Raw genomic sequence first — 53332 nt, forward strand, 5'->3', positions numbered from 1 at the left:
GCCGGTAATCGTGGTCTTATTCACGACTGTCGGCCTGAGCAGGGCAGGGGAAAGGCGTGGCGTCAGAAGCCAAGCTGATCCAACAGGTCGTCGACCTGGTCCTGGCCGGTGACGATGCTCTCGCCTTCCGGCTTGATCTGGGGACCGTTCAACAGACCCTCCTCGCGACGACGCTCATCGCTTTGCCTCTGGTGGGTGGCTCGCTTCTGAAGGTCTTCGCGCGTCTTTCCCTGAGGAACCGTATCGATCAGCACCTGAACCAGCTGATGCTCGATCTCACGGATGACATCCATCATTTTCTTGATCACCTGGCCAGTCAGGTCCTGAAAGTCCTGTGCCATCATGATTTCGAGCAGCTCCTGGTTCGTTGCCTGGGTGCGTTTCGGCACATCGGCAAGATACCCCCGGGTCTCGTGAACTAGGTCACGGGCCTCGTTCAGTTCCTTGGGTGCGGCAAACCATTCCGCCCAGCGCTTATCCAGCGCCGCGGCGCGGTCGCTCAGCTCATCCTGCAGCGGCTGAGCACGATCGATGGCGTTGAGGGCACGTTCAGCTGCCTGCTCAGTCATGCTCGCCACGTAGCTGAGGCGGTCGCGGGCATCGGGTATGGCCTGAGCGGCCTTCTCGATCTCCTTGTCAAGCCCCAGCTCGCGCATGCTCTCACGCAGCATGCGGGTCAGCTGTCCGATGCGCTGCACCAGCTCGTCGCTGGCCTCCTGGGGGAGGTCATGCGAGGCCTTCTCGTTGCTCATCATCGTCTCTCCTTGGTACCGGGGCATTACCGGCAGCCTTACATGCCCAGTTTTTCGAAGATCTTGTTAAGTTTCTCTTCCAGTGTGGCCGAGGTGAAGGGCTTGACGACATAGCCGCTGGCGCCTGCCTGGGCGGCGGCAATGATGTTCTCCTTCTTGGCCTCGGCGGTGACCATCAGCACCGGCAGATCCTTGAGGGCACTATCGGCACGGATGCGCTTGAGCATCTCCAGGCCATCGAGGTTCGGCATGTTCCAGTCGGAGACGACGAAATCGAAGTTGCCGCTACTAAGCTTTTGCAAGGCGTCCTGGCCATCCTCGGCCTCTTCCACATTGGTGAAGCCGAGCTCCTTCAACAGGCTGCGCACGATGCGGCGCATGGTCGGGAAGTCGTCCACTACCAGGATGCTCATGTTCTTGTCTGCCATCGGGTATCCTCTTTCATTCATGGCATGTGAATGCCGACAGTCGTATCGGCAAGGCTCAGAATTCTTCCCACTCTGCCTCGGGGGCTACCTGTCTTTCAGGCTGGCGAGGCGTGGGGGCTTGTGATAGCGGGGCCGGGCGAGCCGGTGCCGGGGGGTGAGCCTGGTCATGGGTCGGCATGCTGGCCGGCTGAGACCCTGTCAGCTTGAATACCGCCACCGCCTGCTCCAGGCGGTTGGCCTGTTCTTCCAGGGAAGAGGAGGCCGCGGATGCTTCCTGTACCAGCGAGGCGTTCTGTTGCGTGACCTGGTCCATCTGCCCAACGGCTTGGTTAACCTGCTCGATGCCATCGCTTTGCTCTTGGGAGGCCGCCGAGATCTCGTCCATGATATCGGTAACACGACGTACCGCGGCCACCACTTCCTGCATGGTCTCCCCGGCCTGTTCCACCAGCGTCGAGCCCTCCTGCACCTGAGCGACTGAGCCCTCGATCAGCCCCTTGATCTCCTTGGCGGCATCGGCGCTGCGGCTGGCCAGGTTGCGCACCTCTCCGGCGACCACGGCAAACCCCCGGCCTTGCTCACCGGCGCGTGCCGCCTCGACGGAGGCATTCAACGCCAGGATGTTGGTCTGGAAGGCGATGGAGTCGATCACCCCGTTGATATCGGCGATCTTCTTCGAACTGCCGGAGATGCCGTGCATGGTCTTGACCACTTGCGCCACCACCTTGCCGCCCCGTTCTGCAGTGGTGGACGCATCGAGGGCGAGACCGCTGGCCTGGCGGGCGTTGTCGGCGTTCTGCTGCACCGTGGTGGTGAGCTCTTCCATGCTCGAGGCGGTTTCCTCCAGCGAGGCGGCCTGTTGCTCGGTGCGCGAGGAAAGGTCGGCGTTACCGTTGGCGATCTCGCGACTGCCTACATGAATCGAGCCGCTGCTGTCGCGCACATCGCTGACGATGCGCGTGAGATTCTGCTGCATGTCGCGCATGGCCGCGAACAGCTTGCTGATCTCGTTACGGCCGACTACCCGGATCTCCCGGGAAAGATCGGCCCTGGCGATGTTCTCCAGGTTTTCCACTGCGATGTTAAGAGGGGCAATGACGATACGGCGCAGGCCCAGGTAGATCATTACCACCAATAGCCCCACAACCCCCAGAATGACGATCTGCAGACGCTGGAAGAGCGTGGACAGCTCGGCATAGTCGGCAAGCAAGGTTTCGCCGCGTTCATCGGCGTAGTGATCGAAGTCGCGAAGGGCTGACTCCTGCGCCGCGGCCGGCCCTACCATCTGTTCGCGCAGCACGTTGAAACCCGTGCTATCCATCTGGTCGAGCGCCTGGTATTGCTGGCGGACCAGGGCGATCAGCTCAGCGAAGGTGGACTCGACTCGGGCGCCAAGCTCCTCACCCTGAGAGGTGCGCGGCACGCTGGCGAAGGCCTCGAAGTGTGCCTCGGCGTTTTCGATCTTGTCATTCGCCGAGGTCAGACGCTCGTCGGCTTGCTCGCTGTTGTCCAGCAGGAAGTGGTTGGCGGCAATCTCGAGGTCAACCCTGGCGCTGCTCAGTAGCGCATCGGCCCGATTGATCTGGTTGAGCTGGGATACATTGATCTGGTTCAGGGTCTTGAGAGTGCCATGAGCCGTGCGGTTGGCCACCTGCCCCATCACGGCCACCGCGATGATGGATACCACGAAGCAGGCGAGCATGCCTACCATCGTGGCATGGATACTGATATTGCGTAACAGACGTATCATGTCAGTGTGTCCTTGTGCGCAAGGTTCAGGCGGATTGCCGGTAAACGATAGGAGTTGCTCGCTACACTCGCTGGGTACGGCCCGAGGCTGACGCCAAGGACAGCAGGCGTGGTGCGATGTCTTCCAAGGGGAGTACCTCCGCCGCCGCACCTAGGGCGATGGCCTCACGCGGCATGCCGTACACCACACAACTGCTCTCATCCTGAGCAACAGTGGCCGAGCCGGATTGGCGCATTTCCAGCAGGCCGGCTGCACCATCCTTGCCCATCCCGGTCAGCAGCACGCCGATGGCATTGCGGCCGGCCTGGCTGGCGGCGGAGTGGAACAGCACGTCCACCGAGGGCCGATGCCGATTGACGGGTGGTCCCTCATCGAGGCAGGCGACGTAGTTGGCGCCGCTGCGTGCCAGCTTGAGATGAGCATCGCCCGGGGCGATATAGGCATGCCCCGGCAGGATGCGCTCGCCGTCGGCCGCCTCCTTGACGCTGAGCTGGCACAGGCGATCGAGACGCTCGGCGAAGGAGCGGGTGAAGCCCCCTGGCATGTGCTGGGTAATCAGGATGGCGGGGCTGTTGGCCGGCAGTGGCTCCAGGACATTGCGAATCGCCTCGGTACCGCCGGTGGAGGCGCCGATGATGATCAGCTTTTCACTGGAGACCATGGGGGCCTTGAGCGGCCGAGGGCCTGGGCTATCCGGGCGTCTTGCCTGGCGTGGACGAGAACGCGCTGCGGCCCGGAGCTTCTCGGCAATCTCGCTGGCGTATTCCAGCATGCCGTTGCGGATGCCCAGGGAGGGCTTGGCCACGAAATCCACCGCACCCAGCTCCAGCGCACGCAGTGTCACCTCGGAGCCTTCCAGGGTCAGCGAAGACACCATCAATACCGGCATGGGGCGCAGGCGCATCAGGCGTTCCAGGAAGTCGAGGCCGTCCATACGCGGCATCTCCACATCCAGCGTCAGCACATCCGGATTGTGACGCTTGATCAAATCACGCGCCACGAGGGGGTCCGGGGCAACGGCCACCACTTCCATGTCGGGCTGGTCATTGATGATTTTCGTCAGCAGGTCGCGTATCAGCGCCGAATCGTCGACACACAGCACCTTGATTCTGTTGGCGCTCAAGGGGTCGTCTCCTGTTGTTCCGGCAGCCCGCCGCGAGTTCGCGCAGGCCGATCCTGGAGTATCTATCGGCCTGCATGGGCAAGACTTGAATGGTTCAACGTGCGGCGTGGCGCGTGTAGACGGTCTGGCCACGTAGCCGAAACGCGTCAGTGATCTGGGAAAAGTTCTCGGAGTGGCCGGCAAACAGCAGGCCATCGGGCTTGAGGAGCGGGGCAAATCGCTCGAGAATCCGCGCTTGTGTCGATTTATCGAAATAGATCATGGTATTGCGACAGAAGATCGCATCGAAGGGCCCCGTCACCGGCCACTGGGCAGCGAGCAGGTTGAGTGGCTGGAAGTCGATCATCGAGGCGACGTCGGGGCGAATTCTCGCGAAGCCCTGGTGTACCCCCTTGCCGCGCTGGAAGAAGCGCTTGATCGTCGCTTCCTCGAGCTTGCATACCTGTTCAAGGGGGTAGATGCCGGTTCTGGCCCTGGCTAGGGCATCGGTGTCGATATCCGTCGCCACCACCTCCGCCTGGCCGCTGTGCGCCCCCATGGTGTCGATCAGCGTCATGGCGATGGAGTAGGGCTCCTCCCCGGTTGATGCGGCGGCACACCAGATGCGCACCTTCCCCGGGCGCGCGCGAACATGATCGGCCAGTAGCGGAAAATGGTGCGCTTCACGGAAGAAGGCCGTGAGATTGGTGGTCAGGGCGTTGGTGAAGGCCTCCCACTCGCGGGCATCGGGCTGGCCTTCCAGGCGCGCCAGGTAATCGGCAAAGCGCGTCAGCCCATGATGGCGCAAGCGTTTTGCCAGGCGGCTGTAGACCATCTCGCGCTTGTGCTCGGCGAGCACGATGCCTGCCCGCCGATAGATTAGCTGACGGATGGTGGCAAAATCCGTGTCGGTCAACTCGAGATCCCGCTCGAGCCGAGCATTTCCCCAGCTTCTCTCCTCCGCCGGCATGGCGATACTTCGAGGCGCGTTCAAAACTCCTCCCACTCCTCGACAGCCGTGGCTCGAGGCTTTTCGGCCTTGCCTGCCATTGGGCTCGCCTGTTGAAGTGAAGACGCGGCTTGTGAGGGCCTGGTCTCAGGGTTCTCAAGCGCTCCACGGCGCTTCGCTAGCGAGGGCGCCTGTTCCATGCCGGCGCCACGCAGCCGGAAGGCGGCAATGGCATGGCCGAGCAGGTCAGCCTGGTGCTGGAGCTCGCCGGCGGCGCGGGCCGAGGTCTGCACCCGTGCCGCGTTCTGCTGGGTCACCTGGTCCATTTCCACCACCGCCTGGTTGATCTGCGTGATGCCGTTGCTCTGTTCATCGGAGGCCGCTGTGATCTCGGCCATGATGTCGTTGACCCGGGTGGACGCTTCCATGACGGCGTTGATGGATGTTTCTGCCTTGTGTACCAGCTCGGCGCCGCCACTGATCTGGCGAGCCGAGCCATCAATCAACTCACGGATCTCCTTGGCTGCCTCGGCGCTGCGGCCGGCCAGATTGCGGACTTCTCCGGCAACCACGGCAAAACCGCGCCCCTGCTCGCCGGCCCGAGCCGCTTCCACCGAGGCATTCAGCGCCAGGATATTGGTCTGGAAGGCAATGGAATCGATGACATTGATGATCTCCGTCATCTTGCGAGAGCTGTCGGTGATCTGCCCCATGGTGTCAACAACTTGGTGCATCAGCTCGCCGGTCTGCTGGGTGCGTGCAGCATTTTCTGAGGCTAGTCCGCTGGCCTGTCGAGCATTGTCAGAGTTGTGCTGTACCGCGGTGGTCATCTCTTCCATGCTCGAGGCAGTCTGTTGCAGTGAGGCGGCCTGCTGTTCGGTACGCGCAGATAAATCTTCGTTGCCCGATGCGATATCGCGGACGGCGGGTGTCACCACACGAACGCCGCCATTGACGTCATCGACGATGCTGGCGAGGCTCTTGCGCATGATGTCCAGGGCCTGCAGCAGGCGGCCCAGCTCGTCATGACGACGCGCCGGCACATCGGCGGCGAGGTTCCCCGAGGCGATCTGCAGGGTGAAGGCTTCGGCATCACGCAGCGGGCGCAGCACCGCGCGCAGCGTGAGAGCGCCGATCACGATCAGCACCAGCAGGCCGATGGCCAGCATGCCGGCCTGCGCCATCAGCATGCGGTGCTGCTCTGAGCGAGCCGCGTTGGCCAGTCTTACTGCATCGGCCTGCTTGCCCTGGATCAGATCATTGATCTCGGTGGAAAGGGTCGCGCCCATCGCCTGCATGGCCTCGATATGCTCCGGCAGTTTGGTAAAGGTATTGAAATTGTCGTCGCCCTGAAGCAGGGAAATGACGTATCCCAGACCGTCTTGCAGGTAGTTTGTCAGCACGCTGTCGAAGGCATCGGTCTGTTCATCCTGATTGACCTCTCGCGAGCGGTACTCCGTCCATAGCGTCTTCAGGGATGACTCGATCTCCTGTAACGCCTCAGCATGCTGGTCCTTGTTATCGATCAGCATGAAGCGCTCACTCTGGGCGAGCGACTGGTGGGCGCGGGTGGCCAGTTGGTCGATCTGCTGCAGGCGAGCCACGTCCTGCAGGCCGTCCCTATCGAGGGCCTGCAGTCGCTCGCCGGCGACTTGCACGCTATAGAGCCCCATGGCGCCGCTTGCTGAGAGCAGCAGGCCGGCCACCACCACCATGGTCACCACGCGTGCCCGCAGGCTGCGCAGATTAAGGCGCGCCAGGCGACTGAAAAGTCCGCGGCGACGCAGCTGCCCGCGTTCAAGCGCGAAGCGCCGGCCATGGCCCTCGCGGATCAACGCGTAGGCCTTTTCGGCCTTCTCGACCTCGATCGGGTCGGCCTTGACCCTGACCGACGCATAGCCGACGACCTGATCGTCCTCGACAATGGGCGAAACGCTGGCTTCTACCCAGTAGTAATCGCCGTTCTTGCGCCGGTTCTTGACCAACCCCTTCCAACTTTTTCCGGCTGACAGGGTGTCCCAGAGGTTCTGGTAGGCCGCCTCTGGCATGTCGGGATGGCGCACGATGTTGTGTGGCGCGCCGAGTAACTCCTCGTGGCTGAAACCGCTGACCTCGATGAAGGCTGGGTTGGCATAGGTGATGCGGCCTTTGAGATCCGTGCGCGAGATCAGGAAGTGCTCGTCGTGGAGCGGATACTCTTGCTGTGTGACGGGTTGGTTGTTTCGCATGCGATGTCCCCTGCTAAGGCATAAGGCCGAGGCCGTTGGGTTATTATTGCGTGGCGTCGCCACGGCAGGTTGCCGAAGGTCGATGTGGAGGGCGCCTATCCACCATCCTGACGCTGCGCTGTGCTGTGGTTACCCTCGCCAGCCTGTTGATATTCCATGCTGTGCGCCGGCATCAGTGTCGGCATCCAGCGCGCCAGGCTATTGTCTTCGCCCTCGTGTGGCGGGCGTGCGTCCTGCGTGACGACGGCCTGCTTGCCGAGCTGGAAGCGGGTGACGGCCGCCTTGAGCCTGCTGGCCTCGGCTTCCAGCTGATTGGCGGCATTGGCCGCCTGCTGAACCAGCTCGGCATTCTGCTGAGTGACCTGATCCATCTGAGCGACGGCATCATTGACCTGAGCGATGCCACTGCTCTGTTCCGAGCTCGCCGAGGCGATCTCGCCCATGATGTCGCTGACCCGCTGAACGGCAGTGACAATCTCCCTCATGGCCTGGCCGGCACGGTCCGCGCGCGACGTCCCTGCTTCCACCTGCGTAACCGATGTCTGGATCAGCATACGGATCTCGCTTGACGCATTGGCGCTGCGGGTCGCCAGGTTACGTACCTCCTGGGCAACCACCGCGAAGCCGCGGCCATGTTCGCCGGCTCTGGCGGCTTCCACCGAGGCGTTCAAGGCCAGGATGTTGGTCTGAAAGGCGATCGCATCGATGGTGCCGATAATTTCGGCAACGCGATGAGACCCCTGGCTGATCTCATGCATGGTCGATACCACTTCACTGACGACCTCACCGCCTTGCTGGGCCGCACGGGAGGCGTCACTGGCCAATTGGCTGGCCTGGCGAGCATTGTCCGCGGTCTGGTTCACGGTAGAGGAGAGCTCCTCCATGCTGGCGGCCGTCTCCTGCAGCGAGGATGCTTGCTGTTCGGTACGTGCGGAGAGATCGTTGTTGCCGTGGGCGATGTGCTGGGTGCCGTGATAGATGGATTCGCTGGCGTTGCGCACCGTGCCCACGGTGTCGGCAAGGCCATGCTGCATCTCGTCCAGAGAGCGGTAGAGTCGTCCTATCTCGTTGTTTCCGCGACGTGGAATCGACTGGGCCAGATGGCCTTCCTGCATGCGCCTGAAAAAGCCGACGAGTTCTCCCAGCGGGCGTACGACATTGACCGTGACGCCCCACAAGACCACCCCCACGCTGGCCAGCGTGGCCAGCCATGCCGCCACGATTGCCAGCTGCATCCCGCTTGCGAAGTCAGCGAACGACGCCTTGAGCGCTGCGCCCGTTTCACCGGCTGCCGGTGCGAGCTGGGCAACGACCGCCTTGCCTTCCGACAAGGCGAACAGGCCGAGAAGGCTGACGGCCAGCACCAGCAAGGTGAAGGTGCCCAGCACCAGCAGCCAGCTGACCCGCACCGTCATGTTGTCGAGTATCTTCACTTCCCGCTCCTTGTGTCAGGCGGCACGCAGGCCACCGCGGGTTGACTGGCGTGACGCATCAGGCGTCCGCAGTTGTTACATGGCATCAGGCGTTGATCGCGCCGGCCTCCCGTTCTATGCGCTGGTGCCTTCGACCAGCGCCATTTCCTCGCTGGTGAGCAGTTTGTCGATATCGACCAGCACCAGCATGCGATCCTCCAGGCTGCCCAATCCGCTCAAGAAGTCGGATGACAAGGTAACGCCGAATTCGGGGGCTGGCTTGATTTGCTCGGGCGTTAGGGTCATCACATCGGAGACGCCATCCACCACGATACCCACCACGCGGTCGGCGACATTGACCACGATGACCACGGTCTGGCCCGCGTATTCGACCTTGTCGAGATGGAACTTGATGCGCAGGTCGACGATGGGCACGATGATGCCCCGCAGGTTGGTCACACCCTTGATGAATTCCGGGGTATTGGCGATACGCGTGACGTTTTCGTAGCCGCGTATCTCCTGCACCTTGAGGATGTCGATGGCGTACTCTTCCTCCCCCAGCGAGAACACCAGGAACTCGCGATTCTGGGCCTCGGAAGCGGCGAATTCGGCGTCTTTTGACAGCCTGCTCATGATGGTTCTCCTTCCTTGTGGAGCGTTGACGCGAAATCATTGAAGGTGCGCTGTGGGCGTTGCGCCTCCTTCTTGACGCGGCTCAGGCGATGCAGGCCGGCGATATCCAGGATCAGAGCGACACTGCCGTCACCCAGGATGGTCGCCGCCGACACGCCAGGCACCTTGCGGTAATGGGTTTCCAGGTTCTTCACGACTACTTGTTGCTGGCCGATCAGGTCATCCACGAGCAAGGCGTAACGGCGACCTTCGCCCTGGACGATCACGGCGATCGTTTCGTTGAGCTCGGTCTTGGCGCCTTCTACGTCGAATGCCGCATGCACGGCCACGACAGGCAGGTACTCGTCACGGACCTTGAGCACCACATCGTCGCCGGCCATGGCGTAGAGGTCATCGCGTGAGGGCTGCAGGGATTCCAGCACGCTGGAAAGCGGCAGGATGAACACCTCGCTACCGACCTTGATGGACATGCCATCGAGGATGGCCAGGGTAAGAGGCAAAACGATGCGAGTGGTGGTGCCCTTGCCTTTGCGCGACAGGATCTCGACGTGGCCGCCCATGCCCTGGATGTTGCGCTTGACCACATCCATGCCTACTCCGCGACCGGAGACATCGCTGACTTCCTTGGCCGTGGAGAAACCGGGAGCAAAGATCAGTTGCCACACCTCATCGTCGCTCATCGAGTCAAAGACTGAGAGGCCACTTTCGCGGGCCTTGGCAAGCAGCTTGTCACGGTCGAGGCCGGCCCCATCGTCGATGACCTCAATGAGGATGTTGCCGCCCTGATGCTGCGCCGAGAGGGTCAGGCGGCCGGTGCGTGGCTTGCCGGCTGCCTCGCGGGCTTCCGGGGTCTCGATACCGTGATCGAGGCTGTTGCGTACCAGGTGGGTGAGGGGGTCGATGATGCGCTCGGTAAGGCTCTTGTCGAGTTCCGTGGATTCGCCTTCGGTAACCAGCTCGACATCCTTGCCGAGTTGGCCTGCCAGGTCGCGTACCAGCCGGGGATAGCGACTGAACACATAATCCATAGGCACCATGCGCACGGACATGACCGCTTCCTGGAGATCCCGCGCATTGCGCTGCAACAGGCTCATGCCATTGAGCAGCCCGCGATGCGAGACGCCCTCCAGCTCGCTGACAGTCTGATCGAGCATCGACTGGGTGATGATCAGCTCACCCACCAGGTTGATGATCTGGTCCACCTTGTCCACCGATACCCGAATCGAGCTGGACTCGCCCCCCGCCTTGGGTTTTTTCGCCTTTGGCTTGTCACTCTGGCTAGAAGGAGATAAAGGAGACGAGGCGTGCGCCTTGTTGGTCTGGGGTTGCGAGGCGGGTGGGGGGGAAGCGCCCTGATGGGCTGCCGCGCGAATCTGCAGCTGCTCCGGCTCGACGATGAAGCACATCACCGCCTCGATGTCGTCTCGGCTGACATTGGTGACAAGCGTGATCTCATAGCAGCTTTCGTCGCCGTGCGTATCGTGAATCTCCCCCAACTGGCCGAGCTCTTCCACCAGCAGACCGCGATCCTTCTCACCGACGTTGAGCAGAGCTACTACCAGAACCTGCTCACCGGGAGGGGCGTCGGGTGCCTGTTCGCTCCCGGAGGCCTCGCTCGATGCGGCGGGCGCGGGTGTTTGCGAAGAAGCAGCGTCTGGCGGGGTCGGTAGGCCGCCAGAGGTCTCGAGCTCCTGGCCGATTTCTTCCCGGGCCAGCTGTTGAAGCGTCTGGCAGATGCGTGCGAAAGCCTCCTGATCGGGCTCCTCGTCGTTGCGATAGGCATCGAGCTGGTCGTGCAGCATGTCCTTGGTTTCCAGAAAGATGTCGACGATGTCTCGACGCAGGGAGAGTTCTCCCCGGCGGGTGTGGTCCAGCAGGTTCTCGAAGAGGTGCGTAGTCTTCTGCAACACCTCAAAGCCGAAGGTGCCAGCGCCTCCCTTGATGGAGTGAGCGGCACGGAAGATGGCATTGAGCTGTTCGGCGTCCGGCGCCTCGAGATCGATCTCGAGAAGATGGCGCTCCATGTCGGCCAGGAGCTCTTCTGCCTCCTCGAAGAAAGTGTCATAGAAATCGGTGATATCCATGCGCGTGTCCCCACCCGGGATTGATGTTCGCCCCTCAGGGCGCCAATTGTTCTGTACCGAGAGCCTTTTTTAGGCCTTCGCTGAATTCTTTGATCGGCATGACATCCTCCCCTGATGTCGGTGGCTGGTTGAGCGGTGATGGTATTCCCGGTCCGCTGAGCACACTCGGTGAACGGATGCGCTCTGCCACCTGACGGAACAGCACCAGCAGTTCGATGCGTCGATTGATGGGGTCGCTGTCATTGGTGCCCGGCATCACAACCCGGTCGGCAAGACCGGATACCCGCAGCAACTTGGCGGCATTCAGGCCTCCCGACACCAGTTCCCGGCGAGAGGCATTGGCCCGGTCACTCGAGAGCTCCCAGTTGCTGTAGCCACGATAGCCGTTTAGGTAAGCCAGGCTGTCGGTATGGCCGCTGATGCTCAGGTCGTTGGGCAGTTCGTTGAGCAGTGGCGCCATGGTACGAAGCAGGTCGCGCATGTAGGGGGCCACCCGGTCGCTGCCAAGGGCAAACATCGGCCGCTGCTCGGTATCAAACAGCTGGATTCTCAGACCCTCCGGCGTCATGTCAAAACGCAGTTGCTGGCGCATTTGGCGAAGATCCGGGTCGGCGTCGATGGCCGTCTCGATACGTTGCTGAAGATCGCGAAAGGCGCGACGCTGCTGCTCGCTCGGGCGTGTCTGGGTGCGCAAATCGATGCGCGCCTGCTCTCCGTCGGCATGGACGGGGTCAGGCCCGCCTCCCGGAATCACGTTGGCACTTTGGGCGGCGCCATCCCCGCCGGTGATGGCGGTAAGCAACGGGGTGCGAAAGTATTCGGAGACGGCCTCGCGCTGCTTATCGCTGGCCTGGGACAAGATCCACATGACCAGGAACAGGGCCATCAAGGCCGTCATGAAGTCTGCCAGGGCAATCTTCCAGCTGCCCCCATGGTGACGGTGGACCACCTTCTTGCGGCGGATGATGATGGGTCTGCGATCCGGGGTCATGCGCCGTTCTCACCCGCCTTGGCATTGCGAACATACTCTTCCAGCTCGGTAAAGCTCGGGCGCTCTTCGGTGTGCAGTGCCTTGCGCCCGAACTCCACGGCCAGTTGGGGGGCATAACCGTGCAGGCTGGCCAGCAGCGTGACACGCATGCATTGAAGGATTTTCTCGACCTCATGTGCCTGGCGTTCGACTCGGCTCGCCAGCGGGTTGATGAAGCCGTAACCCGCCAGGATGCCCAGGAAGGTACCCACCAGGGCATGGGCAATCATCTGACCCATCTCGTCCGGAGCGGCACCCGCAGCGCTGAGCGCCTTCACAACTCCCATGACGGCGGCGACGATACCGAAGGCGGGCATGGCATCCCCCACCTTGGTAATGGCATCGACGGGGATGTGGGCTTCCTGCTCGAAGGCCTCGATCTCATGGAGCATCAGCTCGTCGAGTTCCAGGGGATCCATGCTGCCGCTCACCATCAGACGCAGGTAATCGGTGAGAAACCCCATGATCAAGGGATCGGCGAGTACCTTGGGGTGTTCGTTGAACAGGGTGCTTTCGCCGGGGTCGTCGATATCGCGCTCGATGCCCAGCATACCGTCGCGGCGAATCTTGGAGAGCATCTTGTACTGTAGCGCCATCAGCTCCATGTAGAGCGCTTTGTCGTACTTGTTGGAGCGCCGCAGTCGGGCAAAGATACGGAAGGTGGCCTTGATGGCTTTGCCGTTATTGGCGGCAATGAAAGCCCCGATGCCGGCGCCGAAGATCATCAGGAATTCCGTCGGCTGGAACAAAGGGCCCAGATGGCCGCCCGCCAAGGCGAAGCCGCCAAATACGGAAAAGAGGACAACGAGGTATCCGATGGGTATCAGCACGGCCGGTATCCCTAGCAAGGCGATGAATGACGTCTTGCTAGGGATATCGGCGGCTGTGGGCGAGACTTGAGAGCAGTGGGAAAACTTGTTTGGCGGGCGCGGGGCCGGTTCGCCCCGCGGGTAAAGGGCCGAGCGTGGCTCAGGCCCGGCGGCTGGCCTCTGGGGCTTGCGCTTGCTTGGGGTGGACCCTCTCGATCTCGCGCGTTTGGCGCTTGCGGGTCTTGCCGGCACGAGAGGGGGGTTGACAGATGCCACAGACAAAATCGTGTCTCGGGCTGTGAGCATGTGCTACGAAGCGACCGGTACATCGGGTGCAGGTCGAGAGCTGCAATAGATCACTCTCGAAGAAGCGCACCAGGGTCCAGGCGCGGGTCAGGCCCAGTACGGTTTCGGCATCATCGGTCTCCACCTGCTCCGCATATAGCCGATAGGCCTTGATGAAGGCCTCCATCCGTGCGCAGCCATAATCTTCCTGAAGGCGAAGAAAGATGTTGTAAAACAGTGACGAATGGATATTCGGCATCCAGGTGATGAACCAGTCCGTGGAGAAGGGCAGCATGCCCTTGGGGGGCGACATGCCGCGGACTTCCTTGAATAGCCGAATCAGGCGGGCGCGACTCAGATCCGTTTCGGTCTCCAGAACTTGCAATCGTGCACCTAGCTCGATCAGGTCGATGGCCAGCTGCACCTGTTGCATTTCTTGCAGCAGGCTCTTGTTCGACATGGTTTTATCCCTCCGCGGTGGATGAGATCGCCGGACGTGATGCCATCAGCAATGAAGCATGGAACTGGTCCAGACCCTGTTCTCGTGGATTCTGGGTTAGCTGGCGTAACTGATCGGCGCTGTCGTGCCCGAAGTGGCAAAGCAGCTGGTTGATGCGGGAAAGTCGTGCCAGCTGGCGCGCACTGAGTTCCAGGATCAGGTCCGCCATCTCGTCATCGATCTTGAGGCGAAACAGGGCCGAGGCGCGATCGTCATTGATCAGACGCTGAGCGAGGAGCAGGTAGGCGAGGTTCAGCTCGTGAATCTCGTCAATCAGGTTATAGGTATGCATGTTCCCTGTCGGCGTTGGAATGTCTTGGCGTTGTCCGGACCCGGCGGGCCTGTTGTTGTGTGGTATCTGCCTTGGGGCTCGTCCTGGAGTCTGGCGTCAGGTGGGCCTGAGCGCATCCTGGGGGCATCTTGTCAGCGGATGAGAAACAGATGCAATCTACCTAAAGGAGTATAAAACCATGGCCACCCAGGATCATGGCTAAGACGTAACCAAAAACATGTGAAAAAACATGGCGATAAGGCTGTATCCTAAGCCCTTAAGCAAATTTAGATATTTACAAATATTTACCAATAACTACGTCTTTGCATCAATCGCCAGTGTGTATGGCAGCGTTTCACGCCGGGGCATCGTCGCTGGGGTCTGCTGGCGCCAGTTCGTAGACCCACACCAGCAGCTCGGCGATGACCTGATAGAGTCGTGGGGGAATCGCCTCGTCCAGGTCCAGCTGCATCAGCAGGCCGACCAGTTCAGGGGCATCATGGACGTAAATCCCCTGGCGCCTGGCTTCTGAGATGATCCGCTCGGCGAGTTCCCCGTACCCTTGTGCGACGACCCGAGGTGCGTCATCAGCGTCGTGATAGGCCAAGGCAATGGCCTGACGACGCCCGACGTGACGAGGTTCCGTCATGGTCTCTGTGCCTCGTCAAGCCGATGCAGGTCGAGCTTGATCTCATCGAAGCCGTGAACAGTCAACCGGGATCTTAGGCGGTCCAGTCCCTTCTCGAGTGACTGGTAAGCGCGAGCATCGGCCACGCCCAGGTCGATTTCCACGCCGGCCGCCTGCATCCATAACGAGGCCTTCACCCGTCCAAGGCCGGCAATGTCCAGGTCGATCTGCGAGTGCCACCCTCGCTGGTCGGTGTTTCGTTGCCGGTGGGCGGGATTGTCGTCACTGGCACGGCTCTGTCGCTCGGGGGGTACCTGGATCATCAGCGCCATGAACAGGCCGCTCCAGACATCACCTTCCCAGCGCAATGTCGGTGTCACCAGCATCTCCAGCTGGTGGCGGACGATCCCCTGCAGGCTGTCGTGAACGGGCTGGCCTGAGTCGCGGAGAAAGCTCCTCTCGGGCCCCGCTTCTCGGCCATGGGCTGGCGTTTCGTGATCCGTTGGGGTGGACGATAAGGCTGCAGGGGCTGTGCCCGCCTGCGTCGGTAGGCGGGCAGAGCGGGTGTCCGTGCCGGAACTCGGGGAAGGGGGTGGTGTCGCTGGTGCAGTGGGGGGCTGGCGCATCCCATGTCGGTCGTCGGTCGAGGCGAAAGGGGGGCTCGCTTGGACGCGTGCATGGCCTGCCTGCATGGGGATGAACTGCAGGGTGCGCCACATCTGCGGCTCCCGCTGAAGCTGCTGGCGCGGCAGCTCGCCCTTGTACCAGCGGGCGAGGTGTGACTCATAAAAGAGCCCGCTGTGGCGAATGCTATCCTCCAGGCGGAGGGCCACCATGGCCGGATCTGCCGGCTGGCCGGGCGAGATCAGGGGTGACGATCTGCTGACCATGGAGGGGGGGGCCGGGAAGCGCAGCAACAGGTCGGCAATGGCTCGGGCCGAGCCGCTGAAGTGGGTCTGCGCCGAGGCGGGGGACTGGCGCTGGGGGGGCAGGGGCTGTGGAGAGGTCTTCGCAAGCTCCTGCGAGGCTCGCCCGGACTCGGCCAGTGGCGGTGGGCGGGTTCTGGCGTCAAGCCGAGAGTCGCTATGCACGGCGGTAGGCGCATCCGTGGGGGAGGTCGGCTTGACAGGCTGGTTGAGGTCACGGGCAGGCGGGACATCGACCCGTTTACCCAATACCTGGTGCAGCAGGGTGTCCAGCAGGGGGGTTATGCCACTCACGGTGCTCTCTTGCTGAGGTTCGGATCAACAGGCTGTGTTGGTGATGGCGCTGGGACACCATAGGCGTGACTAAGATTGCGTTGGCGCTGCGAGGCGCTGATCAGCTTACCCAGCTCATTGCGACGATTGATTAGACGCTGGCGAATCTCGAGATCGTTTTCAAGTATCTGTTCAAGTAACGATGCCTGGCGTGCTTGCTGCTCGGTATCCAGGGCTTGAGCGTTATCCCGCGACGCCACCTGCTCCACTTGCTTGAGGTAAACGATTTCCTGATTGAGCAATTCCGGCCAGTTGGCATCACGTGCCAGATCCAGCATCAGGCGAGTGCGTGCCAGTAGCCGCTCATAAGCATCGAGCAGGCCCTGCTGCCTGCTTGGCTGTTCGCGGTATTCCATGCTCAGCCCCTTACCGCCTGGTCGCCGATATCCCGCCACGCTGAGGCGATGTTGTCCAGTAGCGCCTCAGCCTGACCCAGGCTTTCGAGGTCGTTGTGAAGGTTGGCAGATAGCAGCAGGCGGCTGACATAGTCGTAGAGTGAGGCGAGCCGCTCGGCAATCTCGCCACCGCGCTCTTCATCCAGGGCTGCCAGAAGGCCGTTATTGACAATATCCAGGGCCTTGGAAATCGCCTGTCCCTTGCTTGGCGAATTGCCATCCTGCAGGTGGATGCGGGCAGTACGAATGGCGGCCAGGGCGCCATCGAACAGCATCACGATCAACTGATGGGGGCTGGCGGACATCACGCCACTCTCGACTCCAACCTTGGCATAGGCGCTGGCGCCGCGGCCGTAGGCGGCCGCTCCTCGCATGGCATTCATGAGGGTATTACTCCTGTCGTATGCGGTACCGACCGGGTACCGGTATCTTGTCACGGGATGCTGTCGATCGTCTGACAAGGGCCGGGATGGGTGTCGCCATGAATCGCCCCTGTCAGGTAAGTCATATCCGGTTATCGGCACTTCATGCGACGACTTTAGGTCGATACGGGGAGTTCTTCCCGAATCGCGCCAAGGCGTTGAATGTGGCGTCCGCGCAGTATCTCACCTAGTGCGTTTCCAGGCGGTTCGGGTGAGTCGGTCAGCTGGACCTGCAGCGGCATGCCAGTGGTATCCAGAGCCTGTATCCATGCCAGCTGGCCGTTCTCGAAGCGAACCAGAGAGCCGATCGGGTTGAGCCCGAACTGCTGGATGTAGCGTTTTACCCAGCGTTGATCGAAATGCTCGGGATGACGCAGCAGATGGCGGTAGATAGCCTCGACCCGGAAGGCAGGGCGATCCGCTCGATCTCGCCGCATGGCATCGACAACGTCCACCACGGCAGCGGCTCGTGCCAGCTCATGCAGCGCATTGCCGGACAAGCCGCGAGGGTAGCCGCTTCCATCCAGGCGTTCATTGATGTTGTGGGCCACCGACTCGAGGATATTGGCTGAAAGCCAGTGGCAGCGTGTCATCCGGCGCATCAGTGCCGCTACGTGATGCTGCATCTGTCGGTACTGGGGCTCATCGAAGTGGGCCGCTTGCCACAGCTCGGCAGGCAGCAGAGCCTTGCCCAGGTCATGCACCATGGCACTGGCGACCATGGCCTTGCGCAGCGTGCGGTGAAGCGATGGCAGGCCAGCCAGGTCAAGCAGGGTCACGCCCACGGCGAGACCATGACGCACCAGCCGGGGTTCGTGCTGCAGGCAGCGTGTCGCGAAGAGCAGCCCGTCGCGGTCCTCGTCGTGCAACTGCAGGAGGCGGTCGGCATGGCGCGACAGCTGCACCGAATCGACTTCTCTGCCTTGCTGCAGCTCAAGAAGCTGGGCATCCAGGTATCCGGCGATAGCGGCCAGCCGTTTGGCCATCGGTGTGGGATAGTCTTGTATATTGCGGCGTGCCACCGCTGGTTCGCTGGCGTTACGCGCCTGGAAAAGCCGCGATGGCAGGCGCGATGCGTCGCTGTCTTCGGCATTGCGCGCCGCCTCACGTTCAATCTCGCGCACCAAGAACCATAGCTGTCGCTCTTGCTCGCCGGTAGTTTGCTCGAAACGAAAACCGCCGAGGAGCACCTGGCGTTGGGTATCGACTAGCTGGTGACGTAGACAGGCTTGCACCACAAACCGGGTATCGTTGGGAAAACAGAGCTCGATTTCCATCGGCTGATTAGCGCCGGCCAGCATGCCGCCCGCCGAGAGCGACATTTCCAGTTGGCAGCCCTCCAGCGAGAGATCCCTGAGGTCGCCCTGTGACGATCCGCCATGCGGGGTGCGCAGGATGGCGCCCACCTCCATGCCAAGCCTCAGGCGAGCCCGGAAGAATTCACGACGCTGAAGCACCTCAACCGTGACAGGAAACGGGCAGGTACATAGCATGCGGCCATCGGCCTCGTGGCACTCGAGTATTGTCATGCGCGGAGTGCGCCACTTCTTGTGGTGGGCCTGGCCTAGTAACCGGAACGCCTCGCCGCGCTTCAGGGCGACGGCCATCTCGCGTATGGCGCTGATGTCTAGTAGCAAGGTTTCACCCGGGTGCTGTTCCATGACCAGCACCGGCAATGGCTTGCTGGAGGGGGTGTTCACCTGCAGCGAGGCCCCCCCCGCTTCGATCAATCCTTCCAGCAACGCCTCGATCTCGCTGGGGCGCTCCACCAGCGTATAGCCATCCGCTTGTAGCGACATCCTTCCCTCTAGCTCTTTAGTGGCTCCTCTCTTTGTTACCTTGTTATCGGCCATTCATCGCCTTGCTTGAGAGCTGCGATGCGCCGGCTCCTCAAGTTCTGGATCAGGCGGTCGATAAGTGAAGACATGATAAGGGAAAGAGTCCAGTGATTCAGAGGACCAATGCTCAGGGAAATATGCCGTGGGTGTATCTCGGCTGCTGATGATTGCCTGTATCCTCTAGATAACGTGCTCAGGCCCTAGTATCTGCGACCGAGCGCGAAGCGCTTCCTTGGAGACGTCAATGTCTGATGACAGGGCTGCCCCCCCCCAACAGCCCCCTTCCAGTAACGGGGGAGCGGATGCGGCGATCCTCAAGCACCATCCTGCCTTGCTGTCTCAGCTGGTGCTTGAGAATTCGCCGCTGGGCCTGGTGCTGCTTGATGCCCACAACAAAGTGCTGTGGGCCAACCCGGTGTTTCTGGCATTGCTCGAGATGGAAGAGCAGCAGCTGGTGGGTAAGTCGCTGACTGACGTCATGCGGATGGTGTCATGGCTGCCGGTTCCGCGTGGCAATGACCCCGAGGCGGACAGCCCGCAGTGGCAGCGCATATGGCTGGCCAGCGAAAACGCCGAGTCGTCCAGAATGGTGCTGATGTGCGAGTTGACCCCTAAGCCCCCTGTTGCCGGTGTCTCGAGGATGCTCGCCTTCGTCGACCTCAGAGAAGGCCATGTCGGTGACTTTCCGCCGTTCGCGGATCCACATACCGGCCTTGCCAGCCAGTGGGTATTCGAGGATCGGCTGCACCACGCCATGAACCGTGCAGAACGCCATGAGCAGCGCCTGGCCGTGCTGTTGATCCGGCTGGACCGTGGCGACGATGTTCGCCAGGCCCATGGTGAGTCGGTAATGCAGGCGCTGCTGCCCCAGATCAGCCGTCGGCTGATGGGTACCCTGCGCAGTGAGGACAGCATCAGCTATCTCGGGGGGGATCGCTGGGGGGTGCTGATCGAGCATCCGTTGTCTGCGGAGAGCCTGCAGGCCGCTGCCCTTCGTTGTATCGAAGCCATAGAGGCGCCCTTCAAGTTGGGACGTCCGCCCTTGTTGCTTAGCCTGTCCATCGGCATTGCCATGTATCCAGACGATGGCGACTCTCCTGAGCAGTTGATGAGCAGCGCCGGACAGGCACTGGAAAAGACGCGTCCGGCAAGCCTGATGTTCTTCGACCGCAGCCTGAAGCGCCTGCTCGCGCAGCGCATGGCCCTGCGGCAAAGCTTGCAGGAGTCTCTGCTGCGCCCCGAGCGTCATTTTGAGGTGCTCTTCCAGCCCCAGATCAGGCTGCAGGATGGCCACTGTGTCAGCGTCGAGGCCCTTGTACGCTGGCAACATCCTCAGCAGGGCAAGTGGCAGCCTGCGGCCTTCCTGCCGATGGTGGCCGAAATGGCGCAGATGGTCAGGCTTGACCGCTGGGTTCTTGAGCAGGTCATCGCCCAGCATCGGTGTTGGCAAGCCGCAGGGGAGCCCCTGTCCAGCCTTGGGATATCGGTCAATCTCGATGCAAGCCTGCTGGAACAGACGGTCTTCGATGGCTGCCCCATCGATCGCTTCCTGCGCCAGGGGGCAGATGATCTGGACTGGCTGAGCCTGGAGCTGGATGGCCAGGTGCTCTCCGCGCAAGACGAAATGCACAGCCTGCTAATGCGCCGCCTGGCGAGAATGGGTGTTCACCTGGTGGTCGACAATCTGGGTAGTGCCCCTGTCGATCTGGTGCGTCTGGCGATGCTTCCTGTGTCGCAAGGAAAGATCGGTCACGAGCTGGTGCATGGCCTGTCGGACAGCAGCCCTTTCGCTCGCCAGGCGCTCAGTGCGCTGTCGCAGTGCCTCAAGGCGCTGCAACTGGACAGTGTCATGGTGGGGGTGGAAACCGACGCGCAGCTTGCCGCTGCCCGGCAAAAGGGGATTGATCGGGTTCAGGGTGATCGACTGGGCGCACCGATGTCGGCCGGCGAACTGGCAGAGTGGCTAAGCAAGCATCCCCATGGCCAGCTGCTCCCGTAAGCATGACGCGAGACGGATCAAGGGACCAAGGTGTGGCTGTGGCGGAGGTTTTGGTCAGGCGGAGGTTTTGGTCAGGCAGAGGTTTTGGTCAGGCAGAGGTATTCAGGCGTCTCTGAGCGGAGGTTGCGCGTCCGTCGGGTGAATACACGGACTTCTCGGCGATGCGGTGGATGTAGTCGAGCATCTGTCGGTTGTGCGCCATGCGCGCGTGAACCAGATGACCGTTGCGTTCATTGAGGCGAGCGGTGTGAGCCGCCATCTCGAGGGTGTCGCGCCATGTCTCGAGGCAGCCGGCATCGTGTGCCGCCTGCTGCGCAGCGTCGCCGCCACTGCCATAGCCCAGCCTGTGCTGGATGCGTGACCGCGTCGTCTCTGTTTCCTCGAGCAGGGTGAGCAGCCGGGACTTTTCCAGTGCGATAGTCTCGAGCCATGGGCCATCGATGTGGCCGCTGAGCAACTGCTCTTGTTCATTCTCCAGCAGGCGGGTCAGCGCACCCAGCCGCGACTGCTGTTGCTCTAGCAGGTGTTGAAGGCTCATGGCTTGTCATCCTTGCCGGCCAGCAGATCCTGTACGCTGGCGATCAGGCCGTCGGCTATGCGCTCGGCTCTCACGTCCAGGCGCCCTTCACGGATCGCCTCGCGGAGCTCTTCCACCCGCAGGGTGTCGATGTCCTGACTGGCATCCGGGGCGGCCTGACTCAGATGAGTGGTGGTGGAGGGGCCGGCATCCTGCTGGTGGGCTCGGTCGGCTCCTTGTGCCTTGCGGGCCCCGTCGGAGGGTTCCGCCTGGCCAGGACGCGGCAGGGGGGGGTGATTATCGATTTTCACGTTGATGGCCTCATGACCGATGGGAGGAGGATGATCAAGGGTATCGGCCGTCGATGGAAAAACTTTAACGCACCTGTGCCACATCAGCGAGTGTGCTGCCGGTACGTTCAGAAGTCCACGGTTAGGCGCCCCTCGTCGATCACCCTGGCCTCGAGCAGCCGGCGGTCGGGAAGTCGTACGCGAATATTGTCCCCCTGGCCTCCCGATTCCAGCGCCTCGGCCTGGCGTGAAATCCGAAATCCCTGCCCACGTACCTCGATCAGCACACGCTGCCCCCGCTTGACCAGCTGGCGAGGGCGCAGATGATGGTCTTGCAGCGTGGTACCTGCCGCCAGTGGGCGGCTGGCCTGCTGGCCGACGGCCTGGCCCGGGTCGAGGACGGTGTGCTGGGGCAGGCGATCCAGGCTGCCCTGCTGCTCGGCAAGATGCTCTGGGCGGATGGTCTGGCCGACATCAACATCCTGCGCCATGACCACATAGCTGCCCATGATATGGATGTCAGCCTGCAGGTAGCGCACCTGACGCCCCTGGTCACCACAACGCACCCCCACGGAAACGCGCCCCATGAGGCGTGTAGAGGAGGCATGCGGCAGGAAGGGATCAGGCTGTTCACAGCTGGACAGACGGGCGCGGGGTGGATGAATCTCGATGACCACCTCATCGCCCGAGGCCGCGACATCGCCCGACGCCATGACCTGTTCATGCAGGAAGGCGTGGATGCTCTCAAGCATGGCGTCTGGTGCCGCCTGGCTCGGTGCCGCCAGCAGCAAGAAGGCCATCGCCAGCATGCAGGCTAGGTGCCGGGTCGGGCGCTGTGCCGGGAAGCGTGGTTGCATGTCGAGCTCAGTGAGAGAGGGGGGTGTGATGATTCTAGCGATTGCCTGGCCGGTGTAACCCATGAATTGGCTACCCGAATGACGACTATTCGAGCCTTTGTCCTGACAGCGGCTTGGCTATTCTTCATCATCACTGACCTTTGACGGGGAATCGCCGGAATGATCGATCGGCTCGAAGCCTCCTTGAACTTTCACCAGCAGGCGTTGGCGATGCGCCAGGAGCGCCAGAAGGTGCTGGCCAGCAACATCGCCAATGCCGATACGCCGGGCTACAAGGCTCGCGACATGGACTTTGCCAGCGAATTGCGTAAAGCCGTCCAGCCGGGCGGGACGGGCGAACCCCTGAGCCTGTCGATAACGTCTGTGCGCCATATTGCTGGCCAGGGAGCGCATCACACCTCTGGCGAGCTGCTGTACCGGGTGCCCGATCAGCCAAGTCTGGATGGTAACACCGTGGACATGGACCGCGAGCGCACCCAGTTTGCTGACAACTCGGTGCGCTATCAGTCGGCGTTGACGATTCTCAACAGTCGTATCCAGGGCCTCAAGAAGGCCATGCAGCCCGAATAACCCAGGAGTGAGCGCATGTCGATGTTCTCCATTTTCGATATCTCCGGCTCGGCGATGAGCGCCCAGTCTCAGCGAATGAATGTCACCGCCAGCAACCTGGCGAACGCCGACAGCGTGTCAGGCCCCGATGGGGAGGCCTATCGCGCCAAGCAGGTGATGTTCGAGAGTCGTGCATCGCGTGACGGCATCGGTGGCGTTGGCGTTCGCGAGGTAGTCGATGATCCCTCTCCCATGCGCATGGAGTATCGCCCGGGGCACCGGCTGGCGGATGAGCAAGGCTACGTGACCATGCCCAATGTCGATCCGGTGGGCGAGATGGTCAACATGATCTCGGCCTCGCGTTCCTACCAGGCCAACGTCGAGGTGATGAACACCAACAAGCAACTGATGCTTAAAACATTGACCCTGGGCGAGGGCTAACCACATGGCAACCACCATCGACAGTAGCGTGCTCAACAGCCTAAATGCCGGCGGAGCGTCGGCCAGCCAGGCCAAGCAGCAATCCGGTGACCTGCGCGACAACTTCATGACCCTCCTGGTGACCCAGCTCAAGAACCAGGACCCCCTCAACCCGATGGACAACAGCGAGACCACCTCGCAGCTGGCGCAGATCAACACCGTCAGCGGTATCGAGGAACTCAACCAGTCCCTCAAGGATATTACCGGTCAGATCAATGCCGGCCAGGCGCTACAGGCGTCGGGGCTGATCGGTCAGGGCGTACTGGTACCCGGCAACCGCGTTCTGCTCAACCATGCTGAAGGCGGTGAGGTGAACACCACGCCCTTCGGTATCGAGCTCGCTGCCCCTGCCGACAACGTCAAGGTCACCATCACCAACGGTGCCGGAGAAGTGGTCAACCGCTATGACGTCGGGGCGGTCTCGACCGGCGTGGAGTCCTTCCGTTGGGATGGGTTGACCAGTGACGGGCAAAAGGCCGCAGAAGGCGCCTACCAGGTCAGCATCGAGGCGACCCAAGGCGACAAGGCGATTGGCGTCGATACCCTCAACTACGCCAGGGTCAATGGCGTCACGCCGGTCGATGACAAGGGAGCCTTTGCGCTGGACCTGGGCGCCATTTATGGCCAGGTCGGCCTCGCCGACATCAAGCAGATTCTCTAGGGGCCGCCGCCTCGCTTTTAATAACTGAAAGTTGATCCGCAGGGGATAACGACATGGGTTTCTCACAAGCACTCAGCGGCCTCAACGCCGCCGCCTCCAGCCTGGATGTGCAGGGTAACAATATTGCCAACTCACAGACCGTGGGTTTCAAGAGCAGCAGTGTCCAGTTCGCCGACGTCTACGCCAACTCCAAGGTAGGTCTAGGAACCCGAGTGTCCAACGTGCTGCAGGACTTCAGCGAAGGTAATCTGGAGGCGACCAGCCGCAACCTGGATTTGGGCATCAGCGGCCAGGGGTTCTTCCGTTTCGAGCAGGCCGGCCAGGTGGTCTACTCGCGCAATGGTCAGCTGACCATGACCTCCGATGGCTACTTGCAGAATGCCCAGGGTGCGCGCCTCATGGGGTTTGGCGTCAATGCGGCGGGTGGGGTGCAGGGCGGCGGCCAGCCTGAAGTCCTGCGTGTGGCCTCCGACGAGATGCCGGCCAGCGCTACCACCCAGGTCAGTGCCACCCTCAATCTGGATTCCCGTGAAGTGGCCGGTGAAGGACTCGACAGCGTGGAACTGGAGGATGGGGCCGGCAATCTAGCTCAAGTCAGTTACCACTACGCCAATAATTTCACCCTCTACGATTCCCTGGGCAACCCGCACAACACCAGCGTGTATTATCAGAAGACAGCCAACAACAGCTGGGATGCCACCGTGGCGATCGATGGTGTCCTGGCCTCCGCCGGCCCAACGCCCCTTACATTCGATGCTAATGGTCAGCTCACCACTCCGGCCGCTCTTCAGGTTACCGATTTCGACCCTGATACCGGTGCTGCCCCCCTCAATGTCGACATGGATATCTCGAGCTTCTCGCAGTTCGGCAATAACTCCACCGCGTCAGAGCTGACCCAGAATGGCTACACCTCCGGCACCCTGGTGGGCATTGCCATCGAGAACGATGGCACCGTGGTGCGCAACTACAGCAACGAGCAGTCTCGTGCGGCTGGCCAGATTGTCATGGCCAACTTCCGCAATCCAGAGGGCTTGAATCCTGAAGGCGACAACGTCTGGGCAGCAACGGCCGCGTCGGGACAGGAGCTGGTCGGTCCTCCGGGAACCGGGCTGCTGGGGACCATTGAGTCAGGCGCGATCGAGACCTCCAACGTCGACATGGCACGCGAGCTGGTCAACATGATCGTCACCCAGCGCGCCTATCAGGCCAACTCCCAGACCATCAAGACCCAGGATGAGGTTCTGCAGACCGCCATCAACCTGCGCTGATCGCCTCGACGGAGACTGAGTCATGGATCGCATTCTCTACACCGCCATGAGCGGCGCGCGCCAGAGCATGGAGCAGCAGACGGTGGTCAGCCACAACCTCGCCAACCTCGACACCGCCGGCTTTCGCGCACAGCTGCATGCGATGCGCGCCGTGCCGGTGCAGGGCGATGGTCGCCTGCTGACCCGCGTCTCGGTGGCAGCCTCCACGCCGGGAGCGGACCTTTCGCCTGGCGTCATCAATCAGACCGGCCGTGCCCTGGACGTGGCCATCGACGGCGAAGGATGGCTGGCGGTTCAGGCCCAGGACGGCAGCGAGGCCTACACCCGTCGCGGGGATCTGCATGTCGATGGCAATGGCCTGCTGACCAGCGTGGGTCGCCCGGTGATTGGCGAAGGCGGTCCCATCCAGCTGCCGCTGAGGGCTCAGGTCTCGATCGGCGCCGATGGCACTATCAGCACCATCGGCGCCGGCGAAGATCCCGATGCCCTGGTGCCGGTGGGGCGCCTCAAGCTCGTCAATCCAGCGGCGGGCGCCCTGGCCCGAGGCGATGACGGGCTGTTCCGGCCCGATGCCGTTGACCAGGAGCAGCCAGCGGCCCTGCCGGCCGACGAGAACGTACGCCTGGTCAGCGCCGCACTGGAGGGCAGCAATGTCAGTGCCGTGGATACCATGGTGTCGATGATCGACGTGGCACGGCGCTACGAGATGCAGACCAAGGTCATCAGCACCGCCGATGAGAATGACCAGCGGGCCAACAGCCTGCTCTCCCTTCAGGGCTAAGCGCTTCCCGCGCCGCCACCGATGACTCCCAGGAGTGCGCCATGATCAAGTCACTGTGGACTGCCAAGACCGGCCTGGAATCGCAGCAGGTCAAGTTGGATGTGATCTCCAACAATCTGGCCAACGTCAGCACCAATGGCTTCAAGCAGTCGCGAGCGGTCTTCGAGGACCTGCTCTACCAGAACATGCGACAGCCCGGCGCCCAGAACAACATCCAGGACCGACTGCCCTCGGGCATGCAGGTGGGGACCGGCGTTCGTCCCGTGGCCACCGAGCGACTGCATACCCAGGGGGGGCTGGAGAACACCGGCAATTCCCGGGATCTGGCCATCAACGGCCATGGCTTCTTTCAGGTGCTGATGCCGGATGGTTCCACCGCCTATACTCGCGATGGCAGTTTTCAGCTCAATGAGAACGGTCAGATGGTCACCGCCAACGGCTATCCGCTCGAGCCTGCGATCATCATTCCCGACAATGCGCTGTCGGTGTCCATCGGGGAAGACGGCGTAGTCACGGTCACCGAGCCGGGCATCAATCAGGACAACCAGGTGGGCCAGATCACCCTGTCGACCTTCGTCAATCCGACCGGCCTCGAGAGCATGGGCGGCAATCTCTACGCCGAGACGACCTCTTCCGGGCCGCGTAACGAGTCCATGCCGGGGCTGAACGGTGCGGGGCGTCTTTTCCAGGGCTATGTCGAGACGTCCAACGTCAACGTGGTAGAAGAGATGGTGAGCATGATCCAGACCCAGCGGGCCTACGAGATCAACAGCAAGGCGGTGCAGACCAGCGACGAGATGCTGGCGCGACTGACCCAGTTATAACCCAGCAATCCAGGGAGGCAGCCGCAATGGTGGGCCTGGTAAATGCCGTGCGAGAGAGGCAAGAGGGTGGGGCGGGCTGGCGGCTGCTGATGATGGCTCTGGTGCTGCTGGTACTGGGAGGTTGTGCGCAGATTCCGCGGGCCTCGGTGGTCGGCGAGCAGGAGCGTATCGAGATTGCCAACCCCCCGGCGCCGCGCGCCAACGGCTCCATCTTTCAGGCCGAGCGTGCCTACTCTCCTCTCTTTGAAGATCGTCGACCGCGCATGGTGGGAGATATCCTGACGATCGTGCTGGATGAGGAAGTCAGTGCCAGCAAGAACAGCCAATCCAATGCCGATCGCAGCGGCGCATCGACTCTCGAGTTTGTCCAGCTACCGGATGCCCTGGATGGACTGGCCGATTACGGGTTCGACGTCTCTGGCAACAGCGACTTCAGCGGCGGCGGTGGCTCCGAGGCCAATAACTCCTTCACCGGCACGATTACCGTGTCGGTACTCGAGGTCATGCACAACGGCAACCTGCGGGTACGTGGCGAAAAGCAGATCGCTATCAATCAGGGTACCGAATTCATTCGCTTCTCGGGCGTCGTCAACCCGCGCACCATTACCGCCCAGAGCACCGTGCCCTCCACGTCGGTGGCTGATGCGCGTATCGAGTACGTCGGCGACGGTTATATCAATGAGGCGCAGCACATGGGCTGGCTGCAGCGTTTCTTCCTCAACGTCTCACCCTTCTAGGTGGTGCATCATGCGTGTTGATCGCTGGGGCTGGGCCCCCCTACTCCGGTTGGTGATGTTGGCCATGCTGGCACTGGCGAGCTTGCCGGCTCACGCCGAACGAATTCGTGAACTGGCGTCCTTCGCTGGCGTGCGCGACAACGTGCTGGTGGGCTATGGCCTGGTGGTCGGGCTGGATAACACCGGTGACCAGACTACCCAGGCACCCTTCACCGGTCAGAGCCTGTCCAATATGCTCTCCCAGCTGGGCATCAGCGTGCCGCCGGGGACCAACATGCAGTTGCGCAACGTGGCCGCGGTGATGGTGACGGCGGATCTGCCGCCATTCTCGCGGCCGGGTCAGCGCCTGGATGTCAACGTCTCCTCGGTGGGTAACGCGCGCAGCCTGCGCGGTGGCACGCTGTTGATGACTCCGCTCAAGGGTGCCGATGGCGATACCTATGCCATCGCTCAGGGGAACTTGCTGGTCGGTGGCGTCAGCGCACAGGGCGGTGGCAACAGCGTGCAGATCAACCAGCAGGCTGGCGGCCGCATTGCCGGAGGGGCCATGGTCGAACGCGGGGTGCCGCTCGAGCTGGGCGCCAATGGCGGACTTCTCGAACTCGAGCTCAAGCAGGCCGACTTCGGCACGGCGCAGCGGGTAGTGAGCGCGATCAATGCCGAGTTTGCGCGGCCGGTGGCAGCGGCTCGCAATGGGCGGGTGATCGCCCTGGATGGTCCGCAGAATGCTAATTCTCGCGTCAACTTCATGGCCCGTGTCGAGAACGTCCAGGTCACGCCCACCGAGGTTCCGGCTCGAGTGATACTCAATTCGCGCACCGGCTCCATCGTGCTTAACGGCAACGTCAGGCTTTACCAGGCTGCCGTGGCCCACGGCAGCCTCTCCATCGTCATCGATACCGATGTGGGCGTCAGCCAGCCCAACCCCTTCGCCAATGGCCAGACTGTGGTGGTCCGGGATACCGAGGTCAGCATCTCGCAGCAGCCCGGTACTCTCAAGATGGTGGAAGGGGCCGACTTGATGAATGTCGTGAATGCACTCAATTCGCTGGGAGCCACCCCCATGGATCTGATGTCGATCCTCGAGGCGCTCAAGGCCGCCGGGTCGTTGCGTGCCGAATTGGAGATCATTTGACATGAGTTTGGGCAGTAACATCGACGGTCAGTTCGCGCTGGACATGCAGGGTCTGCAACGGCTCAAGCATTCGGCCCGGCAGGATCCCGCCAGTGGCGCCGGGGAGGCCGCCAAGCAGTTCGAGGCCCTGTTCATCCAGATGATGATGAAGAGCATGCGAGAGGCCGTGCCTGCCTCAGGCCTGATCGACAGCAAGCAAACCGACTTCTACCAGTCGCTGCTGGATAAGCAGTGGTCACAGACCCTGGCGAATCGCGGTATCGGCCTGGCTGATACCTTGGTTGCTGAGTTGCAGGGGCGCGGCTTGGTGGCTTCTGCCAAAGACAGCAGCGGCGCTGACGTCGAGGCGCTGATCGCCGGCATTCCCCGCGGCACTCCCCGGGTGCTGAGGGATGCCATTCAACCCCAGGCAACGGCGGAGGAGCCGGTGGCGATGCCGGAGCAGTTCCTCGATGAGCTCATGGCGATCCCTACCGGCACTTCGCAAGCTGCAGCGTCCGGTGCTTCACCGAACCTTGCGCGTGGTGATCTGCCTGCGCATGTGCAGAATTTCCTTGACCGCCTGGAAGCGCCAGCCCAAGCCGCCAGCCAAGCCACCGGGGTACCGGCCGAGCTGATCCTGGCCCAGGCCGCCCTGGAAACCGGCTGGGGACGGCACGAAATTCCCACCCGTGACGGCGGCAACAGCCATAACCTGTTCGGCATCAAGGCAGGCAGTGCCTGGCAGGGCGATACCACAGAGATCACCACCCATGAAGTGATCGGTGGCCAGCGTCGGCGCATTCGTGATGACTTTAGGGTCTATGCTTCCTTCGAGGAGGCCTTTACCGACTATGCCAGGCTGATCACCGACAATCCCCGTTACGCCTCGGTAACCACCGCAAAGAGTGCAGCGCAGGCAGCCATGGCACTGCAGCAGAGCGGCTACGCCACCGATCCTGCCTATGCCGACAAGCTGATTGGCGTGATGAACAGCATGGGGCCGCTGAGCGAGGGAGCTGCCCTGGCACGCAACACCGCCACGCCCGGCTTCACGGCCTCGCTCTGACTTCGCTGTTGCCCGCTTTGAGCATTCAACCCTCAGGTTTTTCGCCGCTGTGCCGATAATTCACGTATCGGCTTGAGGAAAATAGCGCCATGAGCATCTTCTCCACAGGACTGAGTGGCCTCAACGCGGCACAGAATGCCCTGAGTACCACCAGCAACAACATCAGCAATGTCTACACGCCCGGCTACAACCGGGAAGTGACCCTCCTCGGCGAAAGCCGTGCCGACGGTGGCGTCGAGGTCAACGACATCCAGCGCCAGTTCAACCAGTATGTGGCCTCGCAGCTCAATGCCGCGACCAGCAAGTCCAGCGCGCTGGAGGCCTATCGCCAACAGGTGGACCAGATCGACAGTCTGCTGGCCGATCGCGATGCCGGCCTGGCCCCGCTGATGCAGAACTTCTTCTCCGCCCTGGAGGATCTGGCCAGCGCACCCGCGGACCCGGCGGCACGCCAAGGGGTTCTAGGCAGCGTCGACACCCTGAGCGCCCAGTTTCGTTCATTCGATGGGTACCTCCAGGACATGCAGGAAGGCATCAACGGCCAGATAGCCGACGAGGTCACTCAGATCAACAACACCACCGAGCAGCTCGCCGGCATCAACCGGGAGATCATCCTTGCTCGCGCACGAACCGGCGAGGCGCCCAACGGCTTGCTCAACCAGCGCGACCAGCTGGTTAACGCGCTGAGTGAACGCATGGACGTTCGACTCAACATCCAGGACGGCAAGACCTACAACGTCAGCTTGCCGAACGGCCAGCCACTGGTAGCTGGCACCAATCACTACAAGCTTCAGGCGATGGAATCGCCGGCCGACCCCCAGCGCAGCGTACTGGGTTACCGGGATTTTGCCGGCAACCTGGTGGCGCTGGAGGAAAACATCGTGACGGGCGGCACCCTCGGTGGCCTGATGGACTTCCGCGCCGAAACCCTCGACAAGACCCAGAATCAGATCGGCCAGCTGGCCGTTTCACTGGCGGTGGGCGTCAATGCCCAGCACAGGGAGGGGCTGGATCTAAATAGCGAGCCGGGGGAGGCGCTGTTTACCATCGGCGCCCCCCAGGCCTATTCCTACGACCGGAATAGCGGGAGTGCCGTGGCGTCGCCACGTTTCGATGAAGCGAACCTTGATGGTCTGCGCGCGAGCGACTACACGATCCGGGTGCTGGCCGATAATCCCAGTACTGCCGGCGGGTTCGAGGTGGTACGCAAGGACAGCGGTACAGCGGTCGAGGCGCTCTTCGCCAGCGATACCCTGAGCTTCGCCGGGGTGCAGGTCGACTTCCAGGGGCTGAGCAGCGCCAAGCAAGGCGACCGTTTCGAGATTCAGCCGGTAAGGCGGGCCGCGGCAGGGATCGAAAGCGCCATCCGCGATCTGGACAAGATTGCCGCCGCGAGTAACTCAGGCGGTTCCGGAAACAACGAGAACGCCCTGCGTCTGCAAGAGTTGCAGGAACAGTCACTGGTGGGCGGCAGCGCTTCCTTCAGCGGCGCCTACGGCGTCATGGTCAGTGATGTGGGTAACCGCACCAATATCGTTCAGGCCAACCTCGATGCCCAACAGGGCCTGACCGATCAGCTCAGGGCGGTACAGCAATCGGAATCCGGCGTGAACCTGGATGAGGAGGCCGCCAACCTGATCCGCTATCAGCAGTACTACCAGGCGAATGCCAAGGTCATCGAGACGGGCCAGACCGTCATCGACACCATTCTCGGCTTGCGCAACTGATTCCAGGAGATCCCTAGATGCGTATCAGCAGCGTCACCATGTTCGAGCAGAGCGTCTCCTCCATGAATCGCCAGCAGGGCGAGTTTCTCAAGGTCAGCCAGCAGATCGCCAGCGGCCGCCGGGTCGTCAATCCATCCGACGATCCCCAGGCGGCCTCGCGTGCGGTGGGGGTCGATCAGGCCAAGGCGGTCACTCAGCAGTATGCCGATTCCCGCGTCAGTGCGCGCAACTCGCTCGCCCAGACGGAAAGCGTGCTCAACAGCGTCAACGATGCCATCGCCAGCGCCAAGACGCTGCTGGTGCAGGCCGCAAGTGACACGCTCAGCGACCCTGATCGGCAGTCGGTCGCCGCCGAGCTGCGTGGCATCTATGAGACGGTGATCGGCCAGGCCAATGCCACCGATGGCAACGGTCGCTACCTGTTCGGTGGATACCAGGACAGCACCGAGCCTTTCATCAGAATGAATGACAAGGTTAAGTACGTGGGAGACGACAATACCCGCGAGCAGCGTATAGATGCCTCTCGGCTGATGAAGGTCAGCGATAATGGCAAGACCATCTTCCAGAGCGTGCCCAGCGGGGCCGGCTATGTGGCCACCGCGGATACCGGTAACGGTGGCAGCGTGACTTTCAAGGGACCGCAGATAGTCGATCAGGCAAGCGTCAAGCCCAATCAGGCCTACACCATCAGTTTCACCGGTGATGCCATCTCTGGGTACAAGTATGAGGTGCAGGATGGCGATGGCACCTCCTTCGCTCCCGCGCTCACAGGCGCATACGATCCCGATGGCAAGACGCCGGTTCGCATCCAGTTCGATGGCCTTGCCATGGAGCTCCAGGGCGAGCCCGCCAGCGGTGACGTTATCTCGGTCAATCCCGCCGATCAGGGCAATACTAACCTGTTCGCGACCTTCGAGAACGTTCTCGCGGTGCTCGAGGATCCGGCCCAGAATGCCACCGACAAGGCCGCATTGCGTAATACCCTGAACACCTCGATGCGCGAGCTCGATAACAGCCTGGATAACGTGTTGACCACCCGAGCCTCGGTGGGCGCACGTCTCAATGAACTCGATGTGGTCGATGCTGTGGGCAGCAATCGCATGCTCAACTACGAGCAGACCCTCTCCGATCTGGTCGACCTCGATTACGCCCAGGCGATTTCCGACTACAGCCTGCGCCAGGTGGGACTGCAGGCCGCGCAGAAGACTTTTGCCGACATGCGGGGCATGTCGCTGTTCAACTATCTTTGATCCCTGGCTCTAATCCCCGTCGCTGAGCCCCGTTTCTGAGCCCCGTGCATCTGAGCCCCGCGTAAGTATCCTGGATACCCTGGGTCTTGATGCCCGGTCCCCATGGGCGTTGGCTAGCGCCGCCGGGCATCTATCCTCTTGTCGCTGCGCTGGCTGTCCTGAGCGGGGCGGTTTTCAGCCCGCCATGGGCAGCGGCGCCATCGTCTCCAGCAGCTGTTGCAGGAAGCCCAACCCCTGGCTGAACAGCCGCTCCAGGAAGCTCCCCAGGTCGGTCATCAACACCATCAGCAGGATCAGGCCAACCGTCAGTGATGTCGGGAAACCGATGTTGAACACCGTGAGCTGCGGCGCCGCGCGGTTGAGGATGCCCAGCGACAGGTTGACGATCAGCAGGGAGGCGACCAGCGGCAGGGCCAGCAACAGGCCCGCCGTGTAAATGGTGCCGCCATAGCGGGCCAGCATGATGAAGGCGTCGGGATTGAAGCGGCCGATGCCGATCGGCAGTGTCTGGAAGCTGGTGACCAGTACCTCCAGTACCATCAGGTGGCCATTGAAAGCCAGGAACATCAGCAGCGTGATCATGTAGAGGATGCGTGACAGCACCACCATGTTGGTACCGCTCGAGGGGTCAAAGAAGGTGGCAAAGGCCAGGCCCATCTGCAGCCCGATGAAATCCCCCGATGCCTGGACCACGGTCAGCATCACTCTCACCGTAAGGCCGATGGCGGCACCGATCAGCAGTTGCTCGACCAGGATGCCCAGGCCTGCCCAGGAAACGATCGGCACCTCGGGCATGGGCGGCAGTATCGGGGCCACCACCACGGCCAAGGTGCCGCCCAGGGCCAGCTTGGTCTGGCGCGGTATGCTGGAATGCCCCCACAGCGGGGCGCTGAGCATCAGCGCCGTGATACGGGCGAAGGGCCACAGGAAGGCTACCAGCCAGCCGTGGAGCTGGTCGAAGGTGATGTTGACCATCAGCGCACCTGGCGCATCATGTCAGCACCCTGCGTCACCAGATCATCGCAGGAATGTTGCTGAACAGCTCGATGGTGAAGGTGGTGATGAGCTTGAGCAGCCAGGGCCCGGCCAGCACCAGGACCGCGAAGACGGCCAGTATCTTGGGGATGAATGACAACGTCATCTCGTTGATCTGGGTGGCCGCCTGAAACAGGCTAACCAGCAGGCCGGTGGCCAGCGCGGTGAGCAGCAGCGGACCGGCCAGCAGCAAGGTGACGCGCATGCCTTGATAGGCCATGTTCATTACCTCTTCCGGTGTCATGCGCGACTCCCGCTGAGTGGGTTCATCATGAGTGGGTTCATAATGAGTAGGTTCATAATGAGAGGGCTCATAAATAGAAGCTTTCCGCCAGCGAGCCGATGATCAGCTGCCAGCCATCCACCAACACGAACAGCATCAGCTTGAACGGCAGCGAGATGGTGATTGGCGGAACCATCATCATCCCCAGCGACATCAGCACGCTGGCCACCACCAGGTCGATGATCAGGAAGGGAATAAAGATGGTAAAGCCGATCTGGAAGGCGGTCTTCAGCTCGCTGGTGGCAAAGGAGGGCACCAGCACCCGCATCGGCACGTCTTCGGGCCCCTGCAGTTCGCCGATATCGGCCAGGCGGGCGAACATCGCCAGGTCGGGCTCTCGCGTCTGGGCCAGCATGAACTCCCGAAAAGGGCCCTGGGCCAGGCGCAGAAACTCGTCGAAGTTGATGTCGTCATTGGCGAGCGGAACCCACGCCACTTCATGCACCTCACCCAGCACCGGCGCCATGATGAACAGGGTCAGGAACAGGGCCAACCCCAGCAGCACCTGGTTGGGCGGGGTCGCCTGCGTGCCCATGGCTGTGCGCAGCAGGCTCAACACGATGATGATGCGTGTAAAGCAGGTCATCATCAGCAGCACGGCCGGCAGGAAGGCCAGCGAGCTGAGCAGCAACAGGGTCTGCAGCGATAGCGACCACTGCTGGCCGCCATTTTCCAGGGGGCGGCTGACGATGCCGGGAATCTGCTGCGCCAGCGCCGTTGCCGGCAAGATCAGCACTATCCCCAGGGCCAACGTCAGCAGCAGGCGCCTTGACGGGGTTGGCTTCACTGCTTCCCCCGCTGGCTGATCCCGACATTGTGACGCAGTGCCTTGGCGAAGCGCGCCGCGAAGGAGTCTCCCTCATCGAACCCCGGTCCGCCTGACGATTTCGTGGCGATCGGTTCTTCCGGGGCCGGCATCTCATGCAGCTTGTTGACCTGGCCAGCGCCGACGCCCAGCACCAGCCAGGTATGTTCCAGCTCGACGATCACCACGCGCTCCTTGGCGCCTACCGCGGTGCTGCCTACCACCCGAAGGTGGCGGCCAGGGCGTTGGTGGGGCAATCCCCAGCGGCGCAGGATGGCAGCGGCCACGAAGATGATAACTAGGATCAATCCCAGCGCCGCGGCGGTCTTGCCAAGCGTGGCCAAGCCGATCAGCGCCTCGCCGCCATTGACGGCGGCATCGAGGCCGGCCTGGGATTGTTCGGGCGTTGCCGCGCTCATCGGTTAAGCTTCTGGACCCGCTCGGAGGGAGTAATGATCTCGGTGATACGGATTCCGTACTTGTCCTCGACGACCACGACTTCACCCTGGGCGATCAGGTAACCGTTGATCAGGATATCCATGGGCTCCCCCGCCAGCCCATCCAGTTCGATCACCGAGCCCTGGGCAAGCTCCAGTAGCTGCTTGATGGTCAGCTTGGTCCGGCCCAGTTCCACGGTGAGCTTGACCGGGATATCCATGATCATTTCCAGGTCGCGCCCCTGGGCCAGCGCCTGGCTGCCTTCTAGCGGGCGAAACACGCTACTGCCCGCGGATTCGGCGGCCTGTGTAGAGGAAGGCGGCGAAGAGGAGGGCGGCTCGGCCTGCTGCGCCCGTTCGGCGGATTCCGCGGCCCCCTGCTCGGCCATCGCCTCCGCCCAGGGGTCGTCATCGTCGGCAGCGCTGTCGCTCTGCGGCGTCGAGTCGGCGGAATCCGCGGCTGCCTGCTCGGCCATCGCCTCCGCCCAGGGGTCGTCATCGTCGGCAGGGCTATCGTCCTGCTGTGCGGACATGGCAGCGGCCCGATCGTCGTCACTGATGTCTTGATCGGGCTTGTTGGGATCAGTCATGGTGAGATTCCTTGGATTGCGGCCTGGAGCCCTTGATGAAGGCGTCGGCCGGCGCATGGTCGGCGGCGTGGTCGAAGATACGCAGCACGCGTAGTGCTCGCTGTTCATGCTGGCTGCCGTATTCACACTCCATGACCGGTACGCCATCCACGCTGGCCGTCACCGTCTCGGGAAGCTCCATGGGCAACACATCGCCTGCCTTCAAGGCCATCACCTGGGCGATGCGGCTTGCGATTTGGGTAAAGTTGGCCACCAGCTCGACCTCGGAGTGGCGTATTTCGCTGGCGATGCGCTTCGTCCAGGTGCCATCCTGATCCTGGCTGCCATCGTTGAGCGGGTTGGTTAGCAGGTCGCGCAGCGGCTCGATCATGGCGTAGGGCATGCAGATCTGGAAATTGCTGGCCAGATTGCCCACCTCGAGATTGAAGTTGGTATTGACCACGATCTCGTTGGGGGAGTTGGTGATGTTGGCAAACTTCGATTGCATCTCCGAGCGCAGGAAACTGAGCTCGAGCGGGTAGACGGACTTCCACGACTCGCTGTAGGCATCGATGGCCAGCTGCAGCAGACGCTGGATGATGCGGTGTTCGGTGTTGGTGAATTCCCGGCCCTCGGACTTGGTCACGAAGCGACCATCGCCGCCGAATAGGTTGTCCACCACCATGAACACCAGGCTGGGAGGGAACACGATAAGGGCCGAGCCACGCAACGGTTTCATGGCGATAATGTTGATATTGGTGGGTACCGGCACGTTGCGGGAGAACTCGCTGTAACTCTGGTAACGCACCGAATCCACGGTGATGTCGGCGCTGCGGCGAAGCAGGTTGAACAGCCCCATGCGAAAGTGACGGGCAAAGCGCTCATTGATGATGTCCAGGGCATGCAGGCGTTCACGGATGATGCGGTGCTGTGAGGCAGGATCGTAAGGGCGCACGCGTGCCTTAGCGGTGCTCTTGGTGTCCGGCTCATCATCACCGCTCACGCCCTTGAGTAGAGCGTCGATCTCTTCCTGGGACAGCAGGTCGTCTTGGGACATGGCGTCTTGGCTACCCCCGCCTATTGCACAATGAACTCGGTGAACAGCACGTCATTAATGGTCACTTCCGGCTGGTCCTCCGACATCGGCGCCTCGAGGGCGGCAATCACCTGGTCGGCCAGGCGCCGCTTGCCCCCCGGTGAGGTCAGTTCGCTGGCCTGCTTGCCAGAAAACAGCATCAGCAGGCGGCTGCGCACCTCCGGCATGTGTTGCTCGAGAATCACCTGACTCTTCTCGTCACCCAGTTTCAGGGATAGGCCGGTGTAGAGCAGGCGGGGGCCGTATTTATCATCAGCCAGGTTGACGGTGAACGGCTTGATCGGCATGAAGATCGGCGCCTGGGGCTCAGCGGTCGCCTGTGGGCTTGAGGTTGACGCCGAGGCCGACTCGTTCTCGCCGTCGGGCTGCGTGAACACCATGTAAAACCCCACCGCAGCCGCCGATGATGACAGGATCAGCAGCCCTATCATTAACCACAAGAGCTTGCGGGAGCCGCCACTGGATTTTGCCATTGTCTTTCCTATGTTGTTGCCGTGTAGCCGTCACTGACGACGCAGTATGCGTGTCGCGTCAGGCTCACGATGACCCGAACAGGTCTGTCGATTGTGTCCATCTCAGCGGATTGACCCCTTGCCGGGGCAAAACGCCTCGGGCTCACGCATAGAGATCCACGCGGCCCTCCATCTTCCGTTCCCCTGCCATTGTGCCGACGCTCTCCGCAGGTAGGCCGTCGTCACCCTCGCCGAGCCCCGCGGCCAGCACGCTGCCTGGGCGTTGCGGGGCGGCCTCGCCATCGCCGTTACCGCCACGCTGCTCGCCAACCGAGGTCTCGCCCAGGCTGATGCCCTGTTCGGCGAGGGCTTCGCGCAATTGCGGGATCGCCTGCTCCAGCACTTGTCGGACGCTGGCATGGGCGGAGATAAACTGCGCCTGTGCCCCGTGGTCGCTCATCTTCAGCGACACCGACAAGGGGCCGAGTTCTGCCGGATGCAGCTGCAGCTCGACGCGCTGCTCGCCACCGCGCTGGCTCAGGCGTACCAGTTGCTGGCCGAGTTGCTGCGGCCAGGCAGGGCTTGTGACCGGCGCCGGAATGCTGGCGGGGTTGCCGGGAGGTGTGGCATTGGGTGTGGCACTGGGCATGGCGCTGGATGTGGCATTGGAAACCCCCTGGCCCTGGCTCGCCAACTCGACACCGCCGCCGGGAGCGGGAAGATCACCACTTGCGGCCAGCGGGGCATTTTGGGGAGCAACCACCGAGCGCTGCGTAAGCGCGTCGATCGAGACAGCGGTGGCGCGGCTCGCGGTTTCCACCGCCGGCGCACCCCCGGCAGCCGGGTCGAGTTGCCCCGCGACTGGCTGGCGAGGTGACGTGCGTGCCAGCGCATCAGCCGCGATCGCCTGACGCAGGGTAAGCGAGCCAAGCTCCTGGCTGGCTGCACCGCCCTGAGCGACCAGCGGCACGTCATCGCGCTGATCGGTGTCGACGCGGCTAGCCTGCTCGATCAGGGCGAGGCGTTCCTGCACGGCATCCCAGGCATCGCCCGTCGACCGTTCGGTGTCATCCTGCCGAGCCATAAGGGCGGCGTTGACCTCTGCCTCTTTCCCCGAGCCGGCCAGCACCTTAGCGCCGTCGCCCTCTGCCAGGCCGGCCGCGGCGGTATCCACCGCTGGCATTCCCGGGGTCGCCGGGCTCAGGGCGAGGCCCGATAGCTGATCCGCCCCCGGGGGGGGTTGCAGGACCTTGCTAGCCTGCGCGGATGCGGCGCTCGGCACAGTATTTTGGCCCGCCCGATGGCGGACCTGGCCACCGGGTTGCTCAGCCGCGTTGCGGGCTGTGCCCAGCGGCTGAGACGGCGACCCGCCAGGCCGGCTGGTTGCCTCGACGGCGTCGCGGGGCGCTTCGTCGCTGCGGCCCTGATGAACCTTGGCCGCCTCGGCCAGGTTGCGGGCAAAGTCGCCTGGTGTGTCCTGACCCTTGGCGGCGCCGGTGCTGGCGCCGGGTGTGGCGCGGCCACCGGTGGCATTGACGAACAACTGGATATCCATCGACAGTCTCCTTGCTGGTGGCTGGGTCAGCGCTGCCCGTGGGGCGAGCGCTGGCGCACCAGGCGGTTGTTGACCAGGTCGTCACTGACGTGCTGTTCCCGGCGCTGTTCATCGCGTCGCCTGGCCTGGTTCCGGCGTTCGGCCAGGGTATCGTAGGACGACAGGCGCTGCTGCTGCTGCTGCCAGTGCTGGCGAGTCTGCTCGACTCGCTGCTGCTGGGCGGCTACTGCCTGTCGGGCACGCTCCAGGGCGTCATCTAGCGAGGCGAGAAATTGCTGGTAGTTACGCATGCTGGCCGGATCAATGCCATCGCGCATGGCCGCGTTGAGTTTTTCCGCGTACTCCTGGCGATAGCGAACCAGCGACGCCAGTTGCTGGCTGACCTGGCTGCTGGTGCGTTGCTCGCTGGCAAGGTTTTGTCCCGCCTGATCCCGGGCCTCCCGGGCGAGTTCGACGAGGGTCTCGAGGGCAGAAGAGGGGGTGCGGCTCATGGCGTGTCTCCCAGAACATGACTCAGCGCCTGGCGGGCGTTTTCCACGCTACTGTTCTCCTCGATGCGCTGCTGCAGGAAGCCCTCGAGCTGAGGGTGGCGGCGTACCGCCTCATCCAGCTGAGGGTCGTGGCCCGGGTGGTAGGCGCCGACACTGATCAGATCGTGATTGCGCTGATAGCGTGAGAAGAGGCTCTTGAACTGCTGGGCATGGCGTAACTGCTTGTCATCGACGATGGCGGTCATCGCCCGGCTGATGGAGGCCTCGATGTCGATGGCCGGATAGTGGCCGGCCTCCGCCAGGGTGCGAGAGAGCACGATGTGGCCATCGAGGATGGCGCGTGCCGAATCGGCGATGGGGTCCTGCTGGTCATCACCCTCGGTGAGCACGGTATAGAAGGCGGTGATGGAGCCGCCGCCGCGGTGGGCATTGCCGGCTCGCTCGACCAGGTTGGGCAACTTGGCGAAGACCGAGGGAGGATAGCCTTTGGTTGCCGGTGGCTCGCCCACAGCCAGGGCGATCTCACGCTGAGCCATCGCGAAGCGGGTCAAGGAATCCATGATCAACAGCACGTTACGCCCTTCATCACGAAAGCCCTCGGCCAACCGTGTGGCATAGGACGCGCCCTGCAGGCGCTGCAGGGGCGAGGTGTCGGCCGGAGCGGCGACCACCACGGCGCGCCGAAGCCCCTCGTCGCCGAGGATGTTATCGATGAAGTCCTGAACCTCGCGCCCGCGTTCGCCGATCAGGCCCACCACGATCACATCCGCGCGGGTGTAGCGCGCCATCATGCCGAGAAGCACCGACTTGCCCACGCCGGAGCCGGCGAACAGGCCCATGCGCTGGCCGCGTCCGACGCTGAGCAAGGCATTGATGGCGCGAATGCCCACGTCGATCTGCTCCTCGATGGGCGCGCGTGACAGCGGGTTCAGCGGTGGCGTGGCCAGCGCCGCGCGTGGCACGTCAGTGAGCGGCCCCTTCCCATCGAGTGGCGTACCGTTGCCGTCGACGACACGGCCCAGCAGCGCCTCGCCGAGCGGGAAGCGGCGGGCGCTGTTACTTGGCTCATCGGCCAGCGGCAAGACCCTGGCGCCTGGCATCAGGCCGGTAATCTCGGCCAGCGGCATCAGATACAGCCTGTCGCCGGCAAAGCCCACCACCTCGGCCTCGGCAAAGCGTGGCGCATCCTGACGGCTTGTCGGCAGCTCGATCCGGCAGGCATTGCCCAGCGCTACCTGCAAGCCCACCACCTCGATGACCAGACCGGTGGCACGCACCACTCGGCCGCTGGTGCGGTACAGCGGCAGAGGCTTCACGCGGGCGCTCATGCCGCGCAGGGCGCGTTGCCAGTGGGCCAGGTGAGGGTTGCTGGATAATGTCTCAGACATCAGCGCTCTTCCTCGGGTGACGATGGCGGGGCCGAGCGGCGATGGCGAATCTGCGCCCTCACGGCCTGCCAGCGGCTCTCCCAGGTGGCATCGAGCTCGCCATTGGCATTGGTCACCCGGCAGCCGCCCCGGCTGATCAGGTCATCCGGCTGCAGTTTCCAGCCGGCCGCCGAGAGTTCGTCGCCCAGCGACTTCTCGACCAGCTTGTGGTCCGACGGGTGCAGCCAGAGGCGTTGCTGGCCGATCAGCGGGGGTTCGCTATGCAGCAGCGCGCGCACCAGTTCCAGGACCTGGCGCGGCCTGGCCTTGAGCGCTTCACCGGCGAGCTGGTGGCCGGTAACCAGGGCCAGCTCGACCAGCTCCTCGGCGATGGTGTCGTCGAGCTGTTGCAGGGCATCGCTGAAGGCGCTGGCCAGGGAGGCGATGGGCTCCAGGGTGTCGGCAAGACGCGCCTCCATCTCCTCCTTCGCCTGCCGGCGTCCTTGCTCGAGTCCCTTGGCCAGTCCCTCGGCATGGCCCTGTTCGCGACCCACCTTGAGGCCTTCTTCATGGGCCTCGCGCCGCACCTTATCGCGCAGCGTCTGCAGTTCGGCCTCACGCCTGATAGCTTGGCGCTGCTTGTCGTCCCTGGGCTTGTCGTCCCCGGGCTTGGGCGTGCCAGCCCGGCCCTCGGGTGGCGAGCCACGGCGCGGGCTCTGCAGTTCTCCCATCTGCCAGCGGCGCCAGGGCATCGGGTCGTCGGTCATGCTCGATTCCCCCCGTTCAGACATAGGTGTCGTCTCCACCGCTCAGCACGATCTCATCGTTATCGGCAAGGCGACGCACCACCTGCAAGATGGCTTTCTGTTCGGCTTCGACCTGAGTAAGCCGAATCGGCCCGCGGGCCTCCATGTCTTCGCGCATCAGGTCGGCGGCACGCTGGGACATGTTGCGCATGAACTTGTCCATGAGGGCTTCCGGCGCCCCCTTGAGCGCCACCACCAGCGAGTTGGTATCGATCTCCTTGAGGATGAGCTGGATGCTGCGGTCATCCAGGTCGATGAGGTTCTCGAACAGGAACATCTCGTCGATGATCTTCTGGGCCAAATCTTCGCTGTGCGAGCGCACCGTCTCGATGGCCGCCTCTTCCTGGTTGGAGTTCATCAGGTTGAGGATCTCGGCGGCGGTGCGCACGCCGCCCATCTTGCTGCGCTTGAGATTCTGGCCGTCCAGCATGTTAGTGAGTACTTCAGTGAGCTCCTGCAGGGCGGCGGGTTGCACGCCACTGAACGTCGCGATGCGCAGCACCACATCGTTGCGCAGCTTCTCGTCGAACAGTGCCATCACGTCCGCCGCCTGATGGCGCTCCAGGTGGATCAGGATCGTGGCGATGATCTGCGGATGCTCGTCGCGGATCAGTTCCGCCACCATCGAGGCTTCCATCAGGTTCAGGGTATCGATGCCTGAGCCGGTGCCGCTGGTTTCCAGTACGTCCTCGATCAGGCTGGAGGCGCGATCGCTGCCCAGGGCCTTGGTCAGCACCGAGCGAATATGCTCGCTGGAGTTCAGATTGAGGGCGATGAACTCCTCGGTCTCGTCATGGAAAGCTTGCAGCACCTGACGCATGTCGTCGTGGGAGACCTGTTCCAGGCGCGCCATCTCCATGCTGATCTGCTGGATCTCGTTGGGCGAGAGGTACTTGAACACCTCGGCCGCACTATCCTCGTCGAGTGCCAGCAGCAGGATGGCGCTGCGCCGCGCACCACTGATCTCTTTATTAAGATTAGTCATGCTGGTTCATCCAGCCGCGAACGATCATCGCCACCATGCGGGGATCCTCCTTGGCCATCTCGCGAAGGTCATTGAGATTGTCCTCGTAGCCAGAGGCCTTGCGCTTGTGTCGCGGCTTGCCATAGGGGGATTCATCCTGCTTTCCAACGGCGGATTCGGGCTCTTTGTCATCCTCGCCGACCTTAACCTGGAAGGTTGAAGCGTTCGCGCTGGGCTGCGGTGCCTGGCTGGCGCGCCTGACCAGCGGGCGCAGGATCAACAGGTAGAGCAGCAGGACCGCCAGAGCCACCAGCAGATAACGGCCCAGGGTCAAGGCCAGCTGCTGGAGATCGGGCTGTTGCCACCAGGGCAGAGGCTCGATCTTAGGCGTTGTGCGAGTGAAGGGGCTGTTGACCACAGCGATCTCATCGCCACGGGCCTGGGAAAAGCCCATGGCCTGACGAACCAGCTGCTCGATCTGGTTGATCTCCACCTCGCTGAGCGGGGTCGGCTGCATGACGCCCTGATCGTCCGCGACCGGGCGGTAGTTGACGACCACCGCCGCCGAGAGGCGCTCCACCTGGCCACGACGGTGCTCGACATGCGAGATGCTGCGATCGACCTCATAGTTGACCACCTCGTCGCGGTTGATACTGCGCATCGCGGCGTTGTTGTCAGCGTTCGCCTGATCGGCCGCGGTATTGGTGTTGGCTCCTGCGTTATTGGCATTGGCTCCCGGGTCGGGCGGGTTCTCCACCGGTGATGGCGCACTACCGGGGGGCGTATTGCTCAGGGCCCCGGGAATGCCGCCGGCAAGGTCGTCGGCACTCCGATAATCGACGCTGTTCTGACGGCTGCGCACGGCGGCCGCATTGGGCGGCTGGTTGGGGCCGTAGCGCTCCGAGGTCTCCTCGCGGCGGGAGAAGTCCACCTGAGCGGTGACCTGGGCCTTGACGTTCTGGCCACCCAGCAGGGGGGTCAGGATGGATTCGATGCGCCGCTGATAGGAGCGTTCCACCTCGGCGATATAGTCCAGCTGCGTGCCATCCAGCCCCAGGCCATTGGCCTCGGGCGAGGTCAGCAGTCGGCCATTCTGGTCGACCACGGTAACCGCCTCGGCGGCAAGCTCGGGCACGCTGCTGGCGACCATGTGGACGATGGCATTGACCTGACCCTCGCCGAGCGTGCGTCCGGGATGCAGGCTCAGCACCACCGAGGCCTTGGCCGGCTCCCGGTTGCGCACGAAGACCGAATCCTTGGCCAGCGCCAGGTGAACCCGGGCCCGGTTGACCGGCCCCAGCGACTCCATGGAGCGTGACAGTTCGCCCTCCAGGCCGCGCTGGTAGTTGATCTGCTCGGCGAACTGGCTGATGCCAAAAGCCTGGTTCTCCATCAGTTCGAAGCCGACGTTGCCGCCGCGCGGCAGGCCCTGTTCGGCCAGTTGCAGACGCAGCGTATGCACCTGGTCGGCGGGCACCAACAGCGCCTGGCCGCCCTCGCTGAAACGGTAGGGAATGCCGCGGGTGTCGAGCTCGTTGATGATGCTGCCGCCATCCGCCTCGCTAAGGTTGCTGTACAGCACACGGTAGTCGGGGCTGCTGGCCCACATCAGTAGGGCGACGATCACGGCGATCGAGGCAGCGCCGGCGATCAACAGGGCTACCAGCGGATTGCCGCGTAGCTGCTCCTTGAAACGCGCCAAGCCCGCAGAGCCTTGGCCGGGCTGATGCTCGGTGGCGGTCGCGCCACTGCTCATGCGGGCCTCCAGACGCGGCAGCTGCCATGAGCGAGGTTCATGCTGGAAGAGGGCATCGCGTGCTGTCCATCCGTCGCGGTTGGCCGCCGTGGAGAGGCGGCACTCTGATGCAGGCATTATCCGCGGCTGCGATCACCCCAAAGGTCAGAAAAGCCGGGTTTTTAGGGGGCATTTGAGCGCTTGGCCGTCACGCTCGGGCTGCTAGGCTGCCTATCCTGTTCTCCTTTCCCTGTTCTGTCCCTATTGGCGAAGGTGGTTGTGATGAGCGCTCCCGCGATCGAGTCAGTCCTCTCCCAGATGCAGTCATTGTCCCGCCAGGCGGCGTCCCCGCCATCCAGTGGCCAGCGGATCGATACCCAGGTGGGGACAGGCGGCTTCACTGGCGAGCTGCAGTCTGCCATTCATCGCATCAACGAGCTCAAGCTCGATGCCGACGCCAAGGCCCAGGCCTTTCAGGCCGGCACCCCTGGCGTGGCGCTCAACGACGTGATGGTCGACATGCAGAAGGCCAGTATCGCCACCGAGATGGGGATTCAGGTGCGCAATCGCCTGGTCACGGCCTACAAGGACGTCATGAACATGCAGGTGTGATCACACCTGCTGTTGGATCAGCCGCCCTGTCAGCTCCTCCAGCCGCTCTGTCACCCGCAGCATCTCCACGGCGGGGACCTGGCAAATCACCTCGCCGCTGTCACGGTCCACGATCCGGGGAAGTCGTTGAGGGCGGCGTTCGAAATGCGCGCCCTCCTGCCCCTGCATCGACAGCAGCCGCTGGTAGGTGTGGGCGACCGTGGCCTCGCGGGTGGTGGTGATCACTATGGCGGGCTTCCACGCCCATCGTGGCCGGGTTGCATCGCATTGCCATCGGAATGTCATGAAGGGCCGGTATAAGTTTGCTCATGCTGGCCATTGTGACCGGTCGCCCGACTTACCAGCGATAGGATCCCCGATGCGATGTCTCAACCGAATGACCATTCGGCTCAGCTGGAGCCTGGTGCTGCTTGCCTTTGGCGTCATCATTCTCGGCATCGGTGCCCTCGGCCTTTATGCCAATCATCACGGTCGTACCGCCTTCGGGGACCTGCACGAGGTTCAGGTGCAGCAGTCCCGGGCCTTGAACCAGGCCTATATCGCCACCCTGAGAGCCCAGGTCGCCATGGACCGCGCGGCTCATCTGATGCGTGTACCCTCATTCGATCGTCCCGGGCCGGTCGTCGACCAGGCCAGGGCCTACATGCGTGATGCCGAGGCGGCCTTCGAACGCTTCCAGGCCCTGCCCGATGCAACGGCCCAGCAGGGCGCCATGGACGACTTGGCCTCGCGCTTCCAGTCGCTGTTGAACACTGGGCTGTCGCTGCAGCTGATGCTCCTTGAGGAGGAGGATCTTGGCGGCTACGACGCAGGGAAGTCCCGGGTCGCGGAGTCGAGCCAGATCTTCATGGACGCTGCGGATGATTTCTTCGCCGCCAAGGCGGAGCGTGGCGATGCCCTGGCCGAGCGCTTCAATGCCATGGCCGGTTGGCTCAACCTGGCACTGGCCGGCGCCCTGAGCGGCGCGCTGCTGCTCATGTGGGTGGTGATCTGGGGCGTGCGGGCCAATGTCATTCGGCCACTGTCGCGCATCATCGAGCACTTCCGGCGCATTGCCGACGGTGATCTGGCGACTCCAGTGGAAGCGCGAGGCGACAATGAGATCGGTCAGCTTTATGCCGAGCTCGACGGCATGCGACGGGCCTTGGCAGAGACTGTCGAGCGGGTCCGAGACGGTGGCGATCGAGTGCTCGACAATGCCGCGCACCTGAGCGAGGGCAATCAGGAGCTGTCGGCGCGTACCCGACAGCAGGCGGCCTCTCTCGAGCAGACCGCCTCCAGCCTGGATGAAATGACCGCCTCGGTTGCCGACACCGCCGGGCATGTTCGCGAGGCCAATACGCTTGCCGAGCAGGCCACCGGCAAGGCCCATCAGGGCAATGATGGGGTAGGCGCATTCGTCGAGACCATGGCCGAGATTCGCGAGCGCTCAAGCCGAATCGGCGAGATTGTCGGATTGATCGATGACATTGCCTTCCAGACCAACCTGCTGGCACTCAATGCTTCGGTAGAAGCCGCCCGGGCAGGCGAGCAGGGGCGCGGTTTCGCGGTCGTGGCCGAGGAGGTCCGACTGCTGGCCTCGCGCAGTGCCCAGGCGGCTCAGGAGATTCGGGCGCTTATCGAGGCCTCCCGGGGCAGCGTCGAACGGGGTGATGGGCTGTCGCGTCGGGCCAGCGAGGACATGGCCGCCATAGTCGACGCCATCCAGAGGCTTGGCGAGCGTATTGACTGGATCGCGCACGCCGCCACCGAACAGCACCGCGGTCTGGATCAGATCAACCAGGCCATGCATCAAATGGGCATCGTCACGCAGCGCAATAGCACCATGGTGGAGCAGGCCAATCGAGCCGCGGCGGCCCTGGAAGATGAGGCCGGGCGCATGCGGGACTTCACCGCGCGCTTTCGCCTACCATCGGCACCGGATGAGCAGGGTGATGCCGTTTCCGTTGACGGGCCTGCGGAGGTGTCCGAGGGTATCGGGCCTCAGAATTCGCGGAATTTGGAGGCCATGCCTGCCTGATGGGGGAGGCAACAATGCCTGATGCCGCCCGAACTTGGGGGAGACAACGATGCCTGATGCCACCACCGAACTTGGGGGAGACAATGATGCCTGATGCCACCACCGAACTTGGGCGAGACGCCGAGGCCATGATCCAACACGAGGCCCTCGAACTAGACTGCATCCTGCGCGAGGGCGCGGTCACGCCGCTCTTCCAGCCCATCGTCGATGCCAGCTGCCAGGGAATCTTCGGTTACGAGGCCTTGTCTCGAGGGCCGTCGGATTCGGTGCTGTATTCGCCGCTGACGCTATTCGAAACGGCCCGCTTGACCGGGCGATTGGTAGAACTGGACCTGCTGTGTCGCCGCGTGGCCATCGAAGCCTTCGCGCGGCTCGAACTCCCCGGGCGGCTCTTTCTCAACGTCATGCCGACCTCGCTCCTTGAAGACGATTTTCGCGAGGGACTCACGCGCGCCTACCTGGATGAGGTGGGGCTGTCGCCCGAGCGGGTGGTGATCGAGTTGACCGAACATCTGCCGATTCACGACTACGCCGTGATGCGCCAGGCCGTGGACCACTACCGGCGCATGGGCTTCCAGGTGGCGCTGGATGATCTGGGCGCCGGCTATTCCAGCCTGCGCCACTGGGCCGAGTTGCGCCCCGACTTCGTCAAGATCGATCGCTACTTTGTCGAGGACATCGACTGTGACTCCGGCAAAAGCCAGTTTTTAAGCTCGCTGCTCGAGGTGTCGCGCAGCCTGGGCTGTCGGGTCATTGCCGAGGGCATCGAGACTGCCGGCGAGCAGCGCTGCCTGTGGGGAATGAACTGCACCCTGATGCAGGGCTACTATTTCGCGCGGCCGGCCCGGGAACCCCTGCGCTGCCTCGAACAGCCCCCGGCGACACCCCATGCCGCCTCGGGAAGCCTTGGTAGCAATGCCGCCATGCTGTGTCGTCCTTTGCCACCCGTGGCGCAGGGCACGCCGGTTCCCGAGGTGGTGGCGCTGTTTCGCAAGGATCCCAGCCTGCGCTGCCTGGTCGTGCTGGATAGCAGCCAACGTCCGGTGGGCGTGGTTCGCCAGCTGGAGTTTCTGTCCGAATTCACCAACCCCTTCAGCCACTCTCTGTATGCCCGGCGCCCCATCGACACGCTGATGGACCGCCGCATGCTGATTGCCGAGGAGTCCATGCCGCTGGAAACGCTAAGCCGGCAAATCACCGGCTCATCCCAGGGAGGACAGGATGACCTGGTCATCGTTGACCCCCAGGGGCGTTATCGTGGCCTGGTGCTGATCATTGACCTGCTTCGCGAGATCACCTCTCTGCAGATGCGTTGCGCTCGCCAGGCCAATCCGCTGACTGGGCTGCCCGGCAACGAAGTGATCAACGAGACCCTGACGGCCCGGCTGGCGAGTGGAGAACCCTTCGCTGCCGCCTACGTCGACCTGGATAACTTCAAGGCCTACAACGATGTCTACGGCTATGCCTGTGGCGATCAGGTGATCTTGGCGCTGGGTCGCATGCTTCAGGATGTGTGTGGTGAGCAGGGGTTTGTCGGCCATGTGGGCGGCGACGACTTCATGCTGATACTAAAGCCCGAGGGCGCCCTGGCCTGCTGCGAGGCAATCCTTGAGCGCTTTGCGCGTTTCATTCCTGACTTTTACACAACACAGCATCGCCAAGCGGGCAGGTTTTTGGGGCGCGATCGACACGGGCGCGACAGAGTGATGCCGCTGATGTCATTGTCGATAGCCTATCATGCGGTGTCGTGCGGGCTGGGAAAGACCGCGCTGGATATCGCCAGCGTCCTCGCCGAGCTCAAGGCGCAGGCCAAGCGCCAGGCGGGCAATAGCCTGTTTGTCGATCGCCGCCAGTGAGCTTGACCCCTTTGTGGGCGCGCCTCCCGCTACGCTGGATATTGGCGGCCCGGAGAGCATCGTCGGAGGATGGGCCGAGTGGTGGGTGGATTAGGCCAGGCGGCTCAACCGCTGACCACCTCGTTGCGGCCCCGTGACTTGGCGGCATAGCTTGCCGCGTCGGCACGCTTCATCACCTCGTGAATCGTCAGGTCGTCGGGCTGAAAGGTGCTCACGCCGATGCTGGCCGTTACCTGCCAGCTCTGGCCATGTTGTTCAACGCTCAGCTCGGCGATACGCGCCCGTAATGACTCGGCGATCTGCAGGGCCCGGGGCAACTTGCAGCCCGGCAGCAGCATGGCGAACTCGTCGCCGCCCTGGCGGGCGGCATGGTCGCTGCTGCGAGCCTCTGACTCCATCGCCGCCGCCACCTGCTGAAGCATGCTGTCGCCCAGGGCGTGGCCCCCGGTGTCGTTGATGCACTTGAAGTGGTCCAGATCGAACAGCAGCAGCGCGGAGGAGATACCCGCCTTTTGCCACTCGGCAAAGGCGTCTTCCAGCCGTCGCTCCAGGCCGCGGCGGTTGAGCAGGCCCGTCAGCGGGTCATGCTCGGCTTCCCAGCGGCGCAGGGCATCCTCGTGCTGGCGCTGGGTGATGTCGCGCACCACCCCGACCAGGCCGATGAACTCCCCGTCAACGCTGATCGCATTGGTGTGGACATCCAGCCAGAGCAGCTCGCCGTGCTCTCCGTAATAGCGGAACTGGCGTTTGAGATCCTGTTGCTGGAGCAGGCTCGCCAGCCAGGCCTTGACCAGCGGGGCGCGATCCTGCGCATGAATATGTCGCGCCCACTCCTCCAGGTGAGTCGCCAGCGTTATGCCCAGCATTCGTTGTAGGGTTGGGTTGACGAAGGTCAGCTCGCCGCGGGTATCGGTCACGAACATGCCCTGGGGCGAGGCCGCGAGGATACCCCTGAGCAAGGCGCTGCGCTGCTGCAGGTCATGCAGCGTTGCCAGCCGCTGCTTCTCCAGCTTGTTGAAGGCATCGATGACCCGGCGCAGTTCGGTGATTTGGGTGGGAATCTCCAATGCGTCCCTGCTCCCGTGGCGCAGCTCCTTGATCTGATGCGCCAGATGCGACAGGGGGTGTAGCGCCAGCCAGATCAGCGCGCCCATCACCGGCAACAGAAGCCCCAGGCTCCACCATACCTGGTAGGTGATGCGTTCCATCAGCTCGGCCAGCGGGGCATACATCTGGCCGAGCGGCAGGTAGACGCTCACCACCCAGTCGGCGGGCCAGATTTGACGATAGGCCTTCAACGCCTCCTCGTCCTGAAGGACCTCGCCCTCCCAGCCCAGCATGGCGAGCTCGAGTTGCGGGTCGTCCTTCAGTTGGCTGATATCCGGCAAGCCACGATGTTGCTCGGGATGGTAGAGCAGGCGACCCGATGCGGTGGTCACCACCACATGGCCGGCATTGCCGAGGCGCAGGTGATCGAAGTTATCGAACAATTCGCTGCCGCCGATCTCGACCTGACCGCCAAGAAAGCCGGCGTAGTTGCCGTCTGTGTCTTTACGCGGCACCAGCAGCATCACCATCGGCTTGCCTGACAATATGCCCACGAAAGGCTCGCTGACATGGCGACGCTGGAAGTGGCGCATGAACTGGGCATAGGCCCGCACGCTGGCATCCTGGCCGACCCGGTTCGGCACTTTGGGCCAGTCATCGATGATCATGTTGTCGGCGTTCACCACGAGCAGGCCGTCGAACAGGCTCATCAGCGCCTGGGGGTTTCGCGCTGCCAAGGTGCCGGGCGATACCTGCTGCAACTGCCCGGCAAGGCCTTCGAGGGCTTCCATGCGCTCTTCGACCTGCTGGGTGATGGCATTGCGGATCAGGTCGGCCTCATAGCGCAAGTGGACCCGATTGGTCTCCTCGACCAGCCGGCTGCCCGACTGCCAGCCGAAGGCGAGCAGGAGCAGGGACAGCAACAACCATAACGCGGCGACGCCCAGCAACAGGCGGCCGCGCAAGGAAAGAAGATGGCGCCGCAGGGCGGCGGTAAACGGCTTGATGCGCTTTGGCTGTGTCACACCCTTGCCAGTGCCTCCTTGCGCCTTAGGCCTGGGTGACGTGTGAACATGGCGGGATCACAGTGCCAGCTTGTTCGCGTTCGAGTCGCTGGCTTGGCGTCTTTAGGCTGGTGGGGGAGCGCATGGTGTCGTGCATCGCCGGCCATCTCCGATCGTCCGCTGAATGTGGTCAGCATCTTAACGCCTTGGGCGTCAGCAGCGCTATCCGCTGTTTGGTTTACTGTTGTTGAGCGCTGAGCCGATCCACCGAGGCGGTCACGTTGCGGGCCCCTAGCTGAATTTCGCTGACGATCTTCTCGATGTCGGTCACGTGGGTCTGAATCTGTTCGCTTTTTGCCACCGCTGACTGCATTTGCTCGCTTGCTTGAGCCACCATGGCGTCGTTGGCGGTGAGAACCTCGCCGATCTGGCGAACCGCCTCACCCGAGCGGTGCGCCAGCTGGCGCACTTCGCCGGCCACGATGGCAAACCCCTTGCCATGCTCGCCCGCATGGGCCGCCTCGATGGTGGCATTCAGCGACAGTAGGTTGGTCTGCTCGGCAATGCGCGCGATACCCGCCGTGATGCCATTGATGTTGCGCGCCTGGTCCACCAGCTGTTGGACGATCTCGCGGGCACGTCCCATTTCCTCCACCGAAGCGACGCACTCCCTGACGACCTCCCGCAAGTGCTCCATCCCGTTGGTAGCGATCTGCTCGGTCTCGGTCGAGGTTTCCTGCGCCGAGAGCACCGCGGCGTGCGTGGCCTCGGCGGCTTTCACGTCGGCGGTGACGTCGGTGGCAAACTTTACCACGCTGACCACCGTGCCGGTGGCATCGATCACCGGGTTGTAGGTGGCCTCCAGCCACAGCGCATCGCCCGAGGCAGTGACCCGCTCGAACTTGCCGCGCATGAACTCGCCCTGCGCCAGGCGCTGCCAGAAATCGGGATTCTCCCGGTAGAAGGCCTCACGACAGAACAGCCGGTGGTGGCGCCCCTGCACCTCGTCCAGCGAGTAGCCGATGGTGGCCAGGAAGTTGTCGTTGGCGCTTAGAATCTCGCCCTGCGCCGAGAACTCGATGATGGCCATGGACCTGTCAAGCGCCTTGACCATGGCCTCCTGCGTGAGCATCGCTTTGTGCTTCGCGGTGACGTCGTTGGCAATCTTCACCACATGGGTGATGCGCTTGCCGGCGCGGTCGGCCACCGGGATATAGGTCGCCTCGAGCCACACCTCCTGGCCCGCCTTGCCCACCCGCTGGAAGGTGCCGGCGCGATGCTCGCCTCGTGACAAGGCCGCCCAGAAGTCGCGGTACTCCTGGCTTTCGGCATGGCTCGGCGGGCAGAAGAGGCGGTGATGTTGACCCACCACCTCGGCCTCTCGGTAGCCCACCGCCGCCAGGAACATCGGGCTGGCCCGGGTGAGGATGCCCTGGGGCGTGAAGACGACCGAAGCCGTGTGCTGGTGCAGGGCCGCCTCCAGCGGGCCACGAAGGCTCGGCGCCTTGGGCAGTGGGGAAGCGAGCAGGGAGAGCAGAGAGCTGAGCATGGAGGACGACCCTTATGGCGTAATGTTCTTGGACGGCGGCAAGTGAGAGCTTAGCCGTGATATCCAAATTGTACAATCCTGGCGGTTATTGCTGATCTGTATATCTTTTGTATAATTATTGGAGGCTGCCTCAGCGTGCGCCCTTGAGCTGCTGGGCGCGGCGGTAGAGCTGGCGCGCCCGGGCTACGGCGGTAGCCTCGTGTTCGTCCAGCGGCAGGGTGTGGCGGCGTTCGCTGCCTCGGCGCGGCGCCGCCAGCGCCTCGGCATGGCGGCGCAGCAGGTGCTCCAGGTTCATGTGGATCATGCTGCGCTGTAGCTCGAACTCCGTCTTGAAGGTCTCGAGGCGCTGGCGCTCTTCCGGGTCGGTGGTCATCATCAGGCGGGCCGCCAGGGTATCGTTTACCATGGCCTCGGTGGCCTTGAGCTTGGGCACCAGCTCGTAAAGCAGCTCGTGGGCGCTGATGGTCTCGCCGCAGGACAAGGTGGGCTCCTTGAGTATCAGGAAAAAAGAATCAGGAAACAGTGGGTTTTATCGGCGGTTTGTTCGCTGGCTTGAATTTTCGCCGCGCTGGCTAAAGTTCTCGGGGGCGTCACCTACCCGCGTAGCGCAGAGCAGGCATTGGCTCGCTCCCCATAGGGGTAGACTCAAGGAGACGGCAGGGGAGGCAGCATGGCCAGCAACCATCACGATACCAGCTACAAGGAGCTGTTCAGCTATCCAGAGTTCGTTCAGCAGCTGATCGAGGGCTTCA

53 protein-coding genes are annotated in these 53332 nt (G+C 62.9%); 15 read left to right on the forward strand and 38 right to left on the reverse strand.

The window, feature by feature from the left end:
- Window positions 1–62 precede the first annotated feature (62 nt).
- The 18 genes from cheZ to DFO68_RS01485 all read right to left on the reverse strand — a co-directional run bounded on the left by cheZ (window position 63) and on the right by DFO68_RS01485 (window position 18735).
- Entirely contained in the window at window positions 63–755 is a 693-nt protein-coding gene (gene cheZ / locus DFO68_RS01400) for a protein phosphatase CheZ (protein ID WP_133481307.1), read from the reverse strand.
- 35 nt (window positions 756–790) lie between these two features.
- Complete coding sequence (gene cheY, locus DFO68_RS01405; RefSeq protein WP_133481309.1) at window positions 791–1180, reverse strand: chemotaxis response regulator CheY; 390 nt, start codon at window positions 1178–1180, stop codon at window positions 791–793.
- Window positions 1181–1235: 55 nt separating this feature from the next.
- Window positions 1236–2930: a methyl-accepting chemotaxis protein gene (locus tag DFO68_RS01410; RefSeq protein WP_133481311.1), complete on the reverse strand. Its 1695-nt coding sequence runs from the start codon at window positions 2928–2930 to the stop codon at window positions 1236–1238.
- A 61-nt stretch (window positions 2931–2991) separates the two neighbouring features.
- Complete coding sequence (locus DFO68_RS01415) at window positions 2992–4053, reverse strand: protein-glutamate methylesterase/protein-glutamine glutaminase (protein ID WP_133481313.1); 1062 nt, start codon at window positions 4051–4053, stop codon at window positions 2992–2994.
- A 94-nt stretch (window positions 4054–4147) separates the two neighbouring features.
- Window positions 4148–5002 carry a CheR family methyltransferase gene (locus DFO68_RS01420; protein WP_133481505.1) on the reverse strand — a complete coding sequence of 285 codons (855 nt, stop codon included), beginning with the start codon at window positions 5000–5002 and terminating at the stop codon, window positions 4148–4150.
- 20 nt (window positions 5003–5022) lie between these two features.
- On the reverse strand, window positions 5023–7209 hold the full coding sequence (locus tag DFO68_RS01425; protein WP_133481315.1) for a methyl-accepting chemotaxis protein: 2187 nt from the start codon (window positions 7207–7209) through the stop codon (window positions 5023–5025).
- Window positions 7210–7304: 95 nt separating this feature from the next.
- The gene (locus DFO68_RS01430; RefSeq protein ID WP_373190419.1) at window positions 7305–8642 is read right to left on the reverse strand and encodes a methyl-accepting chemotaxis protein; all 1338 of its coding nucleotides are present in this window, start codon (window positions 8640–8642) and stop codon (window positions 7305–7307) included.
- A gap of 114 nt (window positions 8643–8756) precedes the next feature.
- Entirely contained in the window at window positions 8757–9254 is a 498-nt protein-coding gene (gene cheW, locus DFO68_RS01435) for a chemotaxis protein CheW (protein WP_133481317.1), read from the reverse strand.
- Entirely contained in the window at window positions 9251–11338 is a 2088-nt protein-coding gene (gene cheA / locus DFO68_RS01440) for a chemotaxis protein CheA (RefSeq protein WP_133481319.1), read from the reverse strand. The genes cheW and cheA overlap by 4 nt, the downstream gene beginning before the upstream one ends.
- A 34-nt stretch (window positions 11339–11372) precedes the next feature.
- Window positions 11373–12329 carry a flagellar motor protein MotB gene (motB, locus tag DFO68_RS01445; RefSeq protein ID WP_133481321.1) on the reverse strand — a complete coding sequence of 319 codons (957 nt, stop codon included), beginning with the start codon at window positions 12327–12329 and terminating at the stop codon, window positions 11373–11375.
- Complete coding sequence (gene motA, locus DFO68_RS01450) at window positions 12326–13198, reverse strand: flagellar motor stator protein MotA (protein ID WP_133481323.1); 873 nt, start codon at window positions 13196–13198, stop codon at window positions 12326–12328. Before motA ends, motB begins: the two co-directional genes overlap by 4 nt.
- Window positions 13199–13337: 139 nt before the next feature.
- Window positions 13338–13922 (reverse strand): flagellar transcriptional regulator FlhC, encoded by a 585-nt coding sequence (gene flhC / locus DFO68_RS01455; protein WP_133481325.1) that lies wholly within the window; start codon window positions 13920–13922, stop codon window positions 13338–13340.
- Between the two features lie 4 nt (window positions 13923–13926).
- The gene (flhD, locus tag DFO68_RS01460) at window positions 13927–14253 is read right to left on the reverse strand and encodes a flagellar transcriptional regulator FlhD (protein WP_133481327.1); all 327 of its coding nucleotides are present in this window, start codon (window positions 14251–14253) and stop codon (window positions 13927–13929) included.
- 334 nt (window positions 14254–14587) lie between these two features.
- On the reverse strand, window positions 14588–14881 hold the full coding sequence (locus DFO68_RS01465) for an EscU/YscU/HrcU family type III secretion system export apparatus switch protein (RefSeq protein ID WP_133481329.1): 294 nt from the start codon (window positions 14879–14881) through the stop codon (window positions 14588–14590).
- Window positions 14878–16080: a flagellar hook-length control protein FliK gene (locus DFO68_RS01470; protein ID WP_133481330.1), complete on the reverse strand. Its 1203-nt coding sequence runs from the start codon at window positions 16078–16080 to the stop codon at window positions 14878–14880. The genes DFO68_RS01465 and DFO68_RS01470 overlap by 4 nt, the downstream gene beginning before the upstream one ends.
- Entirely contained in the window at window positions 16077–16475 is a 399-nt protein-coding gene (gene fliT, locus DFO68_RS01475; RefSeq protein WP_133481332.1) for a flagellar protein FliT, read from the reverse strand. The genes DFO68_RS01470 and fliT overlap by 4 nt, the downstream gene beginning before the upstream one ends.
- Window positions 16476–16477: 2 nt before the next feature.
- A complete protein-coding gene (gene fliS / locus DFO68_RS01480; protein WP_133481334.1) occupies window positions 16478–16897 on the reverse strand; it encodes a flagellar export chaperone FliS in 420 nt (139 codons plus the stop codon).
- Window positions 16898–17052: 155 nt separating this feature from the next.
- Window positions 17053–18735 (reverse strand): HD domain-containing phosphohydrolase, encoded by a 1683-nt coding sequence (locus DFO68_RS01485; RefSeq protein ID WP_133481336.1) that lies wholly within the window; start codon window positions 18733–18735, stop codon window positions 17053–17055.
- Window positions 18736–19018: 283 nt separating this feature from the next.
- On the opposite strand from DFO68_RS01485, the gene DFO68_RS01490 reads away from it, so the two are divergent.
- Window positions 19019–20773, forward strand: coding sequence for a sensor domain-containing protein (locus DFO68_RS01490; protein ID WP_133481338.1), 1755 nt, complete (start codon window positions 19019–19021; stop codon window positions 20771–20773).
- An 88-nt stretch (window positions 20774–20861) separates the two neighbouring features.
- On the opposite strand, the gene DFO68_RS01495 is transcribed toward DFO68_RS01490, so the two are convergent.
- The 3 genes from DFO68_RS01495 to flgA all read right to left on the reverse strand — a co-directional run bounded on the left by DFO68_RS01495 (window position 20862) and on the right by flgA (window position 22437).
- Window positions 20862–21311 (reverse strand): flagella synthesis protein FlgN, encoded by a 450-nt coding sequence (locus DFO68_RS01495; protein ID WP_133481340.1) that lies wholly within the window; start codon window positions 21309–21311, stop codon window positions 20862–20864.
- Window positions 21308–21601, reverse strand: coding sequence for a flagellar biosynthesis anti-sigma factor FlgM (gene flgM / locus DFO68_RS01500; RefSeq protein WP_208107327.1), 294 nt, complete (start codon window positions 21599–21601; stop codon window positions 21308–21310). Before flgM ends, DFO68_RS01495 begins: the two co-directional genes overlap by 4 nt.
- A 107-nt stretch (window positions 21602–21708) precedes the next feature.
- Window positions 21709–22437, reverse strand: a complete 729-nt coding sequence (gene flgA / locus DFO68_RS01505) for a flagellar basal body P-ring formation chaperone FlgA (RefSeq protein ID WP_133481344.1) — start codon at window positions 22435–22437, stop codon at window positions 21709–21711.
- Window positions 22438–22596: 159 nt separating this feature from the next.
- On the opposite strand from flgA, the gene flgB reads away from it, so the two are divergent.
- The 11 genes from flgB to flgL all read left to right on the forward strand — a co-directional run bounded on the left by flgB (window position 22597) and on the right by flgL (window position 32897).
- The gene (flgB, locus tag DFO68_RS01510) at window positions 22597–23007 is read left to right on the forward strand and encodes a flagellar basal body rod protein FlgB (RefSeq protein WP_133481346.1); all 411 of its coding nucleotides are present in this window, start codon (window positions 22597–22599) and stop codon (window positions 23005–23007) included.
- Between the two features lie 15 nt (window positions 23008–23022).
- A complete protein-coding gene (gene flgC, locus DFO68_RS01515; RefSeq protein ID WP_133481348.1) occupies window positions 23023–23427 on the forward strand; it encodes a flagellar basal body rod protein FlgC in 405 nt (134 codons plus the stop codon).
- Window positions 23428–23431: 4 nt separating this feature from the next.
- Window positions 23432–24127 carry a flagellar hook assembly protein FlgD gene (flgD, locus tag DFO68_RS01520; RefSeq protein ID WP_133481350.1) on the forward strand — a complete coding sequence of 232 codons (696 nt, stop codon included), beginning with the start codon at window positions 23432–23434 and terminating at the stop codon, window positions 24125–24127.
- Window positions 24128–24180: 53 nt separating this feature from the next.
- Complete coding sequence (gene flgE, locus DFO68_RS01525; protein ID WP_133481352.1) at window positions 24181–25395, forward strand: flagellar hook protein FlgE; 1215 nt, start codon at window positions 24181–24183, stop codon at window positions 25393–25395.
- Between the two features lie 22 nt (window positions 25396–25417).
- Window positions 25418–26176, forward strand: a complete 759-nt coding sequence (gene flgF, locus DFO68_RS01530) for a flagellar basal-body rod protein FlgF (RefSeq protein ID WP_133481354.1) — start codon at window positions 25418–25420, stop codon at window positions 26174–26176.
- Window positions 26177–26217: 41 nt separating this feature from the next.
- The gene (gene flgG, locus DFO68_RS01535) at window positions 26218–27000 is read left to right on the forward strand and encodes a flagellar basal-body rod protein FlgG (RefSeq protein ID WP_133481357.1); all 783 of its coding nucleotides are present in this window, start codon (window positions 26218–26220) and stop codon (window positions 26998–27000) included.
- Between the two features lie 89 nt (window positions 27001–27089).
- Window positions 27090–27737: a flagellar basal body L-ring protein FlgH gene (locus DFO68_RS01540; protein WP_373190427.1), complete on the forward strand. Its 648-nt coding sequence runs from the start codon at window positions 27090–27092 to the stop codon at window positions 27735–27737.
- Between the two features lie 55 nt (window positions 27738–27792).
- The gene (locus DFO68_RS01545; RefSeq protein WP_279512788.1) at window positions 27793–28872 is read left to right on the forward strand and encodes a flagellar basal body P-ring protein FlgI; all 1080 of its coding nucleotides are present in this window, start codon (window positions 27793–27795) and stop codon (window positions 28870–28872) included.
- Window position 28873: 1 nt separating this feature from the next.
- Window positions 28874–29920: a flagellar assembly peptidoglycan hydrolase FlgJ gene (flgJ, locus tag DFO68_RS01550; protein ID WP_133481363.1), complete on the forward strand. Its 1047-nt coding sequence runs from the start codon at window positions 28874–28876 to the stop codon at window positions 29918–29920.
- A gap of 89 nt (window positions 29921–30009) precedes the next feature.
- Complete coding sequence (gene flgK, locus DFO68_RS01555) at window positions 30010–31647, forward strand: flagellar hook-associated protein FlgK (RefSeq protein WP_133481365.1); 1638 nt, start codon at window positions 30010–30012, stop codon at window positions 31645–31647.
- A 17-nt stretch (window positions 31648–31664) separates the two neighbouring features.
- A complete protein-coding gene (flgL, locus tag DFO68_RS01560; protein ID WP_133481367.1) occupies window positions 31665–32897 on the forward strand; it encodes a flagellar hook-associated protein FlgL in 1233 nt (410 codons plus the stop codon).
- 174 nt (window positions 32898–33071) lie between these two features.
- Here flgL and fliR read toward each other — a convergent pair whose 3' ends face one another.
- From fliR to fliF, 13 genes are all read right to left on the reverse strand, one after another.
- Window positions 33072–33872 carry a flagellar biosynthetic protein FliR gene (gene fliR, locus DFO68_RS01565; protein ID WP_133481369.1) on the reverse strand — a complete coding sequence of 267 codons (801 nt, stop codon included), beginning with the start codon at window positions 33870–33872 and terminating at the stop codon, window positions 33072–33074.
- 34 nt (window positions 33873–33906) lie between these two features.
- Window positions 33907–34176 (reverse strand): flagellar biosynthesis protein FliQ, encoded by a 270-nt coding sequence (fliQ, locus tag DFO68_RS01570; protein WP_133481371.1) that lies wholly within the window; start codon window positions 34174–34176, stop codon window positions 33907–33909.
- 67 nt (window positions 34177–34243) lie between these two features.
- A complete protein-coding gene (fliP, locus tag DFO68_RS01575; protein ID WP_133481509.1) occupies window positions 34244–34978 on the reverse strand; it encodes a flagellar type III secretion system pore protein FliP in 735 nt (244 codons plus the stop codon).
- A gap of 20 nt (window positions 34979–34998) precedes the next feature.
- Window positions 34999–35439 carry a flagellar biosynthetic protein FliO gene (fliO, locus tag DFO68_RS01580; protein WP_133481373.1) on the reverse strand — a complete coding sequence of 147 codons (441 nt, stop codon included), beginning with the start codon at window positions 35437–35439 and terminating at the stop codon, window positions 34999–35001.
- Window positions 35436–36047 (reverse strand): flagellar motor switch protein FliN, encoded by a 612-nt coding sequence (gene fliN, locus DFO68_RS01585; protein ID WP_133481375.1) that lies wholly within the window; start codon window positions 36045–36047, stop codon window positions 35436–35438. The genes fliO and fliN overlap by 4 nt, the downstream gene beginning before the upstream one ends.
- Window positions 36040–37083, reverse strand: coding sequence for a flagellar motor switch protein FliM (gene fliM / locus DFO68_RS01590; RefSeq protein WP_133481377.1), 1044 nt, complete (start codon window positions 37081–37083; stop codon window positions 36040–36042). The genes fliN and fliM overlap by 8 nt, the downstream gene beginning before the upstream one ends.
- Before the next feature lie 20 nt (window positions 37084–37103).
- Entirely contained in the window at window positions 37104–37595 is a 492-nt protein-coding gene (gene fliL, locus DFO68_RS01595) for a flagellar basal body-associated protein FliL (protein WP_133481379.1), read from the reverse strand.
- A 142-nt stretch (window positions 37596–37737) separates the two neighbouring features.
- On the reverse strand, window positions 37738–39129 hold the full coding sequence (locus DFO68_RS01600; RefSeq protein WP_208107328.1) for a flagellar hook-length control protein FliK: 1392 nt from the start codon (window positions 39127–39129) through the stop codon (window positions 37738–37740).
- Between the two features lie 26 nt (window positions 39130–39155).
- Complete coding sequence (fliJ, locus tag DFO68_RS01605; protein ID WP_133481381.1) at window positions 39156–39620, reverse strand: flagellar export protein FliJ; 465 nt, start codon at window positions 39618–39620, stop codon at window positions 39156–39158.
- Window positions 39617–41008, reverse strand: coding sequence for a flagellar protein export ATPase FliI (fliI, locus tag DFO68_RS01610; RefSeq protein ID WP_133481383.1), 1392 nt, complete (start codon window positions 41006–41008; stop codon window positions 39617–39619). The genes fliJ and fliI overlap by 4 nt, the downstream gene beginning before the upstream one ends.
- Complete coding sequence (locus DFO68_RS01615; protein WP_243726379.1) at window positions 41008–41754, reverse strand: flagellar assembly protein FliH; 747 nt, start codon at window positions 41752–41754, stop codon at window positions 41008–41010. The genes fliI and DFO68_RS01615 overlap by 1 nt, the downstream gene beginning before the upstream one ends.
- A 16-nt stretch (window positions 41755–41770) precedes the next feature.
- Window positions 41771–42778, reverse strand: coding sequence for a flagellar motor switch protein FliG (gene fliG / locus DFO68_RS01620; RefSeq protein WP_133481387.1), 1008 nt, complete (start codon window positions 42776–42778; stop codon window positions 41771–41773).
- Complete coding sequence (gene fliF / locus DFO68_RS01625) at window positions 42771–44513, reverse strand: flagellar basal-body MS-ring/collar protein FliF (RefSeq protein WP_133481389.1); 1743 nt, start codon at window positions 44511–44513, stop codon at window positions 42771–42773. The genes fliG and fliF overlap by 8 nt, the downstream gene beginning before the upstream one ends.
- Before the next feature lie 261 nt (window positions 44514–44774).
- On the opposite strand from fliF, the gene fliE reads away from it, so the two are divergent.
- On the forward strand, window positions 44775–45104 hold the full coding sequence (gene fliE / locus DFO68_RS01630) for a flagellar hook-basal body complex protein FliE (RefSeq protein WP_133481392.1): 330 nt from the start codon (window positions 44775–44777) through the stop codon (window positions 45102–45104).
- On the opposite strand, the gene DFO68_RS01635 is transcribed toward fliE, so the two are convergent.
- Window positions 45105–45329: a flagellar protein FlaG gene (locus tag DFO68_RS01635; protein WP_166637504.1), complete on the reverse strand. Its 225-nt coding sequence runs from the start codon at window positions 45327–45329 to the stop codon at window positions 45105–45107.
- A gap of 151 nt (window positions 45330–45480) precedes the next feature.
- Between DFO68_RS01635 and DFO68_RS01640 the strand changes: the two genes are divergently transcribed.
- Window positions 45481–47124: a methyl-accepting chemotaxis protein gene (locus DFO68_RS01640; RefSeq protein WP_166637505.1), complete on the forward strand. Its 1644-nt coding sequence runs from the start codon at window positions 45481–45483 to the stop codon at window positions 47122–47124.
- An 86-nt stretch (window positions 47125–47210) separates the two neighbouring features.
- On the forward strand, window positions 47211–48980 hold the full coding sequence (locus DFO68_RS01645) for a bifunctional diguanylate cyclase/phosphodiesterase (RefSeq protein WP_347813113.1): 1770 nt from the start codon (window positions 47211–47213) through the stop codon (window positions 48978–48980).
- 104 nt (window positions 48981–49084) lie between these two features.
- Here DFO68_RS01645 and DFO68_RS01650 read toward each other — a convergent pair whose 3' ends face one another.
- The 3 genes from DFO68_RS01650 to DFO68_RS01660 all read right to left on the reverse strand — a co-directional run bounded on the left by DFO68_RS01650 (window position 49085) and on the right by DFO68_RS01660 (window position 53061).
- Window positions 49085–51052, reverse strand: coding sequence for a sensor domain-containing diguanylate cyclase (locus DFO68_RS01650; protein WP_133481398.1), 1968 nt, complete (start codon window positions 51050–51052; stop codon window positions 49085–49087).
- A gap of 217 nt (window positions 51053–51269) precedes the next feature.
- Window positions 51270–52580: a methyl-accepting chemotaxis protein gene (locus tag DFO68_RS01655; RefSeq protein ID WP_133481399.1), complete on the reverse strand. Its 1311-nt coding sequence runs from the start codon at window positions 52578–52580 to the stop codon at window positions 51270–51272.
- A 130-nt stretch (window positions 52581–52710) separates the two neighbouring features.
- The gene (locus tag DFO68_RS01660; RefSeq protein ID WP_133481401.1) at window positions 52711–53061 is read right to left on the reverse strand and encodes a hypothetical protein; all 351 of its coding nucleotides are present in this window, start codon (window positions 53059–53061) and stop codon (window positions 52711–52713) included.
- Window positions 53062–53332 lie beyond the last annotated feature (271 nt).

This window comes from Halomonas ventosae (genome assembly GCF_004361885.1).
GTDB classification, from domain to species: domain Bacteria; phylum Pseudomonadota; class Gammaproteobacteria; order Pseudomonadales; family Halomonadaceae; genus Halomonas; species Halomonas ventosae_C.

Coding starts and splice junctions, on each gene's coding strand:
- flgC (WP_133481348.1), top strand. CDS start 23,023: ATGTCGATGTTCTCCATTTTCGATATCTCCGGCTCGGCGATGAGCGCC.
- fliM (WP_133481377.1), bottom strand. CDS start 37,083: ATGTCCCAAGACGACCTGCTGTCCCAGGAAGAGATCGACGCTCTACTC.
- DFO68_RS01615 (WP_243726379.1), bottom strand. CDS start 41,754: ATGACCGACGACCCGATGCCCTGGCGCCGCTGGCAGATGGGAGAACTG.
- DFO68_RS01600 (WP_208107328.1), bottom strand. CDS start 39,129: ATGGATATCCAGTTGTTCGTCAATGCCACCGGTGGCCGCGCCACACCC.
- DFO68_RS01540 (WP_373190427.1), top strand. CDS start 27,090: ATGATGGCTCTGGTGCTGCTGGTACTGGGAGGTTGTGCGCAGATTCCG.
- DFO68_RS01545 (WP_279512788.1), top strand. CDS start 27,793: ATGTTGGCCATGCTGGCACTGGCGAGCTTGCCGGCTCACGCCGAACGA.
- cheA (WP_133481319.1), bottom strand. CDS start 11,338: ATGGATATCACCGATTTCTATGACACTTTCTTCGAGGAGGCAGAAGAG.
- fliE (WP_133481392.1), top strand. CDS start 44,775: ATGAGCGCTCCCGCGATCGAGTCAGTCCTCTCCCAGATGCAGTCATTG.
- cheZ (WP_133481307.1), bottom strand. CDS start 755: ATGATGAGCAACGAGAAGGCCTCGCATGACCTCCCCCAGGAGGCCAGC.
- fliS (WP_133481334.1), bottom strand. CDS start 16,897: ATGAATGCCATGCGAGGAGCGGCCGCCTACGGCCGCGGCGCCAGCGCC.
- flgK (WP_133481365.1), top strand. CDS start 30,010: ATGAGCATCTTCTCCACAGGACTGAGTGGCCTCAACGCGGCACAGAAT.
- flgL (WP_133481367.1), top strand. CDS start 31,665: ATGCGTATCAGCAGCGTCACCATGTTCGAGCAGAGCGTCTCCTCCATG.
- fliG (WP_133481387.1), bottom strand. CDS start 42,778: ATGACTAATCTTAATAAAGAGATCAGTGGTGCGCGGCGCAGCGCCATC.
- flhD (WP_133481327.1), bottom strand. CDS start 14,253: ATGCATACCTATAACCTGATTGACGAGATTCACGAGCTGAACCTCGCC.
- fliF (WP_133481389.1), bottom strand. CDS start 44,513: ATGAGCAGTGGCGCGACCGCCACCGAGCATCAGCCCGGCCAAGGCTCT.
- fliN (WP_133481375.1), bottom strand. CDS start 36,047: ATGACTGATCCCAACAAGCCCGATCAAGACATCAGTGACGACGATCGG.
- flgB (WP_133481346.1), top strand. CDS start 22,597: ATGATCGATCGGCTCGAAGCCTCCTTGAACTTTCACCAGCAGGCGTTG.
- fliR (WP_133481369.1), bottom strand. CDS start 33,872: ATGGTCAACATCACCTTCGACCAGCTCCACGGCTGGCTGGTAGCCTTC.
- fliJ (WP_133481381.1), bottom strand. CDS start 39,620: ATGAGCCGCACCCCCTCTTCTGCCCTCGAGACCCTCGTCGAACTCGCC.
- DFO68_RS01640 (WP_166637505.1), top strand. CDS start 45,481: ATGACCATTCGGCTCAGCTGGAGCCTGGTGCTGCTTGCCTTTGGCGTC.
- fliQ (WP_133481371.1), bottom strand. CDS start 34,176: ATGACACCGGAAGAGGTAATGAACATGGCCTATCAAGGCATGCGCGTC.
- motB (WP_133481321.1), bottom strand. CDS start 12,329: ATGACCCCGGATCGCAGACCCATCATCATCCGCCGCAAGAAGGTGGTC.
- DFO68_RS01420 (WP_133481505.1), bottom strand. CDS start 5,002: ATGCCGGCGGAGGAGAGAAGCTGGGGAAATGCTCGGCTCGAGCGGGAT.
- fliL (WP_133481379.1), bottom strand. CDS start 37,595: ATGGCAAAATCCAGTGGCGGCTCCCGCAAGCTCTTGTGGTTAATGATA.
- DFO68_RS01495 (WP_133481340.1), bottom strand. CDS start 21,311: ATGAGCCTTCAACACCTGCTAGAGCAACAGCAGTCGCGGCTGGGTGCG.
- flgE (WP_133481352.1), top strand. CDS start 24,181: ATGGGTTTCTCACAAGCACTCAGCGGCCTCAACGCCGCCGCCTCCAGC.
- DFO68_RS01425 (WP_133481315.1), bottom strand. CDS start 7,209: ATGCGAAACAACCAACCCGTCACACAGCAAGAGTATCCGCTCCACGAC.
- fliT (WP_133481332.1), bottom strand. CDS start 16,475: ATGGAATACCGCGAACAGCCAAGCAGGCAGCAGGGCCTGCTCGATGCT.
- DFO68_RS01465 (WP_133481329.1), bottom strand. CDS start 14,881: ATGACGGAACCTCGTCACGTCGGGCGTCGTCAGGCCATTGCCTTGGCC.
- flgJ (WP_133481363.1), top strand. CDS start 28,874: ATGAGTTTGGGCAGTAACATCGACGGTCAGTTCGCGCTGGACATGCAG.
- cheW (WP_133481317.1), bottom strand. CDS start 9,254: ATGAGCAGGCTGTCAAAAGACGCCGAATTCGCCGCTTCCGAGGCCCAG.
- flgD (WP_133481350.1), top strand. CDS start 23,432: ATGGCAACCACCATCGACAGTAGCGTGCTCAACAGCCTAAATGCCGGC.
- fliI (WP_133481383.1), bottom strand. CDS start 41,008: ATGTCTGAGACATTATCCAGCAACCCTCACCTGGCCCACTGGCAACGC.
- flgG (WP_133481357.1), top strand. CDS start 26,218: ATGATCAAGTCACTGTGGACTGCCAAGACCGGCCTGGAATCGCAGCAG.
- DFO68_RS01655 (WP_133481399.1), bottom strand. CDS start 52,580: ATGCTCAGCTCTCTGCTCTCCCTGCTCGCTTCCCCACTGCCCAAGGCG.
- flgA (WP_133481344.1), bottom strand. CDS start 22,437: ATGCAACCACGCTTCCCGGCACAGCGCCCGACCCGGCACCTAGCCTGC.
- cheY (WP_133481309.1), bottom strand. CDS start 1,180: ATGGCAGACAAGAACATGAGCATCCTGGTAGTGGACGACTTCCCGACC.
- DFO68_RS01490 (WP_133481338.1), top strand. CDS start 19,019: ATGTCTGATGACAGGGCTGCCCCCCCCCAACAGCCCCCTTCCAGTAAC.
- DFO68_RS01645 (WP_347813113.1), top strand. CDS start 47,211: ATGCCTGATGCCACCACCGAACTTGGGCGAGACGCCGAGGCCATGATC.
- flgF (WP_133481354.1), top strand. CDS start 25,418: ATGGATCGCATTCTCTACACCGCCATGAGCGGCGCGCGCCAGAGCATG.
- flhC (WP_133481325.1), bottom strand. CDS start 13,922: ATGTCGAACAAGAGCCTGCTGCAAGAAATGCAACAGGTGCAGCTGGCC.
- DFO68_RS01410 (WP_133481311.1), bottom strand. CDS start 2,930: ATGATACGTCTGTTACGCAATATCAGTATCCATGCCACGATGGTAGGC.
- DFO68_RS01485 (WP_133481336.1), bottom strand. CDS start 18,735: ATGTCGCTACAAGCGGATGGCTATACGCTGGTGGAGCGCCCCAGCGAG.
- fliO (WP_133481373.1), bottom strand. CDS start 35,439: ATGAGCGCGGCAACGCCCGAACAATCCCAGGCCGGCCTCGATGCCGCC.